Source organism: Acinetobacter sp. IK40 (assembly GCF_035615075.1).
GTDB classification, from domain to species: Bacteria; Pseudomonadota; Gammaproteobacteria; order Pseudomonadales; family Moraxellaceae; genus Acinetobacter; species Acinetobacter courvalinii.
In genome coordinates this window covers 230,037-287,707 of the sequence record NZ_JANBOE010000005.1, presented here as the reverse complement: position 1 = coordinate 287,707, position 57,671 = coordinate 230,037, and the positions used below count along the sequence as shown (strand labels likewise).

Genomic DNA, 57,671 nt, shown 5'->3' with positions numbered 1-57,671 from the left:
CAGGTTATTCATCTGGTCAGGCAACTGCCGCAATTGAAAAAATTGTGCAGGAAACATTGCCACAAGGCATGACCTATGAATGGACCGATCTGGTCTATCAGGAGAAGAATACAGGCAATACTGCGGTCATGGTTTTTGCTCTGGCAATTATTTTGGCGTTCCTTTTCCTTGCAGCTCAATACAACAGTTGGTCAATGCCTTTTGCAGTATTACTTATTGCACCAATGGCCTTGTTATCTGCGATTGTGGGTGTTTGGGTAACTGGTAGTGATAACAACATCTTTACCCAGATTGGCTTTGTTGTTCTGGTGGGACTTGCTGCAAAAAATGCCATCTTAATTGTGGAGTTTGCCCGAGCCAAAGAGGATGAGGGTTTGAATCCTTTTGATGCGGTACTTGAAGCAGCCCGATTAAGATTACGCCCAATTCTGATGACCTCAATTGCATTTATTGCTGGTGTGATACCACTGGTATTAGCCACAGGTGCTGGTGCAGAAATGCGTCATACAATGGGTATCGCTGTTTTCTCTGGAATGCTAGGCGTGACGATCTTTGGTTTACTGTTTACACCAATTTTCTATGTCGTCATTCGTAATTTTATTCTGCGTAGAGAACAGGCCAAAGCAATCGTACAGGAGGGTTCAAAATGAAAAATTTAACACTTCATTTAAACCGATACACTTTCCTCAAGAAAATGAGTGTACTAACCATTGCCACTATTCTTGCAGGATGTTCAATGGCACCAATATATGAGCGACCTGTCTCTCCTATGTCGGAACACTATCCAACAGGAGAAGCTTATCCAGGGCGGCAAGTGAACAATGGAAAGCAAACAGTCGCAGCCGATATTGGCTGGCGTGACTTTTATACCGATCCTGTCTTGCTCCAACTCATCGATCATGCATTGAAAAACAATCATGATTTTAAGGTGACAGCTTTAAATGTTGAGGCGATAGAAGCACAGTATCGTATTCGTCGTGCTGACCGTTTACCACATGTGAGTGTTACCGCAGAGTCAGCCAGTCAGCGTTTACCGTCTGATCTTGCTTATAACCCCCGCATGTATCAGGTTGGTGTTACTTCGGTCGCATGGGAAATCGATTTATGGGGCCGAGTACGCAGTCTGAGTGATCAGGCTTTACAGAACTATTTGGCTTCTAAAGAGGTCCAGACAGCATCACAGTTAAGTCTGGTATCCGCAGTTGCTAATGCTTATCTGGTCTATAAGGCCGATCAGGAAACGTTAGGTTTAACCAAGGCGACTTTGGCGACACAGCAGAAATCCTATGACTTGACCAGGAAACTTGTTGATGTTGGTAATGCAACCCGATTTGACTTACGTCAAGCTGAAATAGGACTGCGCACAGCACAAATCAATTATGCAAAATTCTTGCGTATTACTGCACAGGATCGTAATGCTCTGGTGTTACTTCTGGGTTCGCCATTAACACAGGAACTTGCGGTCCAATTGGACCAGTCCCCAAAAATTCCTGATCAGGTTGTCATACAGGATATACCAGTTGGTTTACCATCGGATCTACTTCAACGTCGTCCAGACATTCGTGCCGCAGAACATAAGCTTCAGGCTGCGAATGCAAACATTGGAGCAGCCCGTGCAGCATTTTTTCCATCCATTACCCTAACGGGTTCGGCGGGTACGGCAAGTTCCAGTCTGGATAATCTATTTAATGCAGGTACAGGTGCATGGAGTTTTATGCCCAAGATTAACTTGCCCATATTTAGTGCAGGTTTAAATCAGGCAAATCTGGATCGCTCACATATCATGAAGCAGATTGAAGTCATCAACTATGACAAATCTATTCAAACAGCTTTTCGTGAAGTTGCTGATGGGCTGGCTGGCAAATCTACGCTAGATGAACAGATCAAATCGCAGCAGCAAATGATTGCGGCCAGCCAGGATGCTCATAAGTTGGCAACCTTACGTTTTGATGCTGGTGAAGATAATTATCTCGCAGTCCTCGACTCACAACGAACACTGTACGCATCTCAGCAGGCACTTATACAGACCCGCCTGGAACGCCTGAATAATCAGGTCAACCTCTACAAGGCATTAGGTGGAGGCTGGAATGAACATACCGTACAGATTGAACGTAAATCTTTGAAATAGCACATCGATGGAGTTCATCTTTTGATGGAAAGAGATGAATTCCTGAAAAGATGAAACAGAATATGAGGTCATGTAAATGAAATTTATTATCCATGATATAGAAAACTTCCCATTTGTTGAGTTTAAGCAAGATCAGGCAGTTCCAGGCTATTCACCTCAATGGCAGTTGGAAATGCAGGAGTTCCTGGAAATGAGTAGTCCGTTTGTGATTGTTTATGATCAATTATCAATGCAAGAAACACCTGAAGACTTTAAACAACGTGGTCTTTGGCTTAAAAACCATAAAGATGAACTTAATCAGTTGTGTAAGGCAATTATCTGCATTGAACCTGATCAGGAAAAAAGAGTTGCCATCAGAAAGATGACGGAAATGGCTGTAAAGGCATTTGGCATACCTTATGAAATCGTCGATACCAGGGAAGATGCCGAACGGATCGCTGATGAACTTACTCAAGTCTAAGGTGAATGTGATGAACATTATTTATATCAATCAATTGAAGCAAGATTTTGATGGTCAAGAGGAAAAATCAAAGCCTTTTTTCATGACATTCTTACTCATTCTTATGACGTTAGGATTAGCTTCAATTTCGCATGCAAAAGCACCGATCAATACAGCTTTGGAAACCGTGGAGAGCTATCTTAATATCTGGAATGGTACGCAGCCAGATGACCTGACTAAAGTTCTTGACCCGAATGTTGAGTATTTCAATACAAGTAATGAAGAAACCCGTAAAGGTACAGCATCTGTAATTGAGGTACCCAAGTTTTTATTAACAGTCATTCCTGATCGGAAGATGACGCTTACATCCCCGCCACTCATTGTTGGTGATAAGGTTGCTGTCGAATGGCAGCTTCAGGGAACCCTCAATAAAAAAGACCAGTCTGGTAAAAAAGACGCAAAAGTAATCACTTTTAAAGGTGCTTCATTTTTTGAGGTTAAAAATAATAAGATTACATACATCGGTGATTACTACAACAATCATCCATTGCGTAGTCAGTTAGAGCCATAATCAGGAATGCTATAAAATGTCTTCGCACAACCATACACAAGATCACAAGCATAAACACTCTGAACATGATCATTCTGGGCATAAGCATAGTCATGGTAACGGCCATAAACACAACCATGATCACTCAGGACACCATCACGGTCATGGTGGTCATCATCATGATCACGACCACAGCCATATCCCGAGTAATAAAAAAATTCTGACCATAAGTTTTTTACTGATTACCATTTTTATGGCAGTGGAATTTATAGGTGGTTTTATTACCAATAGTTTGGCCTTGATTTCGGATGCTGGCCACATGCTGAGTGACTCTGTTGCACTTGGTATTGCACTTGCAGCAGTCTTTATCGGTCAAAAACAGATTACCAAAAATAAAACATACGGCTATCAACGCTTTGAAATACTGGCTGCTGCATTGAATGGTATTACACTGGTTGGTATCGCACTGTACATCTTTATTGAGGCAATTCTACGGTTCCAGCAGCCACAACATATTGAAGTACAAGGGATGTTGATCGTTGCCAGTATTGGATTGCTGATTAATATCATTGTTGCAGTAATGATTTTTAAAGGTAGTGATACCGAACACGACTTGAATATGCGAGGTGCTTACCTGCATGTACTCAGTGATTTGTTAGGTTCTATTGGCGCAATTGCTGCTGCGCTATGTATCTACTTCTTTGGATGGGCCTGGGCAGATACTTTAGCCAGTGTTCTAGTTGCAATACTTGTTCTTCGCAGTGGATATTCAGTTGTAGTAAAGGCTTCGCATGTTTTAATGCAGGGTACACCAGAAAAATTTGACTTGGCAGAAATCAAAGAAACCATTCTTCAAGACCAGCGAATTCAAGGTGTACATGATTTACATATATGGAGTCTGACAAGTAAACGTTATATTTTATCCTGCCATATTGTTGTAAGTGAAGAAATGAGTATGCAGGAAGTGCAGATACTCTTACATGATCTGGAGAATGTCATACAAAATCTAGGTATTGAGCATGTCACTATTCAGGCTGAAACATCACTCAACAATCACGATGATATTCATCATTGCATTATTGAAAATATACCAAAGGATTCAGAACACTGAGTTTAAAAAGGTTAAATATTCCTAATATAGGTGCTTATCTAGTCACAAGTGGTACCCAAGTTTAATGGCACTTAAAAGTGCCATTAAACTATATATAATTCAATTTGATATGTAATAAAATTACCCATAGGAAAGAATTATGGAATAGGCTAAAAGAAGATGGTCACAATTGTAAGATTCGAAAATTATTTTTCCTCCTTTTCCTCCTTTTCCTCCTTTTCCTCCTTTAACTTGATATTCGTAATTCCAATTTTTCTTAGAGCATTCAATAACGTTGATTCACCCTCTGACAAGCCAGCAGATTTTGAATGTCTAAAAACAAATAATTGAGTAACCAAATTGGAGCCTAGGAGAGTTGTCGTATAAGAGCCCTCTGACAAAGGCAGGCTCTCCATGAGCCCAGAAATATACTGCTCAAATTGTTCTACGGTTCTTGACCTAAATATTAGACCAGCATGCCCACGCTCCTTGAGAACACTTTCCCCATCTACAGTTGAAACGTAAGTCGCTGGTTGTATATCGAAAAGATAAACTGGAGGGCAATTTACAAGAGATAATCGGATGACCAATGCTCCACGAAGTGCTGTTTTATTTGAGTTTGCATAACACCAATTTTTATAAGTTTGTTTTTCTCCATCTGTAATATCTTTATTATTTAATGTTTCTGAATTAACGAAAAAAGCCATGAGAGTGGGTTTATCGCTGTAATCAAACTCTTCCTCAAAAGTATAATAGTGGACTGCATTGACAATACTGGGATTTAACGAGCGTGCCTTTAAACATGCATTCCATAGGCCCATGATTCTTCCATGATATGGAGCTTCAAACTCTGTATCTCCATTAGTGGTCGGGTTAATTTGGACATTTAGAACTTCCTTAGAGCTATCAGGTTCTCCTGTACCAACTGTATTGGTTTCTTTAGTATTTTTCTTTCTCTGTGGTTGGGTGATGGTTCTTTCATACTTTGTTTTACTTTTTTCCCCGATAGGGCCTGAACCTAACCATGTAAATTCATGACCTAAAATAACCGATTGTAATAATGGTTTGCGCCCTCCTTGATCTTCAGATACGTTAATCTGACCAGGACCTAGTTGCAACTGAGGAGGATTAGGTGAGTTGACATCTACAGGTTTCTTAATGCGGTGAATTACCTTTGGAACACGTCTGATAAGTGTTTGATCAGGTAGTTCTATTCCAAGAATTGTCAAGGCTAAAAAAGCATTGGTGTCAGGAATACAAAAACCTGAAACCCTAATTTTTCTCGTTTCCTTATGCCACGGCATTACTTTAGGGTATATATGGTTTCTTTGGATAAAATCATCATGTTTTGCAATACTGCTAAATAAGATTCTTACGGCATCTTGGGTATATTCGCTATATTTATAGTAGGCAATAAATACATGATCATCTGATGTGAGACTATCACCTATAAGGATAGTCCATGTATTTTCTTCTTCTGGATGAGGGGTGTAGAGCCTTTCATGTCTTTCGACCTCATCATATGTTGTTAGAATTCTAGGAAGTTCTGTAGAGAGGCCATATCCTCTCACCAGAAACTCAAAACAAGGTACGAGAAGCTCCTTATATTCCTGATCCTTTAAAGAGAAAGAAATACAATTTTCACGTTGGCTTGGGTTAATATAAAACTTATTCCTGTCTGAGAAGAAATGATCTATTTTTCCTGTCTTTTCATCTCGCTTATATGCTTGAACAAAGGTATGTTTAAAATTTGTATGATCAATATCAAATTCCCGTATTTCCAAAGGAAGATAGTCAACTAATCGTTCATGGTGCCAAACTGTTCCAATAGGCCAAGACATCAAATCTGTTATATTTGCATCAATAAAAATAAAATTATCTGTGGGTGTGTAATCTTCCAGAAGTTCCCTAAAAGCCACATGAACTTTAGGTTGAGCATTTCTACGATCAGCTTTTGCTAACGCCCCATACCACCAAACCATTAAGAACTTTTCAGCATTGGATTCAAGGACTTTGAATGCGGGTGATTTTTTATCTGAAGAGTTATCAGTATTTTCTTCATTAGAATGATTGTTCATGATCAACCTCTCTATTGGTAATATTATCGAATAATCAATTCTTCTTATAAGTTCAGTTCGGCTGTAGGGATATATTGCCCATCTACCCAATCGTAAAGCTGGATATCGCAAATACCATTCAAGCGATGTCCCAAGACCATTGCAAAAACTGAGGGTGCTTTAATAAAGAGGTGTAATTTAGATAACTTATTTTCGGATTTAAATGAAACTAAAGCAGATTTTGCCTCTCTCACAGCAAGATTTAGAGTCTCCATATTATCAATGGCATGAGAGCTTTCTAAATTCAATCTAGGCAAGCTCTTTACTTCATTAATCGTAGAGTCAATGTCTTTACCTATAGCTGTAGGAAATCCGATAGCGACTATGGCTTCAGTTTCACCCTGTGGTTCAACAGCTTCGATTTTAGTAAAAAATTGTCCCTCTTTCTGTTTATGGTCATCAGTGCGATAAATGAGGCCATTATGTTCTATTTCGAGTAGGAAATTACGTGTGGCACTAAAAACATAGCCAAGCATACATGCAGTGGACATTCTTTGTTTGCCATCTATAAGGAGGGTTCTACGGTCACCACTGTTATGAATGAAATCCCCAATCGATACTGCTTTTTTGATTAGGCTGTTCCAGTCGCTGGAGGTTTTTTGAGCACGATCAGGACCATTGAAATCACTAATATCTAAGTTTAAGTCTTGATACTGACTGGATGATGCTGAAAGATTAATTTTAATAGGATCTAATAGCCACTGGCTTCTATCTTCTTCAAGAGCATGGCAAATAAAATTTTCAAAGTCTTTGCGATATATTGGACCAAAAGAAGAACGAGAAATCAGGTTTTTAAACTGATCTTTTAGTTGTTTGACCTGACTCCTGAGCAGTTCAATATTTATTGTGTCTTGAATTTCACTTAGAAATATAGACTCACTATTCTCAGAATTAAAAGTTATGAAACCAACATAATCAAGAGCAAATTCAGCTAAAGAGAAATCAATTTTTTTACCAACACACCAATCAAGGTATTCCGAGCGCCCATTCACTGAAACTGAAGAGTCGTCATCATAAGAAGATCCAACCCCTCTTAATCGGTCTATTTTTGAAATTAATGGTGAGATAGCGGTGTTATAACTTGGGCATACTAAATTAAACCAAATAAAGTTTTTTGGGTGGGTATCAAAAAGACTTTTAAAACGCCTTATTTCATCCCAAAATTCCGTAGCCGTTAAGGAGTGATTTTTTGCTTCATACATTACATGTAATGACTTTTCCGAAGAAAAATAACAAACTTCTATATCACTTAATGCTTCACTCACTATATGGCTAAATGCACTTTGTGAAAGCCATAGCGGTAAGCTCCTTAATACAAATGCATCCTGATATTCAAATCCTACTCGTGCAATCGCACCACCAGTTGATTGTTTTTCTAACAGACTCGCACTCATTATTATCTCTCTAAATCTAGGGTGGATCGGTAACAGGAACCATCTGGTAGGTAGGTGTGAGCACTGCCATCAAGATGATTGTTTTTTAAATGAAAAATCAGTAAGACTACAAAATTTGCACCCACTTTTGGATCGGACACCAATTCCCTCATGGTGTGATGGTCTTTACTGCTGGGTTGTACACTGAAGAGAGGATGGCTATGCCATTCACCTAAATAGTTAAATTTTTGATAATTATTGTTTGTTGATTTATGAAAAAGACGGATTGCTTTAATAGCATCCGTAATTCCACGTACAAAGGATGCTATCGTTCCACTCTTTTGAATAGTTAATGAGTTAACTCTAAAATGGTTTGTACCAATATGCTCACCCATTAAAACACCGCCACATTCGTGGGTTCCAGACTTCAATAGGGCTTTTACCAGTAAAACTTGTATGTCAGTAGGAATGGATATTTTCAGCATCAGTATGATATACGCTGAATTATCAGGAGACTTTCCCTTGGGAGATTCTAGGCAGCCAACTTATAAAAGTCTTCGGCCATTTGATTTGGTGTCTTAAAACCCAAACCCTTTTGAATTCTTCGATGATTATAAAATAACTCAATGTATTTTATAATATCTGCTTTGGCTTCTTCTCTAGTTTGATAGTTGTAATGATGAACTAACTCATTTTTCAATATTCCCCAAAAGCTTTCAATCGGTGCATTATCGTAACAGTCTCCGCGCTTGCTCATTGAACCTTGAAAACCATATTGCTCAAGTATATTTCGATATTCATGGCTGCAATATTGACTTCCTCTGTCTGAATGCACAATCAGTTCTTTGGTTGGTTTTTGATTGTGAATAGCCATATTTAGCGCATTACAAACAAGCTGTGTTGTCATGCGCTCATTTAAGCTATAGCCAACCACTTGCTTCGTGTAAAGGTCTTTTACCGCTGCTAAATACAGCCATCCTTCAACAGTCCATATGTACGTAATATCACTTGACCATGCTTGATTTGGTCTAGTCATTGAGAATTGTTGCTCCAGCAGGTTTTCATAGATCGCTCGATTATGGTCACTATTCGTAGTCCTTTTAAAACGCTTGTGTCGCTTACAATACAGGTGGTTCAGCGCTTTTATCTGACGTACAGCGTACATACTCATTTTTATACCCTGAGCTTGTAAGTATTTGGTTAATCGAATATAACCATAGCTCTGCCTTGTCTCCTCATGGGCTATTTTCACCAATATCGTCTGTTGATTTCGTTGAATCGTTCTTTTGCTCACGCCTCTCTTGAGCCAATCATAAAAACATGAAACTGAAACATGAAGTAATCGAGCCATTAAGGTAATTGGAAAAGAATATCTTTTTTGTTTCATATAGGCGTACCTTACTGACTTTCTTTGGCAAAGTACGCTGCTGCCTTTTTTAAAAATTCACGTTCCATTTCAGCTATTTTGAGCTGTTGTTTGAGTTTTTTATTTTCTTCGAGTAGAGCGTTTAGATCAGGTGAATACTGTTTTGTACCTGCTAAAGTTCCAGCCTTTGCTTTGGTATTCCAATTTGAAAGAGTTTGCATTGAAATGCTAAGTTGTCTAGCTGTTTCCGAGACATTGCCTTGATTGGCTTCAATTAATTTGATGGCTTCAGCTTTAAATTCTGTGGTGTAAGTCTTGTGTTTCTTGCTCATGGTAAACTCCTGATGAGTGTGTTTAGTTTACCAAGTTAAAACCTCCTGTTTTTTCAGCACACATCACTTTTCAATATGTTCAAAAAATCGTATAGGGAAATGTAGGGCATTAGATAGATTTTGGATAACTTCATCGGAAGGTTTTAAGTCCCCACTTTCAATTTTAGATAATGAAGCCTGAGTAATAGACTGTCCCATTCCAGCAATTAGTTCAGTTTGACTAAGGCCACGAAAGTTTCGTGCAATACTAAGCATATCAGGATTGAAATGAGTCATATTCACCTCCAAGATCATTGACTTACAGATCAAGTTAAATGAATAATAACTGAACAGTAAAGAGTATGCAAATTTTTCTACAAATTATTCCTAAAATGTTTCTATTTTTAATAACCACTATATATAGTGGTAGTTCTTTGAATTTTGATACCATATATTGTATTTTATTGTTTTGCAATCTTAAGAAGATAAATTGAAATGGCTCTACTTGATTTAGTGGTTTTGAGAGTTATACGATTAGACAATTAAATTTGTAGTACGGTTGGTTTGAGAAAGGGGAATATCCTGTTCTAACTATCTTTATTCATATTTCTTAGTAAAGTATCATACTTAAGAGATTGAAAAATATAATATTCAGTTGAAAACGATATCGATTGTTATCTTAGGTATCTAACATATCCCATTCGTCACCTAATACCCAACGTAGAGCTGACAATTTACCGTTAATCATACCCCATTCAAAGTCATTCCAAGGGCCAACATCTTCATATGTCTCTTTAACTTGTTTGGCAGATTTGATTGCACCTTCAAGAATATCTTCGTGAATAAAATGATTACCATAGTGTTTCGTACCTTTAGGAACAATTTCTATCTCACCTTCATTTATTTTCCAGATTAGATTTTGATGACGGTTATACCAAATTTTATCCACTAGCTCGTCTAATACATCGAGAATTTCTCTTAAACCCCGAGTTTCTTCTGTAAAGTCATATTCAAACTCTATTTCAGCTAAGTAATTATTATCAATCTGGTTGATTGCGGATGCTAAGTTGTTAAAATAACAAGTATTACCATTGAAAATATTTTCAAAATCAGTATGAGGCTTTCGATGGTCTTTGGCAGAAAAGTCGTTATGATTATGTGTTATGAAAAAACAACTATCTGCCGTATTGACACCTAATGAAAATTCATAAAATTGCTCAATAATTACAGCATCAGCTACTGAGTTTTTACTGATATGGAATGGAGCTTTTTTATCTAAGCCTCGTTGAATGGCTGCAATCTTTGAGCGCTCGCTAATACTTATTTTTTCCGCTGATTCAATTAGTCTCTCAACTCTGTTAATGGTTGCATAGTTAGCATCAGTCAAAAGAGGAAGTCTTGCATTTATATCGTTTAGTACTTCAATGGTTTGAGCTTTATTTTTTTTTGCAAACTCACTTACAACTGCTTTGACTTGTTTAAATTCTTGAGATAATCGTTTTGCTGTTTTGTTTGCGACCTCTTCTTTGTTTCTTTCATATTCTTGAGCTACTAAGTCAATTACGACTAACTTTGCTACTTTAGTACGAACAAGTTCTTCCAATGCAGAAACTAGTGGTAATTCTTGTTTCTTAGTAGAAATATCTAAAAAAACACACGTATCAAGAAATATATAAAACATACTGCCTCATTGATTATTAAAAAGTTAAATTTATTGACCCTCATTAATGTGCTTATAGGTAATTCTATAAATACATCTAAAGTAACATTTTCTATAGAGGCAATATATATTGATTTATTTTGCGTTCTAAGCGTTCAATTTCTATCTTGCACTTTTGGTAATAAGAATCGTTAGGGATATTACTCTTAGCGATATTTAATGATATGGTTGCGTGCTCTATATCTCCATCTGCTAAATAAGCATATATTTTTTGTAACTCACATAGGTGCATAGATTTCCCGAGTTTATGAGCTAAATCTAAGCACGTTATAGATTCTTTGGTTTTATTTTTAATTCTGGCTAATATTTTACCTTTAGTAAATTGGAGTTCTGAGTGATTAGGATCAATGTTAGTAGCTTTATTGATTTTTTCTAATGCTGGTAGAAAATCTTTATATATAAATAGAGTGTTTGAATACTTCTCTAATAACCAAATATTTGTTGGATCCTCATCTATCGCTAATTCATAGTATGAAATTGCTTGTTCTTTATTACCCTCATTAAAGAATTTTCTAGCTGCCCGTGCAAACCTACTTAAATAAGCTTTTTGATCATTATCTGATATTTCTACTTCAATATGTTTTAAAAACTCTATATATCTTTTTTGGATTGTTTCTAGATCTTTTTGAAGAGGATGTGTTTGATCATTAAAATTTACAGTTCTATCTTTACAAAATTTCATAAAATCATTGTTGAAAGTAATCTGAAGTTGGCCATCAATACTACTAAGTTGACAAATCCCTTTACTACCTTCTAATGTGCTCTGAGCTAAAGAAAAAGTTAAATTAGCTTTATCAGAAGCTAATTGCATAAAATATTGATCATGATCAGGACCAAAATAGGTTAAGAGAAGTAAAAAGTGCTTTTCTTTTTCATTAAATCTTTCCCAAACATCAGAAAACAAGAACATCCCTAAGTCTTTTTCCTGTAATCTTTTCACTTTATCTAATGCGCTATTAAGTGAGCTTTGTAGTTCATTTGCAAATTGAATGAAAACATTCAAAATCAATGGTTTATTATTGAGTTCTCGAGTGATTTTTTTTAAAGTAGGTATGCCAGCCTTTTTTATTGCATCAATATTTAATATATCTCCTCTTTTTTGAATATATTCTACACCTTCTTCATCGGACCATTTAGTTGTTTCAATTGGTCTTGCTTCAAGTCTTTCTGTACGACGAGAAGTAAGAATTACTCTTCCAGCATAACGGGAAAGTAAGTGTATTTGTTTACCTAGATTAATAATATCATCATCATTTTCAGCCATAGTTTCTGTATTATCTAAAATAATGAGATGCTCATTTTTTTTAATCTTCTCTTTTTCAAGTAAGCCTTTTAATTTTTGAATAATAGTTTCTGCATCTTTTTGATACCAACTATTGTCAAGTTTGACTTCTAATAGTTGTGCTATATGTAAAGCGACATCTGCAACGCCTAGATTGTTGTTCGTGAGTGATTCTAAACCATGTATTCCCCAACGAGTCTTTTTTGCTGTGTAAAAAGTAATAACACTGGGTTTCCATTCGACCTCAATAGAACCTTCAAGGACACGATGCATAAATTCTAAAATGAGAGTTGTCTTTCCAATGCCACCATCACCATATACAAGACATCGTTTTGAGTCTTCTGGATCATTAAACCAGTCAATAAGCTCAGTGATTTCTTTTTTTCGTCCTGTAAAGTCAGCTACTGATATAGCTCTCTCTGGTAAAAAAATTAGCGGATTCCAATCATTATATTCATATACCTCATAAGTTTTTTTTGTAGAAATATTAAAAATTTTATTTGGTACTTCATAAGATTGATCGGTAGCGTTTGTTAAGGATGTTTGAACTTTAGCAGTAACATGAATCATCCCATTATTAGTTTTTTTGATTTTTCTGTAACACGTAGGATTTCCATCAAATAATCTTAATGTTTGAATAGGAGTAGAGATATTAAAATTTTTAGGAAAAAATAAAAAATCGTCGCCTTTACTTTCTGGTAGATAAACTTTTAATTTTTCTAAAATATATTCAATAATATCGATATCTAAAAATAAATTAGTTGATGAAATACCATGACCAAAGATACTTTCATTTCGATCTTCAACATATGTATGTAAGATATTTCTTAAAGATATTTCTTTGATTTGTAGCCATTCTACTAATGCAGGTTCGTTTGAAATATCTTTATCTTCAAAGTAGAATCTAGCTAAAGAGCTGTTTTTCAATTTTGCTATCTGTGTTAGAGAGTTACTTATAAAATCAACGCATGTTCCATCGGCCGGTTGAGATAGCTCAATAAAACTAATATCAATTTTTGACATGTTTTCAGAACTTTCTTTAGCTAAAATATTTATATATTCTGCATTTGAAATACAAATATGTTGAATAAGCATTCTAAAAATACTCAGACTTACTTCAGCAATATTTTTTTGTGTTTTTAATTTACGTGCTGCTTTAATATTATTTAAAAAGATATTATACATTGCAAGATCCAAATATATAGTTAGTACTTTGATATTGTTTTAAATTATATTAAATTATTTTTTATATTCAATGATTTATTTCAAATAAAGATTACTGTAAAGATAAAACCTGTAATTTATCGCATAGTTGTTTGGAATGTCGCATAGTTGTTTGTAAATGACAACCGCCACCGACCAGCGCAATGGCTGAGGCGGTATGGTGGGGTGCTCTAAATGGACGCTGGCCAAAACTGTGCGGGGCGTTGGCTACCGAATAAATACTGGCGACTTCAAGATTTTCCTGTGCATTGAGCGGCGGTAAAATCGAAGGCAGGCGAGATGCCAATAAGGTTTTACCTGTGCCGGGTGGGCCTTTAAATAATAAAGAATGTCCGCCCGCAGCGGCAATTTCCAGCGCACGGCGTGGGCGCAACTGTCCTTTTACATCGGCCAGATCAAATGCATAGGCAGATGTGGCTGAGTTTGGTCGTTGTGGTGCAGCTACCAGCTTGGTATTGCCCGAAAAATGTGCACACACCTCTTGTAAATGTTGCGCGGCATAGACTTCAAAATCGGGAAGTTGGTTTGCCTCCTCCAGATTACCAGAGGGCAGCAGCAAACGATGTCGGGCCTGCTGGCAGGCCATGGCGATGGTTAATGCCCCTGAAATGGGACGTAAATGTCCATCCAGCGCTAGTTCCCCTATAAATTCAAAGTCTTCGGTACTGTGTTCCGGTAATTGTCCAGAAGCAATCAGAATCCCTAAAGCAATCGGCAGATCCAGCCGTGAACCATCTTTAGGTAAATCGGCAGGTGCCAGATTGATGGTTAAGCGCTTGGTGGGAAATTGAAAACCGCTATTGATGATGGCAGAACGTACACGATCTTTACTTTCACGCACGGCAGCTTCCGGCAAACCCACAATGGTTAAGGAAGGAAGCCCTGCACTGATATGTACTTCAACTTCAATTTGCGGGGCATGTAGTCCTAATAGCCCTCTGGTGTAGATCTTGGCAAAAGACATCTTATTATTGTTCCATTGTGGTGCTTTATTTTTAATCATTGAAGGGTGCAAAATGCACCGAGTTGGTGCTTATTTTTTGTTCTGAATGACGTCTTCAAGTGTTTTCATTTGTTGCTGGAGTTCAGTCAGACGTTGATTAGCAAGCTCAAGTGCCGTTCTTTGACGATCAAGCTCTTGTTTTGAAACGAGATCCAGTTTTTCGATGCTCTCATTTAGCAAGGCGCGCAGATTTTTTTCTAAATCTTTTTTCGGTTGATCGACTTGCTGCAAAATAGCCTGTAAAAGCGTTTCAATCATAAGGGACTCAATCAGTTATGTATGTTTGCTGCTCAGTGTATCACTGCTTGCCGCAATCCTCTAGCACAGTTCGGGCCAGAAGCGGATATGACTTAGCAATCCAGTTAAACAGCGGCAAATGATACTTATTTTCGATGGACAATCTACATCTTCAAGGCTAAATAGGTTATAAAGAAAGCTTATGTCCGATATTTAAAAACCCCCAACCTTCTTTAAATATTGGCATGAAAATTGAACATAAAACCTTACTGGTGAAAATAAGCCGAAGGAAAACAAACATGAAGCTTGTAACTGCAATTGTAAAACCATTCAAACTGGATGATGTGCGTGAAGCACTTTCGGAGATTGGTGTTCAAGGGATTACCGTAACTGAAGTCAAAGGTTTCGGACGTCAAAAAGGTCACACAGAACTGTACCGTGGTGCAGAGTATGTGGTTGATTTCTTACCAAAAGTAAAAATTGAAATTGCAATTAGCGATGAAATGGTTGATGCCGTGATCGAGTCGATTACGCGTGTCGCAAGCACAGGCAAAATTGGTGATGGCAAAATTTTTGTGACCAATTTGGAGCAAGTGATCCGTATCCGTACGGGTGAGACTGGGCCAGATGCTGTGTAAGTTGGCACAAACTTTGCTGAGCTATTAAAAGTATAGCAATAGCTTGCGAAATCAGGTTGGGGGACACGAATGAAAAAAATGCTTATGGCGCTCAGTCTATCTGGCGCACTCTTAGGTGGTTCAGCGCTGGTTTGGGCAGAAGATGCTGCTTCAACACCTGTTACTGAACACGCTGTAGCGGTTGATACCACAACTGCATCAACAGATATTGTTGCAGCAGAAGCGCCAGCTCCTGTGGAGGCAACTCCCGCACCTGCTGCGGAAGCAACCATCGATACGGGTGATACCGCATGGGTACTGGTTTCGACAGCTTTGGTGCTGTTGATGACGATTCCCGGCTTAGCCTTGTTCTATGGGGGGATGGTGCGTAAGAAAAACGTTCTTAGCACCATGATGTTCAGCCTTTCTGCAGCGATTCTTGTGAGCTTGATCTGGGTGACCGTTGGTTACTCGCTGGCTTTCTCCGGTTCAGGGGCCTATGTCGGCGATCTCGCTAAAGCCATGCTGAATGGCGTAGCCTTCGATGCCTTGACGGGTACCATTCCAGAAAGCCTGTTCGTTATTTTCCAAATGACCTTTGCCATCATTACGGTTGCCATTATCAGTGGTTCAATCGCTGACCGTATGAAGTATTCTGCATTTATGGCCTTTATCGCTGTTTGGGTGATTCTGGTTTATGCACCGATTACACACTGGGTCTGGGCAGCAGATGGCTGGTTATTCAAAAAGGGCGCATTAGACTTTGCTGGTGGTACGGTTGTACATATCAATGCCGGTGTCGCGGGTCTGGTCGCAGCGTATATGTTGGGCAAACGTACTGGCCTTGGCCGTGAATCGATGGCACCGCATAACCTGACCTTAACCGTGATTGGTGCCAGCCTGATCTGGGTCGGCTGGTTCGGCTTTAACGGTGGTAGTGCTTTAGGTGCGGGTGCACGTGCAAGTATGGCCATCTTAGTGACTCAAGTTGCTGCTGCCGCTGCTGCATTCTCTTGGCTGATTGTTGAACGTGTGATTCGTGGTAAGGCATCGGTACTTGGTGGTGCTTCAGGTGCAGTTGCTGGTCTGGTGGTGATTACACCTGCTGCTGGTTTCGTTGGTGTTGGTGGCGCATTAATCATGGGTCTTATCGGTGGTGTGGTGTGTTTCTGGGGAATTACAGCATTGAAACGCCTGCTTAAAGCGGATGATGCCTTGGATGCATTTGGTTTACATGCAGTCGGTGGTATTGTGGGTGCGATTCTGACAGGTATCTTCTATAGCGATGAAATCATAAAAGCAGCGAATGTTACGCTAGATCCGACTTTTGCTGGACAATTGTGGGTGCAAATCGAAGGTGTACTCGCAACCATGGCTTATAGTGCAATCGTGACCTTCATTATTCTGAAAGTGATTGATCTGGTGATCGGGATCCGTGTTAGCGCAGATGATGAGCGTATGGGTCTTGACTTGAGTCAACATGGCGAACGTATTGAATAATTCATACAAGATATGATGTAAAAACAGCCTCATGGGGCTGTTTTTTTATGCCTTCCGGGTGCTGGTTCTGCAATTGCAGAAACTTTGCTACACTTAGGTGAAGAGATTAAATAATCGCGCAACTATGCATTGTCCATTTTGTAACGCTGCTGATAGTAAAGTTATCGACTCCCGTCTGGCTGCTGAAGGGTGTCAGATTCGTCGTCGTCGTGAGTGCGTCATCTGTGGTGAGCGTTTTACCACATTTGAAAGTTATGATGTGGTGATGCCACGCGTCATTAAATCGGATGGTAAGAATGAGCCATTTGACGAAGCAAAGTTGCGTCGTTCATTGATGCATGCTTTACAGAAACGTCCTGTCACCCAAGAACAGATTGAAACGGTACTTAGCGATATCCAGTCACATATTCGTCGTTTGGGTGAGCGGGACGTGAAATCCAGAACCATTGGTGAAATCGTCATGCAGGCGCTGTTTGCACTGGATCATGTGGCCTATGTGCGCTTTGCTTCGGTGTATCAGGATTTTCAGGATGTCGATGCATTTCGTCAGCAGATTGAACAAATGCAACAACGCGAAAATGAAAACTAAATTAGAGAAACCATGTCTGAGTTAACCCAAGATCATTTATCCGAACAGCAGTACTGGATGCAACGTGCCATTGCACTGGCGCGACTTGGACAATATTCAACCAAGCCCAATCCAAATGTGGGTTGTGTCATTGTCAAAGATGGACAGCTGATTGGCGAAGGCTATCATCCTAGAGCAGGCCAGCCCCATGCAGAAGTTTTTGCCCTGCGTCAGGCGGGTGAACTTGCCAAAGATGCAACGGCTTATGTGACTTTGGAACCCTGTGCCCATTATGGTCGAACGCCACCTTGTGCTGAAGCATTGGTGAAAGCGCAAGTCAAGAAGGTGGTGGTGGCCTGCTCGGACCCCAATCCGCTGGTGGCTGGCAAAGGCGTGCAAATATTGCGGAATGCAGGCATCGAAGTTGAAACGGGGATTTGTGTCGAGGATGCCAAAACACTGAATCTCGGCTTTTTAAAAGCTATGTCGACCGGTATGCCTTATGTTCGTTTAAAAGTGGCCTCGAGTCTGGATGGTCGTACCGCCATGGCTTCGGGTGAATCGAAATGGATCACCGGCACTGAGGCGCGTCAGGATGTCCAGCACTGGCGTGCAATTTCAGGGGCCGTAATCACAGGCATCCAAACCGTGCTGGCAGATGATTGCGAGTTAAATGTCCGTACTTTGACGGATGTTGATGTTTCGACAGTAGTACAGCCGAAACGAATCGTGCTAGATCGCCAAGGTCAGCTACCCTTGTCTGCCAAGATGTTGCAAAATCCTGAAACCGTGATGGTGATGACACCATTTCGTCAAGAACTTGCCGATTTAGGCGTGATACAATTGCCACCGCAACCTTTAAATCAATTATTGCAGACCTTATCTCAACAATATCAAATTTATGATGTATTGGTTGAGGCAGGTGCAACTTTATCCACCGCCTTTTTACAGCAAGGTTTGGTTGATGAAATGATTAGTTATGTTGCACCTACTTTACTTGGTCAATCTGCCCGTGCGATGTTCAATGCTGAATTGAGCAAAATGGCAGAACAACGACGATTTGAGTTGGTCGATGTAACCCAACTCGGGCAAGACATTCGCCTGAGATTGCTCCCTATCCAAGAGTTGATATGAATCCAGAACCATCGGTTTATCACAAACGTCGTCATGCGGCCCGTACGACTGACGAATATCTTTTTCATCAGTTAGTTCCTTATCTCGGGAATAAGCGTCGACTTCTACACCTGATTTTAGAAGCGCTTGAGATTACCGGCACACTGAATAGCAAGAAAAAGAATCCACCGATTTTTGCGGATTTTTTTGCAGGCAGTGGGGTGGTTTCACGGTTGGCCCGCCAGAATGGCTACCGTGTGATTGCCAACGACTGGGAGCCGTATAGCCATGCGCTGAATCATGCGATTCTGGCCTGTGTTGATGCACCCGCATTTAAAGAATTGGGGGGCTATCAAAAGGCCATCGATTATCTGAACCGCTTGCCTGAAGTCAAAGGCTGGGTCACACATAATCTATGTCCGCGCAATGACGATGTGTATGATCCTGCACGTGATCGCCTGTTCTTCAAACGTCGTAATGGCATGCGTATTGACGCGATTCGTCAGCAGATTGCAACTTGGCAGGCACAGGGCGCGATTAATGATGTGGAAATGAGTGCCTTACTGGCGCCGTTACTGTATTCGGCAAGTTTTGTCAGTAATACCAGTGGCGTTTTCAAAAGTTTCCATCAGGGCTGGGGCGGACGTACTCAGACCGCGTTAGAACGGATCGAGTCCTTGTTGTGGCTGACACCTAGCCGTTTCTGTGAAATCGGTGATCCTAAACGTCCAGCGGCAGAAATGTGGTGTGTCGATGCCCAGCATCTCGCCAATCAGATGAGTGGTTTTGAGGTCGATGTGGCTTATCTGGATCCGCCTTATAACCAGCATGCCTATAGCAGTAACTATCACGTTCTCAATGCCTTGACCTTATGGGATCAGGTCGATTTACCTTCACCGGATACCAAAGGCTTTAAAAGCGGGATTGATCGGGCATGGCGTAAAGAGCGCCCAAGTCCTTATAACTCTTCTAAATATGCCAAAGAGGCTTATGAAAAGTTATTGGAAACCATCAATGCACGTTACATTTTGACCAGTTACTCGACCGATGGAAATATCGAGCCAAAAGACTTGCTGACCGCCAATTTAAAACGCGGTAAGGTGACTTTGCTGACCCAGGATGTACCGCGTTATCGCGTGAGTAAACAGCGTCAGTCTGAACGGGCACGGGTACTGGAATTTATCGTGATTACCGATACGCATGCCAAGTCAGGACCGCCGTTACGACAGTTGTTAGGGCAGTTATATCACTTTGCTGAACTGGGCGGAGTCGATACCACCGGGAACAGTACCCAACTGGCACTTTGGTAAAATACAGGACACCACTTTTAAAAGTGGTGTTTTTGTATTCAGTTTTTTTATTAAATCGGATAATTAGATAAATAAAATCGGTTTATATGATAAGTGTCTGTTTTTATGGTAAATATCTCGCATTTCTACTGGATTGGACTGTTGGGTTAGCGCTACTGCAAAAAATGATCATAATTTTATAAAATAAATAAAAACAGATATTTGAGTTGTATTTTGGTCAGCTTATTAGTTGGTTTTAGAGGTGTTTTTTGAAGAAAAATCTTTTGACTAATCGTTTAAAAAATTATCAAACCATATTGACCCGTTTCAAAAATAAATATAGTTTGCCGAGCTTAATTTAGGGTCTTGCCTATTTGCAGCGATGACCAAGAGAGGTTGTTATGAGTCGCTCGGAACCCACCTTATTGGGGCAATGTGTAGCCGAATATTTTGCTACCGCAATTTTTTTATCGTTTGGTATTGGTGTGGTGGCTGCACTTAAGCTTGCAGGCGCAAGTTTAGGTCTGTGGGAAATCAGCATTGTATGGGGCTTGGCCGTTGCATTGGCTGTTTATTTGTCTGCAGGTATTTCTGGGGCTCATCTCAATCCTGCCGTGACCATCGCCCTGGCTTTATTTGCTGGCTTTGATAAACGTAAAGTCCCATTTTATATCATTGCTCAAGTGGCGGGTGCTGCAACAGGGGCTGTGCTGGTCTATGGCTTATATAGCAATCTGTTTGTAGATTATGAACAGACCCATCACATGGTACGGGGCAGTGTCGAAAGTCTGGAACTGGCTGGAATTTTCTCAACTTATCCGCATCACCTATTGTCGCTGGGTCAGGCTTTCATGGTGGAAATGTTTATTACCATGTTATTACTGTGGCTGATTATGGCGATTGGCGATGATAGCAACGGTTTGCCGCGTGGTACTTTGGCACCGATTCTGGTGGGTTTGCTGGTGGCCGTGATTGGTGCTTCTTTTGGCCCATTAACCGGCTTTGCCATGAATCCTGCACGTGATTTTGGCCCGAAAATCGTGGCTTATTTCTCAGGCTGGGGTCCTGTTGCCTTTACCGGCGGTCGTGATATCCCTTATTTCATCGTCCCGATTATTGCACCAATCGTAGGGGCATGTTTAGGTGTGCTGGGCTATAAATTATTCTTTAGCCATTTTCTGGTCAAGCATCAGGTGGTAGCAAAAGACCCAACAGATCAGCAAGTCTCTGAAATGCAATAACTGCATCACTCAATAAATAATACCAAAAGGGCGCTCAGATGATCGCCCTTTTTGATTTGCGGGTATTTGCTTGGGAGATGCCTTGTTATCTCAGATTCTTTGCTTTAAGGTATCTGATTCACTGTGGCAGACACTGCAATAAAGATAGGTTGAAACTCCCATGTTTACAGGCATTATTGAAAGTTTAGGTAAGGTTCAGAGCCTACAAAGTGTAGGCGGTGATGTTCGTCTAACAATCCAGACGGATCTGGACATGTCTGATGTACATCTTGGGGATTCGATTGCTACTAATGGGATTTGCCTGACCGTGATCGAGTGGGGCGAGAACTGGTATGCGGCAGATGTTTCCCGCGAAAGTCTGAACCGTACCACACTCGGACAATGGAAAGTCGGTCAGGCGGTCAATGTTGAAAAAGCGATGTTACCGACCACACGTTTTGGCGGACACATTGTCAGTGGACATGTCGATGGGCTGGGGGAAATTACCCTGGTTCGCGAAGATGCACGTTCTTTGTATTTTGAAGTCACAGCACCTGTTGAGTTGGCTAAATATCTGGCAGAAAAAGGCTCGGTCACCGTCGATGGCATTAGCCTGACCATTAACCACTTACGTGGCAATATTCTGAGCCTGAATTTGATTCCGCATACCGCTGAACGTACCAATATTGGTACTTGGCAGGTGGGAAGCAAAGTGAATTTAGAAGTTGACGTATTGGCACGTTATATCGAGCGTTTATTGCTCGGTGATAAGGCGGCGGAGCAGAAAACTGAATCGAATATCAGTATGGCATTCTTGGCTGAAAACGGTTTTTTAAAATAAAAGATCAAGTATAAAAAGCCCAGTTTAAACTGGGCTTTTTATTATTTCTCGTCCGAGAACTCACTGTTCTTCAAAATATATTCAATTTCATCTTGTGCCAGTGCATGCAGCTTGGCGCGGAACACGGTCACTGCTTGCTCAATCAGGCCTTCAGCTTCAAGTTCAAGACGGACCCGAACACTTTCCAGCTCAGACAGAATTTGCTGATCATCAATCGCGATGCGCTGACCGCGTGCATAATCAATGCTTGGCTGCTCCGGATTGGTTTGATAGCGTTCGGTCTGTTGCGCAATTTCCTGATCGATATGACCACGTAAGGCAACTAGATTCTCGGTTTGCTGCTCAAACTGACGTGCTTCATCCGCTTGTAACTGGGCTGCATAGGCGGCTTCAGCTGCACGTTTTTCTGCCAGTGCTTTTTCCAGCGCCAGCTGTTTACGAATACGTGCCTGTTCCAGTAACTCAGCCTTTAAATCGGCATAAGCTTGATCAATGCGTTGTTGAGAACGCTGTTGGGCACTTTCCTCGTTCTGCGTCCAGGTTTGAATCGAAGTTTGTGGTAATAACAGATCACAGATACGTGCTAAATCTTCCTGATAGGTCTGACGAACCGCCTCAGGTGCATTTAACCAGCGTTTTTTAAAATCCTGACCTACATTTAATGCCACAAGACACTCCTAAAATGATGTTTTTTATCGCCAATTTATAATCTAAATGTACGAGGTTCTATGCCCAACCGTCGATACCGTTTAAATTTTTCCCGCCCAATCTGTTTCGCAGTTTCATTATTTTCAATAATTTCGATAATGTGGCGAAAATCTTGAGTTTGTTCAAGTGCATGATTGTTAAAATTAAACACGATCCAATCATTGGAGGGGGGTAAATCTTTTGAAATACACACTGGGCTATGTGGCTGGTCAATCCCATGCGCAATGAAACTTTGTGGATCAAAGCTCCAGAGCAGTTCATCCAGTTCATTTTGCAAGTCTGGATCAGCACAGTACCACCAGATATGGGGATGTTGATTCAGAATCTTGCGACACAAACGGCAAGCACTTTCGACTTGCCGTTCCTGACTGTTTTCAAAGAGATAAAAACTGATTTTAGCCATTCGCTTGAACACGATTTGCCAGGAATTGCATCAATAATGGAACCGGGCGGCCGGTTGCACCTTTAGCGGTACCCGATAACCATGCCGTACCTGCCACATCAAGATGAGCCCAGCGATAGTCACGGGTAAAACGTTCGAGGAAGCAAGCTGCCGTGATGGCGCCACCATATGGCCCACCAATATTGGCAATATCGGCAAAAGGTGAGTCGAGTAATTCTTGATACTCTTCCATGACCGGCATACGCCAGACACGGTCAAGTGACTGTTCGCCTGCCTGTTGCAAGTCTTGTGCAAGCTCATCATCTGGTGTGAATAAACCACTGACCACTTTACCGAGCGCAACCACACAGGCGCCGGTCAGGGTGGCAATATCAATCACCAGGGCAGGGTTAAAGCGTTTGATATAGGTCAAGGTATCACACAGGACCAGACGGCCTTCTGCATCCGTATTCAGAATTTCTACAGTTTGTCCGCTCATGGTGGTGACGATGTCACCGGGACGGGTGGCATGAGCAGATGGCATATTTTCTGCAGCGGCAATTGCACCCACCACATGAATAGGTAATTGGGCTTCACAGAGTGCCTGAATGGTACCAAGAACCGAAGCTGCGCCGCACATATCAAATTTCATTTCATCCATGCCCAAGCCTGGTTTTAATGAAATACCGCCTGTATCAAAAGTCACACCTTTGCCGACCAGTACCACAGGGGCTTGATCAATCTGGGCATTGTATTCGAGGGTGACAATACGACCCGGACGATCTGAGCCTTTGCTCACGGCAAGGAAGGCATACATGCCCAGATCCGCCATTTGCTGCTCATCCAGTACAGTGACTTTTAATAGGTCTCGATATTGCTTGGCTAGCGCAAGCGCCTGATCTGCGAGGTACTCAGGGAAACAGATATTTCCAGGACGGTTACCCAGATCACGGGCAAAGTTTTGACCCGACTGAACCGCATGAATCAGCTTTAACTGTGCTTCATCTAATGGGGTCTGGCTGGCAATCAGGTGAATGGTATCTAGCACGAACTCATTCTTTTTCGACTTAAACTCGTCATAACTATAAGCCGCTTGCGTAAGGCTCAAGACAAAGAGGGGGTGTAAATCGGCAGGCAATGCTGAAAGATCGACACTAATTTGTTTAAATTTATTTTGTGATGATTTGATAATGCTTTGTGCAAGTTTTGCTAATTTTGTCGCTTTAAGCTCGTCACTTTTGCCCAGTCCTAATAATTGGGCATTGGCCTGTACAGAGATATTGGCAAGCAGCGGCAAGTTGTCGTTAAAACCGGCTTTATATTGGCTTGCGTTAAGGATGTCATCTAGATGGTTGATTTGATAAGTATTTAAGTTCTGTTGTAATTGTTCTGAATCAACCAAAATCCACAAAGATTCGCTAGACGCCTGAGTTGGGAATGCGTTTTGAAGTGTAAATTTCATTGTTTATATAGAACCTAATGAGTAAAAAAGAAAGATAAGTCCATTAAACACTTTCAGATATGAGGTTGCAATCCGCAACAAGCGATAGGTTTTATATTTTTAACATTCGGGTAAACTAGCGTTACCTTCGATTGGTCTTTTGGAAGTATTACTTTGATTATTCGGCGTTATCTCGTCAAACAGGTGGTTTCGACATCTCTCGTCGTTATTGGTCTATTGACCATGATCATGATGGGTGGTCGTTTGATCAAGTATTTTGGCGTCGCAGCTCAAGGTCGTTTGGATGCAGGGATCTTATTTAGCATTATCGGCTATCGTTTACCTGAATTTTTAACATTGATCTTACCATTGGGTTTCTTTATTGCCTTGATGCTGGTATTCGGGCGTCTGTATGTCGACCACGAAATGGCGGTTTTAAATGGCAGTGGCGTCAGTCGCAATCAGTTGGCTCGATTACTGTTGCCGATGACCGTGGTATATCTGGTGGTACAGACCTGCTTAATGGTCTGGATGGGGCCGTGGGGCTTACGTGAGTTTGAAAAACTGACCAGTACTCAGGCAGTACGGACCGGATTTGACTTGGTACGTCCGAAAGAGTTTATTTCTTCAGGGCCGTATACCATTTATGCGGGATCACTTTCAGAAGACCGCAAGAACTTAAAAGATATTTTCTTCTATCAGAAAGGCAATCAGGCAGATAAACCTGATGTCATGATTCTGGCCAAAGAAGCAACACGGGTTGAAGTGGCCAATGATACCGCCAATGTGGTGGATCTGGTTCAGGGGCGCCGTTACGAGATTTATCCGAATCAACCTCGTTACACGCAGGCAGAATTCCAGTCTTATCGTTTACGTTTAGAAAATGACAAAGACGTAAAATTTGAGAGTGGTGATGTTGAAGCATTATCCATGTCCAAGTTATGGGAAAAACGTGATGATCCTGTCGTGCGTAGTGAACTGGGCTGGCGTGTATTTGGTCCCTTTGTGATTATCGTGGCTTTAATGCTGGCGGTCGCATTGTCTGAGGTGAGTCCGCGTCAAGGTCGTTACTATCGTTTGATTCCCGCGATCTTTATCTTTGCCAGCCTGATCGTATTATTGATTGCGATTAAGACCCGAATCAGTAAGGAAGAACTTGATATCTGGGCTTATCCAGTGGTTCTTCTTGTTTATGCCATTGCCGCAGCAGTTTTTGCGCGTAAACAAAAATTGGCACCAAAATTTAAGAGAAGTATTCAGCGAGTGGGGTTGTGATGTTAGCACGTCGAATAGTCGCCAAACATGTGACAAAAACCACGATCCTAGCCATGCTGGGCACGACGCTGGTGTTATCTTTCTTACAGGTTCTGTTTACCTACTTAGGTGAATTAGGCTCGCTCAAACCCGACTATAATGCCTGGCAGGCTTTCCTGTACGTGATGTGGGGAGCGCCGCATTATCTCTATGAAATCCTTCCTGTTGCCGCCTTGATTGGCTCGGTGCTGGGACTGGGTGCATTGGCTTCGAATAGTGAACTGATCGTGATGCGCTCGGTCGGGATTAGCTTATGGCGAATCGTTGGCTGGGTAATGCGTTCGGCACTGTTATTGATTGTATTGTCCTTTGTGCTAAGCGAATGGGTAATTCCTTATACCAATGAACAGGCACAAAGTATCAAGAAGCAACGTAGCGTGGCGGCGTTGGGTGAAGTCAAAGGCTACTGGACTCGTGAAGGGCAGCGTTTTATTTATATTGACTATGCCAACTCCAAAGGCCAGTTACGCAATATCCAGTCGATCGATTTTGATCAGGACTACCGTTTGCAGTCTTTTGTGAATGCAGAAAAGGGCCAGTTTGTTAAAGATGGCGAATGGACGCTAGAGCAGTCACATCAGGTGGATTTGCTGGCTCAAGGGAATGCCATTAAAACCGATCATGCACAGCAATCGCTGGGTTTGGCCTTGCAGCCTAAATATGTGCATATGGTCACCCTTGACCCGGAAGATTTGTCTCCAAGCCAGTTGATTAGTTTTATGCGCTATATGGATGAATATAGTCAGGTACCGAAAACCTACGAACTGGCGTTCTGGCAAAAAGTGACCTCGCCGTTTGCCTTGATTACGCTGGTGTTAATCGCCTGTTCATTCATTTTCGGACCATTACGCCAACAGTCGATGGGCTTCCGTCTGGTGATTGCCTTATTTACCGGACTGGGCTTTTTCTACTTACAAGATTTCCTCGGCTATGCAAGTCTGGTTTATGCCCCTTCTCCAGCATGGTTTGTGCTGATGCCGGTGGTGCTCATCTTTATGGTAGGCAGTTACTTACTTTATCGAGCAAGATAAAGGACTTTGATTCATGGGCGCTATCATCGCTATTGATGAAAGCCATGAGTGGGGTCATAGAGAAATACCTTAAACTTCGGTAAAATAGACCGAACAAATGATCGACAAATAGAGAGTCCATTATGACGGATGCAAATGCTGGCAAAATTCCTCACGTTCTCGTAATCATGGATGGCGTAGGACATCGTGAAGCAGTTGATGACAATGCCTTTCTGGCAGCAAAAACACCCAACCTCACGGCAATGAAAGCCAAGCATCCGAATAGTTTAATTTCTGGCTCCGGTGAAGATGTCGGTCTGCCTGATGGCCAAATGGGTAATTCTGAAGTCGGGCATATGAATCTGGGTGCAGGTCGTGTGTTGTATCAGGATTTCACCCGTATTACTAAAGACATTCGTACCGGTGCTTTTTTCGAGCATGAAGTTCTGGTGGATGCGGTTGAAAAGGCCAAAGCAGCCAATGGCGCCGTACACGTGATGGGCTTGTTGTCGGAAGGCGGTGTGCACTCGCATCAAGATCATATTGTCGCCATGTGCGAACTGGCGTTAAAACGCGGTGCAAAAGTGTATTTACACGCTTTTCTGGACGGTCGTGATACGCCGCCACGTAGTGCACAACCATCATTAGAAAAACTGGATGCCTTGTTCGCACAATATCCAAATCAAGGTCGTATTGTGTCGATGATTGGTCGCTATTTCGCGATGGATCGTGACAACCGTTGGGACCGTGTGGAACAGGCTTATCGTTTAATTACAGAAGGCGAAGCCGTACGTGTCGCCAATTCTGCGGTTGAAGGTTTGGAACAAGCCTATGCAGCCAATGAAAATGATGAGTTTGTTAAAGCAACACGCATCGGTGATGTCACCAAAGTACAAGATGGCGACAGCATTGTATTCATGAACTTCCGTGCCGATCGTGCGCGTGAAATTACCCGTGCGTTTGTGGAAAAGGATTTTGCCGGTTTTGAACGTAAAGTGCAGCCGAATTTATCTAAATTCGTGATGTTGACCCGTTATCAGGCCAGCATTGATGCACCAGTTGCATATATGCCAGAAGGGCTGAAAAACTCGATTGGTGAATATCTGTCTGATTTGGGTAAAACCCAATTGCGTATTGCTGAAACTGAAAAATATGCGCATGTGACCTTCTTCTTTAGCGGTGGTCGCGAAGATGAATATCCGGGTGAAAAGCGTATCCTGATTCCATCCCCAAATGTTGCCACCTATGATTTAAAGCCTGAAATGAGCGCTTATGAAGTGACCGATGAGTTGGTCAATGCCATCAATTCAGGTGAGTTTGATCTGTTGGTGGTGAACTATGCCAACGGCGATATGGTCGGGCATACCGGCGTTTTTGATGCTGCAGTAAAAGCGGTTGAAACGGTGGATACCTGCTTGGGTCGTGTTTACGATGCAGTCATGGCAAACAAAGGACACATGTTAATTACTGCGGATCATGGTAATGTAGAGCAAATGCAAGACTATGACAGTGGTCAGGTGCATACCCAACATACCACTGAACTGGTGCCATTTATTTATGTTGGCCCGACGCAAGCAATTATTGCAGAAGGCGGGGTATTGGCTGATGTGGCGCCAACACTCCTGCATTTAATGCACATTCCTGTACCGCCAGAAATGCAGGGTAAGAACTTAATTACTTTAAAATAAGGTGAAGCAATGACCCAGCACAACAACATTTACCGAGCCTTATGTGCAAGTTTGTTGATGTGTTGGGGGCATAGTATTGATGCTGCACCCGTTACTCATGCGTCGGGATGGACCGAAGATGCGCCGCGTACAGCGGAAGTCCCGATTGAATCGATTCAGCAATTTGTCCAGATCTATGGGATTGTGAAAGATAACTATGTCGATAAGAAGTCGGACGATGCGCTCTTTCAGCAATCGATTAAAGGACTGGTCAGTGGTCTGGACCGTTATTCCCGTTATCTGTCGGCAGAAGAATATCGTCAACTGATTCAATATACCGAAGGCGATCTGGCCTCGGTCGATTTTAATTTAAATTATGACGTACATGCTAAATCCTGGCAGATTCAGGACTTAAAAGCGGGTTCTGACTCGAGCAAGCTGGGTTTGCGCAATGGTCAAGCCATTATTAAAGTGGACAATCAAGAATTAAAAAATCTTAATCAGGATCAGGTACAAGGGCTGCTGTATGGCTCAATTGGCAGTACTGTACAGATCCAGCCTGAAAATAATAACAGCACCACCATTCTGGTCCGAAACAAGAAAGTAGAAACCGATATTGAACCTGTTTTAATGCATAATCAGGTACTTGTACTTAAAATTAGAGTGTTTCAGCAAGACACTGCCAATGAAATTAAACGTTTAATCGAAGAATATAGTTCTAGCAAACTCAAGGCCGTGGTTCTGGATTTACGTAATAATCCGGGAGGATTATTGTCTGCTGCGGTTGAGTCAGCGGATTTGTTCCTGAATCAGGGATTGATTGTGACCACGAAAAGCCGTTCTGAAGGTGATCAACAATTTCAGGCCCTGCCTTCCTTTGAATTTCAGAATCTGAAACTCGGTATTTTAATTAATAAACGATCCGCCTCGGCAGCCGAAGTGTTTACCGCGGCGCTGAAAGAACATAAGCGTGCCTGGGTCGTGGGGGAAAACAGTTATGGTAAAGGCGTGGTGCAGAAGCTGTTCCCGTTACCGAGTGGCGCTGCCTTACAAATGACGGTCTCACATTACTACACCCCCAATGGCAACATGATTGAGGGGCAAGGCATTCAGCCGAATCAGATTTCGCCTTTGCCACCTGAAATGAAAGAAGATACCTACCTGGAACATGTCACTGATCTGGTGTTGAAAAGTAGATATTAAAAAATAAAGCCCCTTAACAAAGGGGCTTTATGATTAAAGCTTATTCATCATCTTCGGTATCCAAACCGAATTTTTTCAAGCGATAGCGTAAAGAGCGGAAGGTCATTCCCAACTTTTTCGCCGCTAAAGTCCGATTCCAGTGGGTCAGATTCAAGGCATTTAGCAGAATCTCTTTTTCGATATTCTCTAAATAGCGCTCTAAACCTTCTGGTGGAAGTTTTTTCGAACTCATTGTTGGACTGGCAGAGTGTTGTGGGGCTTCGATTTCTTCTGCCGGTGCATTGGCGAATGCAGGCGCCGGATTTGCAATTGAGCTACGTAATGGCGCAGTTTGCAAGTGAGCCAGATCAATGGTTTCATCATCACTCAGCGTAATGGCACGTTCAATGATATTACGCAGTTCGCGCACATTGCCCGGGAAATATTGCTGTAACAAGAACTGCTCTGCACGAGAGGACAGTGTCTTCACCGACACTTCCCATTCCTGACTGATCTTTTGAATAAAGTGATTGGCCAGTAACAGAATATCCTGACCACGCTCACGTAATGGCGGCAACACCAGATCCATGACATGAATACGGAAGAACAGGTCCTGACGGAAGCGGCCTTGCTGGACCAGCATTTCCAGATCCTGATGGCTGGCACTAATCACACGGAAATCGACATCAATCTCCTGATCTGAACCGACCGGACGAATTTTCTTTTCCTGCACCGCACGAAGTAATTTAACCTGCATGTTTAATGGCAATTCAGCAATTTCATCCAGAAATAAACTACCACCGTGTGCCGACAGAATTAAGCCTTGTTTGTCCTGTGTTGCGCCAGTGAAGCTGCCTTTCTTGTGTCCAAATAACTCGCTTTCCATCAATTCCGTTGGAATGGCACCACAGTTAATGGCAATAAACGGCCCTTCGCTGCGGTTACTTAAACGGTGTACCAGATTGGCAACCACTTCTTTGCCTGTACCTGATTCCCCTGTGATAAACACGGGTGCCTGAGAGCGTGCGATCTTCTTTAAAGCAATGCGAAGTTGCTGGATCGGTGCTGAACGTCCAATCAGAAGCTTGTTTTCTAAAGCAGTTTCAGCAGCTTCCTGTTCAGGCTGAGGCCGGTTCAAAGCTTTCTGGATTAATTGATCCAGATGCATCTGATTAACCGGTTTGCTAACAAAGTCAAAGGCACCTGCTTTGAGGGCTGCGATGGCGATGTCCATGTTGCCATAGGCAGTAAGCACTGCAATAGGCGTATTAGGATAGTTTTGAGTGACATGTTTCACCAGGTCTAAACCATTCCCGTCCGGAAGATTTAAATCTGTTAAGCATGCATCGTACTGGAATTCAGTGAAGAATTTTTTTGCCTGTTCGACCCGATAAGCGATATGTGTTTTGATGCCCATCCGCGCAAGCGTCATCTGCATTAAAAGACATAAATCCTCTTCATCGTCTACGAGCAAGACGAGTGGTTGTTTTGTTGCCATTTCCCCGAAAAACCTAATCTAATCTATGAATTTTGAGCATTCCATCCTGAAACATGCTCCTTGTTGTCGCTCTATATAGGTGAGCTTTGCATGATTCGCCTCACAAAATGTATGAGACAAGTACAATCCTAAACCAGTTCCTTTAATTTCGGTACTAAAAAATGGTTTGAATAACTGAGAAATATCCCGTTTTGAGACACCCATCCCAAAATCGATGACATCAATACAGATTCGACCTTCTTTTTCATGAACATCCACTTCGATAAAGGGGGCATCGGTGGCGTTATGACGTAAGGCATTCCGGATCAGATTAATCAGCACCTGGCGTAATTGTTTTTCATCAAATACGATCGTCGTCTGTTCGGGTTGTTTTAACCGGATCATCTGTTTGGCATCCGCCAGATCTTCATTCAATAAACTGTCAAAGAACGAGGTGAGCTGGATGGGTTGGGCTTCGGTTGGCCGATTGCGAGCCATCGCCAAAGTATCTTGGACGATGCTATCAATACGTTTGGCTTGCTTGCTAATCATGCGTGACAGCATTTCTTGCTGATGTGCATCACTGTCTTTAAGTAACTCATTAGCCTGAACAATGGCGGCCAATGGATTGCGAATCTCATGGGCAATACTGGCAGAAAGTTGGCCTAATGCCGCCAGCTTGAGTTGTTGCACCTGCTGGGTCAGTTTCTGGGCATCTTTTAAGATCAGTAACACCAGCGCTTGTTCAGGAACGATCAGATGTTTAACCCGAACATGAACCGTATACGGGCTTTGTTGTGATTCAAAACTGAACTCTTCACCATCTTTTAAATCACTAAACTTGATCAGTTCAAATAGATCCGGTTGTAACTTGATGAGTGGTGTTTTTTCAAGAGAAACAGGTAGATAAATTCCCAGTAAAGTGTTGGCTGCCGGATTGGTCAGGACAATATGGTTGCTTTCATCGAGTACCAGATAACCGTCTTCAATCTGCTCGAGAATATAACGGTTAATATTTTGCAGTTGATGGATTTCAATCGATTGATGAAAGGTGAGGGTTTCTAAAATCTTAAAACGTTGAACCGCGATGCGGCCAATGGCATGCACCACAAAAAATAAAAAGGCCAGAAAAATACTATTGCCGAGATGAGTTAAATTGGCTGAATCAAAGAAGTCACCCAAAAAGCGCTGGTAAACCACCATGATCACGGCAAACAGGGTGATGATCAGTGATAGCTGTGAATTTAATAAAATGGCCGAGGAGAAAATAATGATGACATAGAGCAAGCTCAGTTGCAGATTCGGCCCACCCGCTGAAAAGGTGATTAAACTCAAGCAGATCACGTCAATCAGGAAAATCACAATCAGCTGTCTGGAGACTTGTACAGGCACCAGATGCAACATAAAAAGCTGAATGATATTCAGCGTGATATACGCAATCAGGGTATAAAAATATAAGCTTGGATAAATATAATTACTGCTGAGTTGCTCGGCAGTGAGTAAATAAATCAGCAGCAGGCTAACGGCAATAATCAGCCGATAGCCGCTATACCAAACGCCCAGTCGATAGACGGTCTGAGAGACCGATGAAGCAATTTTCCCTAACATAGGCGTTGACTATTATTGTAAGTATTTTAAGGTTTAATCAGTCCATAGCGTATCGCAAGATGCGTCAGTTTGACATCACTATCAATCGCCAGTTTTTCAAAAATACGGTAGCGATAAGTATTTACCGTCTTCACGCTGACAAATAATTTATCTGCAATTTCCTGTGCGCTGATACAGTTCACCACCATCATCGCGACCTGCATTTCACGTTCTGATAAAGCATCAAAAGGAGACTGCTGGGTGTCAGAAAGGTAAGAACTCGCCAGTTGCTCGGCAATATCCGCACTGAAATACTTGCCGCCTTGCATGACTTTATTGATCGCACGGACCATCTCAGAGATTGGCGCACCTTTGGTGATATAGCCTTTGGCACCTGCTTTGAGTAAAAGGGATGGGTAGGGCTCTTCCGCCAGACCGCTGACAGCAATGACCTTGGTTTCAGGTGCACTCTGCAATAAACGTCGCGTTGTCTCAACTCCACCAATGCCAGGCATATTCACGTCTAGCAATACCACTTGGGGATGTTTCTGGCGAACCAGCGCAATCGCTTCTTCTCCAGATTCAGCTTGTCCGATCACCTCGACATCGGGGTGGTCTTCGAGCATACGGCAAATCCCGGTGCGCACGAGTTCATGATCATCAACAACGAGAACAGTGATCAAGAAGACCTCCTTTTTTCAAAAACACTGGTTTTTTGTTACATAAAGCAAAATTAGCTTGCAATGAAACGACAAAATTAGCAATCCTATTCTTCGTTTTTAGAGAATAGTTGTACACAATTGTGTCTACAAAAGCTTTACCCGATTTGTTCAAATGTAAGGCATAATGGTGGTAAGCGCAAATGTGCAGCGTCCTGAGTTGAGTATTGTGTCGTGAAAAATTCTAAAAAATCTATCATGCATGTTCTAAGCATGTCTATCTTGTTGGCGTGGAGTTCAACAAGTTTTGCTGAACTGGTTGTGAATAACAATCCAGCTGCTTCGCGTGCGAGTGGTTCAGCAACCTTAAACTGGTCAGCAAGTGATGCGAGCCAGTTAATGGAAGATGATGAACCCTTAGAGATTGGTCCTCAAGGTTCAACCTCTGTGACCACAACATTACGTAACGGTGGTTCAGCTTCAATTTCATCCTCAAGTGCTCCGCAGCAATCGACACAGATTCGCGATACGTTTGGCTATAGCAGCCAGCCATCAGTGAATGCACGTGCTGCGCTGGTCATGGATGCACAAACAGGTGAGGTGCTGTACAGCAAAAACAGTAACATGTCGGTTCCGATTGCTTCAATTACCAAATTGATGACTGCGGTGGTGACTGCTGATGCGCGCTTAAACATGTCGGAAGAGATTACCCTTGAGTCGATTGATTTCGCGGGTGCAGGCGGTAAAAACTCAAGCTCAACCTTACGTGCTGGCGATAAGATGAACCGTGCTGAAGCATTGTTGTTTGCCTTGATGAAGTCTGAAAATCCAGCGGCGGCGGCATTGGCACGTACTTATCCAGGTGGTCGTCCTGCATTTATTGCAGCGATGAACGCCAAAGCGAGGCAATTGGGCATGACTTCGACACGTTATGCTGAGTCAACCGGGCTTGATCCGCATAATGTCTCTTCCGCACGTGATTTAGGCATTCTGGTAAGTACCGCTTCGCAATACGGTCTTATCCGCCAATTCTCAACCACACCAACCTATGACTTCAACCTTGGTTACCGTGTACTCAAGTCGAACAATACCAATGCTTTAGTCCGTAATGGTGGCTGGAACATTAACCTGTCAAAAACGGGTTATATCAATGAAGCCGGTCGTTGTGTGGTAATGCATACGACGGTGAATTCACGTCCCGCTGTGGTCGTGTTATTGGGTGCACCAAGTTCACAAGCACGCAATAGCGATGCAACCAATTTATTAACCTGGTTAAGCAGTTTACCAAAACGTGTTTAATGTCGGTTGATGTAAAAAACGCTTCATCAGGAAGCGTTTTTTTTATGGCTAGAAATGACTGATTTTAAGTGAACCCATAAAAAAACCAGTTGCGGGCAACTGGTTTTTTTATTTCAGACTTGATGCTTACATATTTGAAAGAATAGAGTCTTTAACCTGATCCATGGTTGCATCGATGGACAACATCACGGCATCAGCACATTGCTTGATTGCCGTATCAGGATCTTTTAAGCCATTACCTGTCACGGTACATACGATCACAGAACCTTCAGCAATTTTACCAGCCTTGATGTCACGGATTGCACCGCCAATTGAAGCGGCAGACGCAGGTTCTACAAATACGCCTTCGTACATTGAAAGTAAACGTTGCGCTTCCAGGATTTCGCTGTCCTGAAGCTCATCGAACCAGCCTTTAGAGTCACGTACCACTGCTTTGGCATGGTTCCAGCTTTGTGGATTACCGATACGGATTGCAGTTGCAACTGTTTCAGGGTTTTCAACAGGGGCACCACGTAAGAATGGTGCAGCGCCAGAAGCCTGGTAACCCACCATAGTTGGCAGGCCTTCTGGTTTAGGACCTGTGAACTGATCTGTCGCCGCGTCATAAATCACTTGCTCGAACTGATCTGCAGGTTGGTTGGCAACAGCTTCGGTATAACCCATCCAGTGTGCGGTGATGTTCCCCGCGTTACCGACAGGCAAGCAGTGATAATCAGGTGCACGATCCAATGCCTCCACGATTTCATAAGCAATGGTTTTTTGACCTTGCAAACGATACGGATTGATCGAGTTGACAATCGTTACAGGTGCCTGATCAGCCACTTCTTTGACCAAACGCATACCATCATCGAAGTTACCGCGGATTTGCATGGTGATCGCGCCGTACATCATTGCCTGCGCCATTTTACCCATGGCAATTTTGCCTTCAGGGATCAACACGAATGCTTTAATGCCTGCACGCGCTGCATAAGCTGCCGCTGCTGCTGAAGTATTACCGGTAGAGGCACAGATAATCGCTTTAGAGCCTTCTTCAACTGCTTTGGTCACCGCCATGGTCATACCACGGTCTTTAAATGAACCGGTTGGGTTCAGACCTTCGTATTTCACATAAATTTCGACGTTTTTGCCAATAATACGTGGAATGTTCTCGAGTTTAATCAGTGGAGTATTACCTTCACCTAAAGAAATTGCGCGTGTAGTTGCAGACACAGGTAAACGGTCACGATAACGATCTACAAGACCAGTATAACGATTGGCATTCGACATGATGGTGTTCCAATATAAGGTAGAGAAAAAATCCCGCTCAACAGGCTCCCTTTCAAAAGAGAGCAGTTCCATTCTTGAGTGAAGAAGGGTGAGGGGATTTAAACTGATTAACTATCGAGCGATTCTAAACGAATTCTCACGATTTCGCCACGAATTGCAGGTAATGCTTGAATTTGGGCAAGCGCTTCGTCCATTTTAGATTCAACTATCGGATCGGTTAAAATCACGATTGGAATCAGGTCTTTTAAGCGCGATTGCTGCATGATGGCATCAATACTGATACCAGCACGGCTCAGAATGGTCGTCACATCTGCCAATACACCGGTTTGGTCTTCAGCATTGAGGCGAATGTAATAACCAGTGGTCATTTCTTCACGGCTGAGGATTGGCACATTGGTGAGTGCTTCAAAGGCCAGCTGAGGAATTGTTCCAGCGCCATCTTCGGTATACGAAATATCACGCACGATATCAATCACGTCTGCAACCACAGCTGAAGCAGTTGGACCAGCACCAGCACCAGCCCCGTAATATAAAGTCGGGCCAACGGCATTGGCTTGCACCAGTACGGCATTTTTCACGCCATTGACATTGGCAATCAATTCTTCCGCAGGGATCAGGGTTGGATGCACACGTAGCTCAATGCCTTTGTCGGCACGGCGTGCAATACCCAAGTGCTTGATACGGAAACCAAGTTCTTCTGCATATTTCACGTCCTGAGCGGTGATTTTGCTGATGCCTTCGGTATAGACCTTATTGAACTGTAACGGGATACCAAATGCACATGAAGCTAAAATGGTGAGTTTGTGTGCAGCATCAATGCCTTCAACATCAAAGGTTGGGTCCGCCTCAGCATAACCAAGTTCTTGCGCTTCTTTTAACACATCTTCAAAAGCACGACCTTTTTCACGCATTTCAGTCAGAATGAAGTTGCCTGTACCGTTAATGATGCCAGCAAGCCATTCAATATGGTTGGCTGCAAGACCTTCACGGATGACTTTAATGATTGGAATCCCGCCTGCAACCGCTGCTTCATAAGCAATTTGCACCGCATTGTCTTCTGCTGCCTTAAATAGCTCATTACCATGCTCAGCCAGTAATGCTTTATTGGCAGTCACTACCTGTTTGCCATGTTTAATGGCTTCCATGATGACTTCATACGCAGGATGAATGCCACCCATGACTTCGACCACCACATCAACATCAGGTTGACGTACGATCTCCATCAAGTCATCGCTTTGTTTAATTCCTTCGAGTTGTAAATCTGGACGTGGACGGCGTGTGCCTACGTGTGTAATTTGAATTTCTCGACCGGTACGGCGTTTAATTTCCGCAGCATTTTCTTGTAGTAATTTAAGGGCTCCACCACCTACAGTACCAAGACCGAGTATCGCCAGACGAACTGGTTTCACGTCACACTCCATTATATTCAATCATTTTAATGAAGCTTGATCATAGCTAAAAAAATGCGGAGACACTAGGGCTAAGATCATCTTTCATCTGTCGCCCGGGTCTTTGTTATTTTAAAAGGAATATTTACCTTATTTGTTTAAGCGTTGAACAATTTCTTCAGGGGTCATGTAACCACCTAAATATTCTCCTTCAACGTTATAAATCGCTGGCGTGCCATTTACACCCATGTTTAGACCCAGTTGGTATTGATCACGAACCGGGTTCTTACATTCTGCAGCAGTCACAGGCTGACCTTGAGTTGCTTGCTCAAATGCAGCCTTACGGTCTTTACTGCACCAGATGGCCTGCATGGTTGGCATGAATTGTTCGCCACGTGGCCATGCGATATAACGCACTTCAATACCTTTGGCATTAATTTCAGCCAAGTGTTCATGCAATTTATGGCAGTACGGACAGCTTGAATCGGTGAACACATAAATCACATGTTTGGCTTTACCGCCTTGTGCCGGATAAACGATCAAGTCTTCAGTCTTGAGGGAAGCCAAATGCTTTTTATTTTCGGTGGCCTGTAATGCATCACTGACATTGTGCAGTTGCTTGTCACCTAAACGCACCACATCACCCTGAATAATGTATTGGCCATCAGCGGTGGCATAGACCGAACCCATTCCTTCCAGACTTACCCAGTACAGGTTGGGTACTTCAGTTTTCTTGACGGCAAGAATTTTGGCATTGATGTTGGCTGTCTTGAAATGTTTTTCTAATGTAGAGACTAAACGCTGCTGTGCATTACGTTCATTTAAGGTTGAAGCTTCACCTGTCGCAGGTGCACTTGCCGTGAGTGCATCTTGTTTTTGTGCTGAATTTTCTTTTGAGCAAGCACTGACGAATAATGTTGATGCTAATGTACAAGCAATTACAAGCTGAGACCGAGTAAACAACATATAGAACCTTTTTGTACGTTTTAAGGGCTTTAGCATACCAAAAAAAAACAATCACTTCGTTAAATCTTGCTGATGCTGTGTGAACGAGACCAAGTTTAAGACCTATTCAGGACAGACGGTGGTTTTAACCGCGTGGGTGGTATTTGCCATGTAACTCTTGCATACGATGTTGAGCGACATGGGTATAAATTTGCGTGGTAGAAAGATCGCTATGCCCCAATAACATCTGTACCACGCGCAGGTCTGCGCCATGATTGAGTAAATGGGTGGCGAAGGCATGGCGTAAGGTATGCGGTGATAATTCGGCCTGAATATTGGCCTGCAAGGCATAACGTTTAATCGCGTACCAGAAATTCTGACGACTCATGATGCCGCCGTGCTGGGTCAGAAATAAATAATCGGTGCTGCTTTTATACAGTTGCGGGCGTGATTCCAGCAAATATTTTTCAATCCAGTCACAGGCGAATTGCCCCAAAGGCACCAGACGTTCTTTATTGCCTTTACCGGTAATCCGTAAGTAGCCTTGTTTTAAATTGATCAGTTCAAGTTTCAGGTTGAGTAATTCTGATACGCGCAATCCACAGGCATACAGCACTTCGAACATGGCACGGTCGCGTAGGCCTAGTGCAGTGCTGGTATCAGGTGCATTGATCAATGCTTCAACATCTTGTTCAGACAGATCTTTAGGTAAGGCCCGTCCAATCTTAGGAGAATGATGTGTCGCAACGGGATTGTCGTCCCGGAGTTTTTGTTCGCGTAAAAATTTATAAAATTGCCTTAAGGCAGAAAGGCAGCGGGCAATTGAACGGGGACTTTTTCCAGCCTTGGTCAGCGCAATCAGCACATCTGCAATATCGTCACTCGACCATTCGGGTAGGGTGGCAGTTCGATGCAATTCACTACATTGGATCAGGTCCGATAAATAGGCATTACGGGTATGCGGGCTCACTGTTTGAGCGACTAAATAATCACGAAAACCCTGTAAAAATCCGAGATGTTCCGGAATATTAATGGCGGCTGGGATACGTGGTTTTTTATTTAACATAATGGACTTGCTGAACCTTCGTGTTTGCACTGTAAAAGAAAAATGAATTGTTGTCGAACTGTCAAAAGGGTAAATGCCATTGAGATTGTTTTTGGTAATTATTCTCATTTGCTTGTATACTATAATAAAGAGCGTAAAGGGTTAGAGCGGTGCGATTGTCAGCATTAAAAGTCAAGCAGATAGCGGTGATCACGAAAGTGGATCGCTTGGTCGATGAGACACAACAGCCAGATTTAGTTGCGGTTCGTTTAGAAAGTTTAGGCTTTGTGCCTGGTACACAAGTGCAAGTGATTACTAAAGGTATTTTTGGCGGTGATCCGATTCTAATCCAGCTCGGTTTTACGCGTTTTGCGTTACGAAAGGCGGAAGCTGATAAAATTGAAATTCAACTTGAAGGAGCACCTGCATGAGTGATGCGTTACGTGTTGCCCTTGTGGGAAATCCAAACTGCGGTAAGACATCTTTATTTAATCATTTAACTGGAACGCGCCAAAAAGTTGCCAACTATGCGGGCGTGACGGTTGAACGTAAAGTTGGACATTTTCAGCTTCCTTCTGGAAAGTCCGTGCGTGTGCTGGATTTGCCTGGGACTTATAGTTTACAAGCCACCAGTCCAGATGAAGAAATTACCCGTGACGTCTGTCAGGGCAAAATCGCTGAAGAAGGCCAGCAAGATGCCTTCCTGTGCGTGGTCGATGCCACAAACTTAAAGCTGCATTTGGGTCTCGTGCTGGAAGTGATTGAACTGGGTCGTCCGATTCTGGTTGTATTGAACATGATGGATGAAGCACGCCGTCGTGGTATCCAGATCAATACCCAGAAACTTTCACAGCGTTTAGGTGTACCAGTTGTGGAAACCGTGGCGGTGCGTAACGCTGGTATCGAAAACCTATTACATGCCTTAGATCAAGAAAAATATTCTGTTCCACAGACCGAATTAAGTGGCTTGACCGGGACTCACCATCAGAAAATCGATATGATTTTCAAGGATGTGGTGAACTTTGTTGATCAGGAAGACAAGCGTACCGATTTCCTCGACAAAATTTTCTTACATCCGGTTCTTGGCTTAGTTAGCCTTGCAATCATGATGTTCATTGTCTTTCAGGCCGTGTTTGCCTGGGCGGCGCCGTTTATGGATGGCATTGAAGAATTCTTTGCCTGGTTCGGTGAAGCATTAGGCGAGCATATCTCCCAGCCTTTGCTGCATAGTTTGGTGGTTGACGGGATTATCGCGGGTGCGGGTAGTGTGGTGGTGTTCTTGCCACAAATCTTGATTCTATTCTTCTTTATTTTAGTGTTGGAAGAATCGGGCTATTTACCGCGAGCCGCCTTCTTGCTGGATAAATTGATGTTTAAAGCAGGCCTAAGTGGTCGTGCCTTTATTCCATTGCTGTCAAGCTTTGCCTGTGCGGTGCCTGGCATCATGGCCACGCGGAGTATCAGTGACCCGCGTGATCGCTTTACCACGATTATGGTTGCGCCATTGATGACCTGTTCGGCACGTTTACCGGTCTATGCCTTATTGATTGCTGCCTTTATTCCAAGTCAAACGGTATGGGGCATTTTCAACCTGCAAGGTCTGGTGTTATTTGGCCTGTACATGTCGGGTATTGTCAGTGCGCTCTGTGTGGCAATCGTGATGAAATTTTTGCAGAAAGATAAATCACAGCATGCATTGTTACTGGAGCTGCCAAGCTACCGTATTCCGGATATTCGCAGTGTCGGGATTGGCTTGCTGGATCGCGGTAAGATCTTCTTAAAACGTGTCGGTGGCATTATCTTTGCCCTGTCAATTTTACTTTGGTTCTTATGTACTTTCCCGCAAGCGCCAGAAGGGGCGACTTTACCTAACATCGATTATAGTTTTGCGGGAATGTTAGGGCATCTGCTTCAGCCAATATTTGCACCAGTTGGCTTTAACTGGCAGATCGTGGTTGCATTAATTCCGGCTATGGCGGCACGTGAAGTTGTGGTTGCCGCTTTGGGTACGGTATATGCCTTATCGGGTGCGGATGATGATGCAATTGCACAGGGCTTGTCGCATCTGATTAGTGCGGACGGTACGGGCTGGTCATTGGCGACAGGCTTGTCGTTATTGGTGTGGTTCATTTACGCGCCGCATTGTTTAGCGACCTTGGCAACGGTACGCCGTGAAACAGGTTCATGGAAACATGTATCGATAATGACGGCCTACCTGTTTGGTCTGGCCTATTTAATGTCTTTCTTCACTTACCAGATTGCATCACGCATTTGGGGGTAAAAGGAGTAGCTTATGTTTGAGTACTTGATTGTTGCTGTATTGGTGCTGTGGAGTGCTGTTGTGGTCTTTAAGAAGGTATTTCCTCAAACAGCAGGTTCAGCATTCTTAGCCTTGTCTAATAGCTGTCAGCGTATGGGCTGGCAGCGTTTGGCCGTATGGTTAAAACCTAAAATGGTGGCGGGTTGTGGGGGAAGCTGTGGCTGTTCAACCGATGAGGCTGAAAGCAAAAAAACAGAGTCCGTGCAAACTGTGAAATGGCGTTGATAAAACTCAAAATGCCCATCCTAAGATGGGCATTTTTTTGGAAACAAGAAAAAAATGAATCAGACTCAAATCAGTAAAAAACAACTATTAAGCCCTAAACATAAATTGATTTTATTGGGCTTTATCCTGGTGGTGACCTTGCTTTATCTTTCTGCTTTGTTTAAAGGTCTGAATATTTATAAAGAAACTCTCTCCTGGCTTATTTCATGTTTAATCTTGATTTACCTATGGCTAAGACCAGAATTCATTGATCTTAAAATCAAAGCTTATGCATTTAAATCTGTAGATTGGTTAGGGGCCGTGATCTTGGCTTTATTGGGGATTGGCTTTTTTATACCTGCTTAAGCTTTTACGCACTGACACAAAAAAGATTGAATAAAACCAAAACTGAAAAAGCATTTAAAACAGTAAAGTGCTAACATTTTTGCCATTCTGTGATCTGCGAAAAATGGGGCAAAAATGTTAATACAGCGCGGTGGATTAAAAGTTGTAGCTGGCTTGGGAATTTCCGGTGTATCCGCGGTTAATTTTTTACACGAACAGGGCTACCAGGTTGCAGTCACAGACTCGCGTGCAACCCCGCCAGGACATGACCAGATTCCAGCAGGTGTGCGGACCAGCTTTGGTCAACTGGATACGGATCTTTTATTACAAGCAGAAGAGATTATTCTGAGTCCGGGGCTGGCACCGCAACTTCCAGAAATTCAGCAAGCAATGGAAAAAGGCATTGCAGTGGTGGGGGATATTCAGTTATTACGCCGTGCTACAGATGTGCCGATTGTTGCGATTACAGGATCAAATGCGAAAAGTACTGTCACCACCTTAATCGGATTGATGGCTGCAGATGCAGGCAAGAAAGTTGCTGTCGGTGGAAATCTGGGCCGCCCTGCATTGGATTTACTTAAAGATCAACCTGAATTAATCATTTTGGAGCTATCGAGCTTCCAGCTTGAAACCACATCACACCTGAATGCAGAAGTGGCTGTGGTGTTGAATATGAGCGAAGATCATCTCGACCGTCATGGCGATATGCTGGGTTATCATAAGGCCAAACATCGCATTTTCCAAGGTGTGAAAAAAGTGGTGTATAACCGTGACGATAATCTGAGTCGTCCTTTGGTGCCTGATGTGACTCCGATGCAGAGCTTTGGCCTGAATGCACCTGATTTAAATCAATATGGTGTGTTACGTGATGCGGATGGCAGCATGTGGCTGGCCCGTGGCAGAGAACGTTTGCTGAAAACCTCGGAAATGTATATTCAAGGCATGCATAACGTTGCCAATGCGTTGGCCTGTTTGGCACTGGGGGAGGCGATCGGTTTACCGATGGCTTCGATGTTAGAAAGCTTAAAGTATTTTAAAGGTCTGGAACATCGTTGTGAGTACGTTCAAAGCATTGACGGCGTACGTTATTACAATGATTCGAAAGGTACCAATGTCGGTGCGACCCTTGCTGCGATTGATGGTCTGGGTGCAGCCATTGAAGTAAAAAATGGCAAACTGGCATTGATTTTGGGTGGTCAAGGTAAAGGACAGGACTTCAAGCCGTTACGCGATGCCATTCAAAAATACGTCAAGACTGCGATTCTGATTGGTGAAGATGCAGCAGTGATTGAACAGGCAATTCAAGGTACAACCGTGATTCAGCATGCTGCCAGTCTGAAAGAGGCAGTGGCAATGGCACAAAAAGCGACTCAGGCAGAAGATGTGGTATTACTTTCACCGGCTTGTGCCAGCTTTGATATGTTTAAAAGCTATAATGATCGCGGACATCAATTCGTGGTATGTGTGCATGCCTTGAATGAAAAATAAGACCTAGGAACAGAACTATGGCTGACTTGGCCCAAAATACGGTACAGAAGATTTCGCAATTGCTAAATCGTTTACCTAAGCTACCTGCAGAAATGACAGCACGCAATATCTTGATCTTTTGTGTGATTTCGCTGCTATGTTTCGGTTCGATCATGGTCGCATCGGCGTCGATGCCCTATGCGGAATATATCCATGAGAGTCCTTTTTACTTTCTCATTCGTCACGGCATTTCGATTGTGGTTGCTGCCGTGGTGGCATTTTTAACCTATCGGGTTTCCTTGAATCTGTGGTTTCAGAATGCCTTTCCTTTGTGGCTCATTACCATCGTTCTGCTCTTGGCGGTACTGGTGGTGGGTTCTGAAGTGAACGGTGCGCATCGCTGGATCAAGATTGGCGGCTTTACCTTGCAGCCAACCGAAATTGCCAAGATTGTCATGGCGATTTTCACTGCGGATTATGTGGTACGCCGTGCCAAGGAAGTACGAACGCATTGGAAAGGGCTATTGCGTTTAAGTGGTGTAATGGCCTTAACCGTGGGCTTTATCGTCGCTGAGCCTGACTTGGGTGCAACCGTCGTGATTGTCTTGATGATGGTCGGTGTGTTCTTCTTGGCAGGTGCACCAGCGACTCAGTTCCTGATTATGTTGGGTGCGATCTTTGCGGGTGTCAGTGCGCTGATTATCTTCGAGCCATTCCGCTTCCAGCGCCTGATTTCCTTTACCAACCCTTGGGCAGATCCATTGGGCGTTGGTTATCAGCTCTCGAATGCCTTGATGGCCTTTGGTCGTGGTGAGTGGTTTGGTACGGGCTTGGGGCATAGTGTGCAGAAGCTGTCTTATTTACCTGAAGCACATACCGACTTTATGTTGGCAGTATTAGGCGAAGAATTCGGTTTCTTTGGTGTGTCTGTGGTGATGATCCTGTCATTTACCATGCTGGCATGCTGTATCCGTATCGGTCATCGTGCCTTGCAGCACAATTATCTGCGTGCAGGCTATCTGGCTTATGGCATCAGTATCATCTTCCTGATGCAGATTCTGGTTAATGCCGGGATGAACATGGGTCTCATGCCAACCAAAGGTCTGACCTTACCTTTCATTAGTTATGGTGGTACCTCGTTGATGATGTGTGCGGCAATGATTAGCTTAATTCTGAAAATTGATGCATCGACGCAAGAGCTGAACCCTGTGAAAGAAGAGTCGAATTTCTAGCATATTCAAACCAATAAAAAGCCCTGTCATGACACAGGGCTTTTTTATGACTTATAAATAAGTACCGCTTAAATGAATGCCTTTGGGGATCAACTCAACATCCCATTGCTGTACTGCCTGTTGTAGCATGATACGTGGCTGATCAAGTTCAACCGAAGCTTGCCCCAAAGCTAAAATTGCCTGTTGCAGAAGTTCGGGTGCCTTGCTGATATCGAGGGCCTGTGCCAGATTCTGTTTAGACAGTTTTTGCCCCTGATCATTCATCGCCAGCGGTAGGTGCATATAATTTAGGGTGGGATAATTTAATAACGATCCTAGCCAGATTTGTCGGGCAGTATTATCGAGTAAATCTGCACCGCGAACCACATGGGTAATGCCTTGTCGATCATCATCGACCACCACCGCCAGTTGATAGCTGATAATGCCATCACGACGCTTCAAGACAAAATCGCCTAACTCATTTTGCAAGTTAGAACATTGTTGGCCTTGTAAGCGGTCCTGAAAGCAAATCAGTTGATCCGTGACTTTTAGACGAATCGCCTGATGGGCAAAATCCAGATTCAGATTGCGACAGGTACCTGCATAGATGTGATTGGAACCCAACATCTTGCGTGTGCATTGGCAAGCGTAAATGGCTTCTGATTGCTTGAGTTGTTCAAGCACCTGCTCATAAAGATCTAAACGGTCTTTCTGGAAAATAATCTCGGCATCCGGTTCAAACTGGAAGGCATCAATGCAGGAGAGGATGTGTGTTTCGCTATGGGGATAAATGCGGGGAATGTCAGTATCTTCAATACGGACTAGCCATTTGCCATGATTGGCTTTGGCATCACAATAACTGGCCACTGCAGTGAGCAGCGAGCCAAAATGCAATGGGCCGGTTGGCGATGGCGCAAACCGACCCACGTAGCGACAGCAATCTGGTTGCTGTTGGAAGCATTCTGGCGAAACAGCTGCTTGCTGTTCCGCAGTATGTTCAAGCATGGTTTAACCGTTGTTTTGCTTTTCTTTGATTTCAGCCAAAGTTTTGCAATCGATACATAAAGTCGCAGTTGGGCGAGCTTCTAGACGACGTAAGCCAATTTCGATACCACAGGTTTCGCAGAAGCCATAGTCTTCGTTTTGAATCGCTTCAATCGACTGTTCAATTTTACGAATGAGTTTGCGTTCACGGTCACGTGTACGTAGTTCAATCGCAAATTCTTCTTCTTGCGTTGCCCGGTCATTGACATCAGGAAGAGCACTTGATTCGTCTTGCATGGTATTCAAGGTACGATCAACTTCAGACATTAACTCAGCTTTCCATGCATTTAAAATTTGGCGGAAATGCACAAGTTGTCCTTCAGACATGTATTCTTCATTTTTCTTCGGCTGATACGGCGCAATACCAAATAAGCTCGCGGTTGTACCACCTTCTGAAGCTTTCGGTTTGGTTTTACGTACGCGCTTCACCGCTTTCTGATCGTCGATCACTTCGGTCTGTTCGTCCAAGACTTGATTTTGGTTGTCATTCGCCATATAGGGCATTCCTCATCTTACACGTACTATCTATACGCAAAAAATATGGTGATATGCAAGTGTTTTTATAGAAACCTACGATGGTTTTTTCCATCAAGGGTCGACATCATATAGAGTTTTTGGACAAGATGGTAGTCATTCCCGTCCAGATTTTGTGTGAATTCGTCAATGTAATTTGTAATCAAAAGTTTTAGGAACTGCTGCTATTTCAACCATACATGGTGTTATCGGCTAAAACGCCATAAACAAGGTATGAAATGCAGACAAAAGCGATTCCCTTGGCCCATTGCCTAATCATATCCCAAAACTTCAGAACTACTCATGCGCTGCGAAGTGGGTAGCCGATAGACTTGTGTTTCCAGTTCTCCATTGGCTTTCAGGCGGATTAAACGGTAGCCTGGGTGTTCCTCATCCAGCGCGAATTTTTCGCTTTTGGGTCTGAACTGAATACAGGTCGATGGGGTGGACAAGAACTCAACGCCTTGCCAGGTATTGACTGAATCCTGATGCACATGCCCGCAGATAATCGCCTTGACATTGGAAAACGGCTTGATGGTATCGAGCAGGTCAGATGAGTTTTTTAACTTATGCTGATCGATCCAGGCGGACTGCATGGCAAAAGGGTGGTGGTGACAGGCAATAATCACATGACGATCATGTAATTGAGTCAATAATCGGGTTAAGTGCTGTAACTGGATATCGCTAATTTTGCCATCAATACGCTCAGGTTGGGCGCTATTCAATAAGATCACGCTCCATTGGCCTAACTCGACCACGGTCGGTTGGGTTGGATCTTGCTCATGAAAGGGGAAATGCGTGACATCATCATGATTACCGGGAGTATGAAAAAAAGGAATCCCCAAGCTTTGCATGTGTTGTACATAGCGTTTATAGGTTAAAGGTGTCGGCGACTGGGCCAGATCACCGGTATGGATGATCAGATCGATATGCGGATGCTGCTGGCGCATCAAGTCGATGACCGCATGAAAACTTTGCTCGGGTTGCATGCCGACAAATTCGAGGTGGGGATACTCTAATAAATGTGTATCGGTAATCTGTATCATCACAAAATCTTGCTGTGATAATGATGAGACCTGGAAAGTCACCGTCGTTAGCCCCTTCAGATTTCTTATCTTTGTTGTATATGCTGAGCCAGCCACTGTAATGCCATGATCACAGGTGCATTTCTCAACCGCCCGTTTTGAAATAATGCTTCTAGCTGGGAATAATCAAACAGATGCAGTTGAATATTTTCACCTTCATCTGGCATCCCAAAAACGCCCCCATGTTCTGGAAGCTGAACCTCTGCCACATATAAATGAAAAAATTCAGAGCAGGCCCCAGCAGAAGGGTAGAAGCTAAATAAATGTTTTAATTCAGTGATCTCGCACCCGGACTCTTCCATGCTTTCACGGCGGATACAACTTTCTGGAGATTCGTCTCCATCCAGCACACCGGCAATAATTTCAAGTTGCCAAGCTGAAACCGGATCATTGACGGCCCCGACACGAAACTGTTCAATCAGTGCAAAGCGTTGTTGCTGATCGCTATAGAGCAAAACGCCAGCGGCTTCAGGACGATGAACCAGTTCACGTTGAATGAGAGGCGAGTAATCTTTCCGGTGAAATAACCGGTGTTTTAAGCTCACTTTCTCAACTTGTATGAACCCTCGAAACAATGTTTGTCGAGATTCTATCGTAACGTCGGTGGCTGAATAGCTGGCGTGGTCAAGAATAGTCATCTTCAATCAGGATGAGATTGTACATATCTCATCCTAACCGAGAATGATTCGCAGGAAAATCTTTTTTTAGTCGATTTACACTTTATGGTACAATTTTTGACCATGTTCCTGATAGGCGGTTTTCATGGCATTGAGACCTGCTTCAACTTCTGTTTCCGCATCATTTGACTGCTTGGCATTGTGTTGATTTTGCGCATAATCTCGCACATTTTGGGTGATTTTCATGGAACAGAATTTTGGACCGCACATAGAACAGAAGTGCGCTGATTTATGCGCTTCTTTTGGCAGTGTTTCATCGTGCATACTGCGTGCCGTATCCGGGTCCAGACTTAAATTGAACTGATCATCCCAACGGAATTCAAAACGCGCTTTTGATAAGGCATTGTCACGAACCTGAGCACCCGGATGACCTTTGGCCAGATCTGCCGCATGGGCTGCAATCTTATAGGTGATGATGCCATCTTTAACATCTTTCTTATTCGGTAAGCCCAGATGTTCTTTTGGCGTCACATAGCACAGCATTGCCGTTCCATACCAGCCAATCATCGCTGCACCAATTGCAGAGGTAATATGATCATAGCCCGGTGCGATATCGGTGGTGAGTGGTCCAAGGGTATAGAATGGCGCTTCTTTACAGACCTCAAGCTGGAGGTCCATATTTTCCTTGATCATGTGCATTGGCACATGGCCTGGACCTTCAATCATCACCTGTACATCATGCTCCCAAGCGCGATGGGTCAGTTCACCTAGGGTTTTCAGCTCGCTAAATTGTGCTTCATCATTGGCATCCTGTACGCAACCCGGGCGCAGACCATCACCTAAGCTGAATGACACGTCATAGGCTTTCATGATTTCGCAAATTTCGTCGAAATGTGTATATAAGAAGTTTTCTTCATGATGCGCCAGGCACCATTGCGCCATGATTGAGCCCCCACGAGACACGATCCCAGTGAGGCGATTCGCTGTCATCGGGACATAACGCAGTAATACGCCTGCATGAATAGTGAAATAGTCTACGCCTTGTTCGGCTTGTTCAATCAGAGTGTCTTTAAAGATTTCCCAGGTTAAATCTTCAGCCACACCATCGACTTTTTCCAGGGCTTGATAGATCGGTACCGTACCGATAGGTACCGGTGAATTACGGATAATCCACTCACGGGTTTCATGAATGTTCTTACCTGTCGATAAGTCCATGATCGTGTCGGCACCCCAACGGGTGGCCCACGTCATTTTCGCCACTTCTTCATCAATCGATGAACCGAGCGCCGAGTTGCCAATATTGGCATTGATTTTCACCAAGAAGTTACGTCCGATAATCATCGGTTCGCATTCAGGATGATTGATATTGGCTGGGATAATCGCGCGCCCCGCTGCGACTTCCTGACGGACAAATTCCGGGGTAATTTCTTTTAAATTCTGCGCACCGAAGTTTTGTCCGGCATGCTGACGCATATCGACGCCGTCACGCTGGCGCTGGTTTTCACGAATAGCGATATATTCCATTTCAGGGGTAATTATGCCTTGCTTGGCATAGTGCATTTGCGTGACATTTTTCCCTGCTTGGGCACGACGTGGGTTTTGAATATGGGCAAAGCGGATATCGGCAGTACGGATGTCTTTTAGACGGGCCTGCCCAAACTCGGAGCTCAGGCCTGAAAGGATGTCGGTATCCTGACGTTCATCAATCCAAGCTTGGCGAACCAGTGGCAAACCTTTATTTAAATCGATTTGTACATTGGGGTCGGTATACACGCCAGAGGTGTCATAGACCATCACAGGTGGGTTGTGTTCACCGCCTAAACCTGTTGGTGTTTCGGTTAAGCTGATTTCACGGAAAGGCACCTGGATGTCTGGGCGAGACCCTTGGACATACACCTTTCTTGAAGCCGGTAGGATACGGGTTAAATCTTTAGCGTCTTGCTCATGTTGAGCAGAAATATCAGCAGGGGAAAGATTCGTTAACTGGTTCATGGCATGATCCTTATGTATGGCATTAACGAATCAAGCACGACCAAAAACAATGGCGGATTTATCTCTATGATAAATAAAGGCTAAGTTTTTGCTGGGCTTGATTCCTACGCAGGTGTTAACCTGATCAGGTTCAACGGTACTTGTCTTTAAATTCTGTGATTAAGACAATCTCAGCAGTTTGTTAACTGCGCTCCGTCAAGCGACGTGTTTAGACTACCAGATTTAAAAATTTTTGTTGTATCAATTCACACCAATTTACAATGCCTAAAACCATGCTATTGTCATAAAACTTTCATCATTTCTATGTTCTAATCACCAATCATTTTTTCCATGTGTCTAGTGGAGGCATACTGTGAGCCCAAGCAATCCTGTGTTAAGTCATCATATTTCTTCACAATTTAATGAAGACTTGCAAGATGTGCATACCAAGTTTATGACCATGGGTGGATTGGTGGAGCAACAAGTTGCCAACTCAATTCATGCTTTATTAGACACAGATGCGAATTTAGCCATTGATGTGCAATTTAAAGACAATGCGGTGAATCAGTTTGAGCGTGATATTGATGAAGGTTTAACCCTGATTCTTGCTCGCCGTCATCCTGCAGCGATCGACTTGCGTATGGTGATTGCCATGAGCAAGGCCAATACCGATTTAGAACGTATTGGTGATGAAGCGGCAAAGATTGCCCGTATTGCACAAAACTTGTGTGAAGAGGGTGAGTCACCACGTGGTTATATGGAAACACGGCATATTGGTAATCAGGTACGTGTCATGATTCATGACGCGCTGGATGCATTTGCCCGTTTAGATGTGGAGCAGGCCTTGAAAGTGGTGATGGCCGATGTCGACATTGACCGTGAATATCAGTCTGCGACACGTACTTTAATGACTTATATGATTGAAGATCCGCGTCATATTTCACGTGTCATTAACGTGATGTGGGTATTGCGTTCATTAGAGCGTATTGGCGATCATGCGCGTAATATTTCAGAACAAGTGATTTATATGGCGAAAGGTATGGATGTGCGTCATACCAGCATTGAAGAAATCGAGCAGAAAGTTCATCAGAAATAAATGTAAAAATAAAATAACTTTAAGCCGTCCAATCATGGGCGGTTTTTTCATTTTCAGGATATATAGATAAAAAAAATCCCAGACTTCGGGGGAAAAGTCTGGGAGAGAAATATCATGCGTTACGTGAGATATCAACGTATCTCTTTGTCTTTCTGAATACAACTATAAGCGCAGGCGTCTGAGGAGTCATGTAGACAACTGTGTATACTCTGTAAGGCTTTATTACTTATGTAAATGTCACGTAAAAAGAGAGCTAAAAACAGCTCTCTTTTTATCGCAGGATCAGGCAAAATGACTTACTTTTGCTCAGTCCAACCCTCTGCTTTTTCTACACTTTCATCGTTATTGAAGAACTTCTCACGTTGTTCTTCCAGAAACTTCTTCGCATCCGGTTCAAACACATTCAGACGTTTTTCATTAATCAGCGTGGTCTGGTGTTTTAACCATTCCTGCCATGCCTGCTTTGAAACGGTTTCAAACAATTCCTGACCTTTTGCACCCGGAAACGGTGCGAAGTCCAAGCCTTCAAGCTCTTGTTTATATTTGCGGCAAAATACTTGTCTAGTCATTATGGCATCCAGTGAAAGTCCCTCTTTGTAAAAGAGGGATATAGGGAGATTAATATAACTGTTCTAGGCGAGTGTGCGCACGCGCAATCGCAGCTTCAACCTGTTTCGGCGAAGTTCCACCAATATGGTCACGGGCATTCACAGAAGCTTCTAAAGTCAATGCTTTATCAAATACATCTGCGGTGATCAAATCAGAGAATTGTTGTAACTGTTGCAATGTCAATTCTGATAAATCTTTTTCTTCTGCAACACCTAAAGCCACCGCTTTACCGACAATTTCATGGGCATCACGGAATGCTACGCCTTTTTTCACAAGGTAGTCGGCAAGATCGGTTGCGGTAGAGAAGCCACGAAGTGCTGCTTCGCGCATAATTTCGATATTTGGAACAAGCGCTGGAACCATGTCTGCGAAAGCCATGAGTGAACCGCGCACGGTATCAATCGCATCAAATAGTGGTTCTTTATCTTCTTGGTTGTCTTTGTTATATGCCAATGGTTGACCTTTCATCAGGGTCAACAGGCTGATCAAGTCACCAAATACACGACCTGATTTACCACGTACCAGTTCAGGCACATCTGGATTCTTCTTCTGCGGCATGATGGAAGAGCCTGTGCAGAAGCGGTCAGGAATATTCACAAACTTGAATTGTGCTGAAGTCCATAAAATCAGTTCTTCTGACATACGTGACAAGTGCATCATGATTAACGATGCCGCCGCATTAAATTCAATGGCAAAGTCACGATCAGAAACCGCATCTAAAGAGTTTTCTGAAACCGCTTCGAAACCTAAGAGTTCAGCTGTATAAGCACGGTCGATCGGGTAGGTGGTCCCTGCCAATGCTGCAGAACCGAGAGGCATACGGTTGACGCGTTTACGGCAGTCTTGCAGGCGCTCGGTATCACGCACCAACATTTCAAACCACGCCAGTAAATGATGACCAAAGGTCACTGGCTGTGCGGTTTGCAGATGGGTAAAGCCCGGCATAATCGTATTGGTATTTTTGCTTGCCAAGCTGAGCAGGCCTTTTTGTAAACGAAGTAACAAGCCCAAGATGTCATCGATTTCATCACGTAAATAGAGACGGATGTCAGTTGCAACCTGATCATTACGGCTACGGCCGGTATGGAGTTTTTTACCGGTAATGCCGATACGTTGAGTCAAACGAGACTCAATATTCATGTGTACATCTTCTAAATCAATACGCCATTCAAAGTTACCCGCTTCAATTTCAGCCTTAATGGTGCTTAAACCTTGGATAATGTCGTCACGTTCAGCTTCAGTCAGTACACCTACTTTCGCAAGCATGGTGGCATGCGCAATTGAACCGGCGATATCTTGTTTATAAAAACGTTGGTCAAATTGCACAGATGCGGTAAATTCTGCAACAAAAGCATCAGTTGCTTCAGAGAAGCGGCCGCCCCACATTCCAGAGGTTTGATTCGGGCTGGCTGAAGAAGAGGATTGAGAAGATGTGGTCATGGCGGCTCAGTAAAATAAAAAAGAGTATAGCAAATCCAAACGCAGTTGCCGAAACTCGACGTAAGAAGTTATCGCAAACTCGTCAGGGGGGAAATCCATCAGGCTCCTATTTTTTTACGAAAATCGGGCAATGGCAACACTTATTGGAATTAATTGTTGCCAGCAATGTGCTGGCCATGGTGCTAGCGCTGGCTGAGGCTCGGTCATGGCAGGCTTTAGAGGGCATTCGTGTCCTGCAATATATGTTTTTTATTAACTGGGTAATTTTATCTTTTTCGGCACTGGTGGATTATTTTCAGGATTTTTTTGCCAGATTTAGCCAGAAAGTCGCTCTGGTATTGGGCTTTATTCTCTTACAACTGATTGTGCTGGTGACCACCTGTGTTGTGAATGTTCTGCAATATTGGGCCACACGTTCCGGGCCATTCTCGGAAGAGATTCTATTGCACGGAACCAGCCTGCACCTCGGTTATGGGGTGTTGCTGGGCGCGTTCTGTATGCGCTATCTCTACATGCGCGAACAATGGATGAATCAGCAATATAGTGAATTAAATGCCCGTATTCAGGCCATGCAGGCACGAATTCATCCACATTTTTTATTTAACAGTCTGAATAGTGTGGTGAGCCTGATCGCGATTGATCCTGACAAGGCTGAGAATATGCTGATTAATTTATCCCGCTTATTCAGGGCCAGTTTTCAGGAACTGAAGCTGGTGAGTCTGGCGGAAGAAATTGACTTATGTCAGCACTATTTAAGTATTGAAAAGATGCGTTTGGGCGAGCGTTTGAATGTAGAATGGAACATACAGGCCACAGCTGTTGAATTAAAACGGACAACGATTCCGTTATTAACGTTGCAACCTTTGCTGGAGAATAGTATTTTTCATGGGGTAGAAAAAGTTTTGCAGCCATCAACCATCAGCGTATTGGTTGAAATATTGCAAAATCAAGTCAGTATAGTCATTACTAACCCTTATTCTCACGATACAATAAAATCGAGAAAAGGAAATGGTATTGCGATTGAAAATGTGAAGCAGCGCCTGAAAGCTTATTATGGGCAATCGGTCAAGTTTCAGATTTACGGGGGAACGTCGTTGTATACGACGGTGGTGAATTACCACGATCAAGTAAAATAATAAGTCGAGTTAACCATAAAAATGATGGATATGAAGTTAACGCTGACAAGGAGAATAGGATGAGAGTTCTGATTGCTGATGATGAGCCTCTTGCTGTAGAGCGTTTGTCACGTTTGGTCACTCAAATGGGACATGAAGTCATTGCGACAGCGCATCATGGACAGGATGTGTTAAATCATATTGAAAATGACTCACCGGATGTTGTTTTACTGGATATTCAAATGCCCGGGATGAATGGTCTGGAGTGTGCCGAACAGCTCAGCCAGCTTAATCCTCGTCCGGCCATTATTTTCTGTACAGCATACGATCAACATGCATTGGAAGCATTTAAATTTCAAGCACAAGGCTATTTACTTAAACCTGTTGCACAACAAGATCTACAGCAGGTATTTAATCATTTAACCCAACTTACACAAGCACAAATGACTGGCTTACAACAACAAGATGATATGTACGATACCAAAACCCAACGCCAACAGATTGCTGCGAAGACTTATCGCGGGGTGGAACTGATTCCCTTGGAAAATGTGTATTATTTTTTAGCGGATCAAAAATATGTCACGGTGCGTCATAAAAATGGCAGCGTACTGATTGATGAAACACTGAAAGATCTGGAACTGGAGTTTGCCGACCGTTTTATCCGTATTCATCGTAATGCGCTGGTCTCACTGGATTATCTGGAAGGGTTGGAACTGGTCGCAGCAGGCCAATATCAGGTGCGCTTGCGTGAACTGGATGAGCGTTTATCGGTGAGCCGCCGTCATTTGCCAAGTTTAAGAGAGTGTATGCATCAATTGTAAATGCGGCTTTTCAGCTGAATCAATGCTCACTTTATGATTTTTTACTTGCAATTTCGGGTGATCAAGTTAAGTTGGGAGCAATTGCTTTGATCAATACTTCATTTGAATTTATGAAAACCTTAAAAATTGCGACCCGACAAAGCCCGCTTGCACTTTGGCAGGCCGAGCATATCCGTTCTCGTTTAAATGCACTTTATCCAGATTTAACGGTTGAGCTGGTCAAGTTTGTGACGCAGGGTGACAAGATTCTGGATACCCCACTGGCAAAAATCGGTGGTAAAGGTTTGTTTGTGAAAGAGCTCGAAGCGGCATTACTGGATGGTCGTGCAGATTTAGCGGTCCATTCCATGAAAGATGTGCCGATGCATTTGCCTGAAGGCTTAACCTTGGCGGTGATCTGTGAGCGTGAAGATCCACTGGATGCATTTGTTTCGAATCAATACCAGCATTTTGATGAATTGCCGCAAGGGGCAAAAGTCGGTACTTCGAGCCTGCGCCGTAAATGCCAGATTTTACAGCAACGCCCCGATCTGGAAATTATTGATCTACGTGGCAATGTCGGTACCCGTTTATCCAAGCTGGATGACGGATTATATGATGCCATTATCTTGGCGAGTGCGGGTCTGAAACGTTTAGGTCTGTCGGATCGTATCCGTCATTGTCTGGCACCCGTACTGAGTTTGCCAGCAGTTGGACAAGGTGCGCTGGGATTGGAATGCCGTGCCAATGATGACACATTGTTAAAACTGATTCAGCCATTACAACATGAAGAAACCTCGATTTGTGTCCGCGCAGAACGTGCCTTTAATGCTTATCTTGAGGGTGGCTGTCAGGTTCCGATTGCAGGCTATGCCACTTTGGCCAATGATCAGCTTCAGATTGAAGGGCGAGTGGGTAGTGTCGATGGACATACTTTATTAAAAGAACAACTGGTTGGTGCGCCAGCCGAGGCTGAGCAACTGGGTGAGCAACTGGCACAACGCTTATTGGCGCAAGGTGCGGGTGAGTTGCTAAAAGCGTTGTATTAATGCTGTTGATCAACACCCGTCCTGAAGACCGTGCGGGTGCTCTAACACAGGCATTGTCCGAGGCTGGTTATCAGGTTGTGGGCTTGCCATTACTTGAACTGGTGCCAGAGCCTTTTTCGCAAGGCTTGCAGCAGCTCTATCAGCAGCTTGATCAGGTGCAGGTGATTGTTGTGGTCAGTCCCACTGCGGTTGAGGTGGGGATGCACTATTTGCAGCATGCCGGGATCGCGCTGGAGAAGCTGCAACATATCCGCTGGATTGCAGTCGGGCAAACCACTGCGCAGGCACTGGCCCGATTCAATATTCATAGTGATGTGCCTCAGGTCGAAAACTCGGAAGGCATGCTGGATTTACCTATTTTAAAACAGCAGAAAAATTTAAAGAAAATTGCGTTCTGGCGGGGGCTAGGCGGACGACAATTCATGATGCAGCAATTGCAGCAGCAGGGGATTGAAGTACTCAATTTTGTCCTTTATCGCCGTCAATGTCCGCAACAAAGTTTTCAGATCTTCCCTGAGATGATAAAGAAAATAACGCCTCAACAAGCGGTTGCTGTGCTGATCACTAGTGAGGCAAGCTGGAATTACTGGCAGCAGATCTGTGAGCAGGTGCAGCAGCCCCGAACATGGATTTATCTGGTGTTGGGGCAACGGCTGGCACAATTATTAGAAAACACCAGAACACAGACAAACAAAGCATTTAACATTATTCAGCTTGAAAATTTATCTGCATCAGAGATCATTCAACGCATGAGAGACTGGCAAGGACATGTATGAGAAAAATTGGTTATTTAATATTAGGGCTGAGTTTATTGTGGTTGGCTAAACTCAGTTACGATGTTGCACAATATTCTCAAACGGTTCCCCAGCTTCAACAGCAGCTTAGCCAGACTGAACAGCGTTATGCATTATTGAATGATCAATTTGTCGCGGTCCAGCGTCAGTTGCAGAATAATCGTGTGGTTGAGCCTACAGATAATAGTTCAATTCCGATGACAGTTGAGGGTATCTCACCGATTATCCTGATTAAGCAGCAAATGCAACTGGTGCAGTTTGCACTGGATCAGCAACAGTTTATTTATGCACTGGAACAACTGAATCAGGTCCAGCAGCATGTATTGCAATACGCAGTCTCACCAGCTTTACAAGATAGCCTGATTAAATCGATAGAGCAGGATAAACAGGCCATCCAGCAATTTGTATTAAGCCAAACCCAGCAACAGCAGCAGCTTGATCAGCTATTGCAGCAACTGGATCAAAAGATCGCGCAAAACCTGCAAGATCCGAAACTATCAATTGAAAAAGGTGAAAGTGCAACATGGTGGCACTGGTTTAAACTGGAAAAAGTGCAACGTTCATCGCCAGATTTAATGGGTCGTAATATTACCTTAAAAGAAGCACAGTTACGGCTATTGCTGGCATCTCAAG

General features: G+C 43.2%; 53 protein-coding genes, 2 pseudogenes and 1 riboswitch (2 of these 56 cut by a window edge). Of the genes and pseudogenes, 29 read left to right on the top strand and 26 right to left on the bottom strand.

From position 1 onward, the window contains the following. The 5 genes from MSG93_RS11275 to MSG93_RS11255 all read left to right on the top strand — a co-directional run. Nucleotides 1-650, top strand: partial view of an efflux RND transporter permease subunit gene (locus MSG93_RS11275; RefSeq protein WP_004777768.1) — the final stretch only. 2,515 nt of this gene lie to the left of the window's left edge; only the last 650 of its 3,165 coding nucleotides appear in the window; its start codon lies off the left edge, out of view; its stop codon occupies nucleotides 648-650. Next, a complete protein-coding gene (locus tag MSG93_RS11270) occupies nucleotides 647-2,128 on the top strand; it encodes an efflux transporter outer membrane subunit (RefSeq protein WP_005060895.1) in 1,482 nt (493 codons plus the stop codon). Before MSG93_RS11275 ends, MSG93_RS11270 begins: the two co-directional genes overlap by 4 nt. Nucleotides 2,129-2,204: 76 nt before the next feature. Further along, nucleotides 2,205-2,588, top strand: coding sequence for a hypothetical protein (locus tag MSG93_RS11265; RefSeq protein WP_005060897.1), 384 nt, complete (start codon nucleotides 2,205-2,207; stop codon nucleotides 2,586-2,588). Between the two features lie 10 nt (nucleotides 2,589-2,598). Next, a complete protein-coding gene (locus MSG93_RS11260; RefSeq protein ID WP_007479719.1) occupies nucleotides 2,599-3,138 on the top strand; it encodes a nuclear transport factor 2 family protein in 540 nt (179 codons plus the stop codon). A 16-nt stretch (nucleotides 3,139-3,154) separates the two neighbouring features. Next, nucleotides 3,155-4,228 carry a cation diffusion facilitator family transporter gene (locus MSG93_RS11255; protein WP_000094607.1) on the top strand — a complete coding sequence of 358 codons (1,074 nt, stop codon included), beginning with the start codon at nucleotides 3,155-3,157 and terminating at the stop codon, nucleotides 4,226-4,228. Nucleotides 4,229-4,413: 185 nt separating this feature from the next. On the opposite strand, the gene MSG93_RS11250 is transcribed toward MSG93_RS11255, so the two are convergent. The 9 genes and pseudogenes from MSG93_RS11250 to MSG93_RS11210 form a co-directional block, all read right to left on the bottom strand. Next, nucleotides 4,414-6,285, bottom strand: coding sequence for a hypothetical protein (locus MSG93_RS11250; protein ID WP_001059331.1), 1,872 nt, complete (start codon nucleotides 6,283-6,285; stop codon nucleotides 4,414-4,416). Nucleotides 6,286-6,329: 44 nt separating this feature from the next. Next, entirely contained in the window at nucleotides 6,330-7,718 is a 1,389-nt protein-coding gene (locus MSG93_RS11245; protein WP_001276481.1) for a dsDNA nuclease domain-containing protein, read from the bottom strand. A gap of 2 nt (nucleotides 7,719-7,720) precedes the next feature. Then, nucleotides 7,721-8,182, bottom strand: a complete 462-nt coding sequence (locus MSG93_RS11240; RefSeq protein ID WP_000913090.1) for a Mov34/MPN/PAD-1 family protein — start codon at nucleotides 8,180-8,182, stop codon at nucleotides 7,721-7,723. 47 nt (nucleotides 8,183-8,229) lie between these two features. Continuing rightward, a protein-coding gene (locus MSG93_RS11235) for an IS3-like element ISAba22 family transposase (protein WP_085940844.1) occupies nucleotides 8,230-9,395 on the bottom strand; the annotation gives its coding sequence in 2 pieces (ribosomal slippage) (nucleotides 8,230-9,137 and nucleotides 9,137-9,395; 1,167 coding nt in all). A gap of 66 nt (nucleotides 9,396-9,461) precedes the next feature. Then, nucleotides 9,462-9,671, bottom strand: a pseudogene (locus MSG93_RS11230) (helix-turn-helix domain-containing protein); the annotation flags it as partial. A gap of 382 nt (nucleotides 9,672-10,053) precedes the next feature. After that, the gene (locus tag MSG93_RS11225) at nucleotides 10,054-11,055 is read right to left on the bottom strand and encodes a PIN domain-containing protein (protein WP_000499370.1); all 1,002 of its coding nucleotides are present in this window, start codon (nucleotides 11,053-11,055) and stop codon (nucleotides 10,054-10,056) included. A 91-nt stretch (nucleotides 11,056-11,146) separates the two neighbouring features. Then, entirely contained in the window at nucleotides 11,147-13,561 is a 2,415-nt protein-coding gene (locus MSG93_RS11220) for a tetratricopeptide repeat protein (protein ID WP_000282330.1), read from the bottom strand. A 157-nt stretch (nucleotides 13,562-13,718) separates the two neighbouring features. Further along, nucleotides 13,719-14,564: pseudogene (locus MSG93_RS11215) on the bottom strand (YifB family Mg chelatase-like AAA ATPase); the annotation flags it as partial. 69 nt (nucleotides 14,565-14,633) lie between these two features. Continuing rightward, nucleotides 14,634-14,861 (bottom strand): accessory factor UbiK family protein, encoded by a 228-nt coding sequence (locus MSG93_RS11210; RefSeq protein WP_005226325.1) that lies wholly within the window; start codon nucleotides 14,859-14,861, stop codon nucleotides 14,634-14,636. Between the two features lie 278 nt (nucleotides 14,862-15,139). Between MSG93_RS11210 and glnK the strand changes: the two genes are divergently transcribed. The 7 genes from glnK to MSG93_RS11175 all read left to right on the top strand — a co-directional run bounded on the left by glnK (nucleotide 15,140) and on the right by MSG93_RS11175 (nucleotide 21,988). Beyond that, a complete protein-coding gene (glnK, locus tag MSG93_RS11205) occupies nucleotides 15,140-15,478 on the top strand; it encodes a P-II family nitrogen regulator (RefSeq protein WP_004656379.1) in 339 nt (112 codons plus the stop codon). Nucleotides 15,479-15,547: 69 nt separating this feature from the next. Next, nucleotides 15,548-16,957: an ammonium transporter gene (locus MSG93_RS11200; RefSeq protein ID WP_324621879.1), complete on the top strand. Its 1,410-nt coding sequence runs from the start codon at nucleotides 15,548-15,550 to the stop codon at nucleotides 16,955-16,957. A gap of 124 nt (nucleotides 16,958-17,081) precedes the next feature. Continuing rightward, nucleotides 17,082-17,546 (top strand): transcriptional regulator NrdR, encoded by a 465-nt coding sequence (nrdR, locus tag MSG93_RS11195; RefSeq protein WP_005226327.1) that lies wholly within the window; start codon nucleotides 17,082-17,084, stop codon nucleotides 17,544-17,546. 12 nt (nucleotides 17,547-17,558) lie between these two features. Continuing rightward, nucleotides 17,559-18,659: a bifunctional diaminohydroxyphosphoribosylaminopyrimidine deaminase/5-amino-6-(5-phosphoribosylamino)uracil reductase RibD gene (gene ribD / locus MSG93_RS11190; RefSeq protein ID WP_324621878.1), complete on the top strand. Its 1,101-nt coding sequence runs from the start codon at nucleotides 17,559-17,561 to the stop codon at nucleotides 18,657-18,659. Then, nucleotides 18,656-19,948, top strand: a complete 1,293-nt coding sequence (locus MSG93_RS11185; RefSeq protein ID WP_004773949.1) for a DNA adenine methylase — start codon at nucleotides 18,656-18,658, stop codon at nucleotides 19,946-19,948. Before ribD ends, MSG93_RS11185 begins: the two co-directional genes overlap by 4 nt. 380 nt (nucleotides 19,949-20,328) lie before the next feature. Continuing rightward, nucleotides 20,329-21,168, top strand: coding sequence for an MIP/aquaporin family protein (locus MSG93_RS11180; RefSeq protein ID WP_324621876.1), 840 nt, complete (start codon nucleotides 20,329-20,331; stop codon nucleotides 21,166-21,168). A 160-nt stretch (nucleotides 21,169-21,328) separates the two neighbouring features. After that, nucleotides 21,329-21,988 carry a riboflavin synthase gene (locus tag MSG93_RS11175; RefSeq protein ID WP_005226330.1) on the top strand — a complete coding sequence of 220 codons (660 nt, stop codon included), beginning with the start codon at nucleotides 21,329-21,331 and terminating at the stop codon, nucleotides 21,986-21,988. A gap of 41 nt (nucleotides 21,989-22,029) precedes the next feature. Here the strand turns inward: MSG93_RS11175 and blhA are convergent, their stop codons facing one another. From blhA to MSG93_RS11160, 3 genes are read right to left on the bottom strand one after another with little or no spacing between them, the layout of a single operon-like run. Then, entirely contained in the window at nucleotides 22,030-22,656 is a 627-nt protein-coding gene (gene blhA, locus MSG93_RS11170) for a cell division protein BlhA (protein ID WP_032871241.1), read from the bottom strand. A 35-nt stretch (nucleotides 22,657-22,691) separates the two neighbouring features. Further along, nucleotides 22,692-23,099 (bottom strand): DNA polymerase III subunit chi, encoded by a 408-nt coding sequence (locus tag MSG93_RS11165; RefSeq protein WP_005226332.1) that lies wholly within the window; start codon nucleotides 23,097-23,099, stop codon nucleotides 22,692-22,694. Continuing rightward, complete coding sequence (locus MSG93_RS11160; RefSeq protein ID WP_324621874.1) at nucleotides 23,092-24,540, bottom strand: leucyl aminopeptidase; 1,449 nt, start codon at nucleotides 24,538-24,540, stop codon at nucleotides 23,092-23,094. The genes MSG93_RS11165 and MSG93_RS11160 overlap by 8 nt, the downstream gene beginning before the upstream one ends. A gap of 153 nt (nucleotides 24,541-24,693) precedes the next feature. On the opposite strand from MSG93_RS11160, the gene lptF reads away from it, so the two are divergent. The 4 genes from lptF to MSG93_RS11140 all read left to right on the top strand — a co-directional run bounded on the left by lptF (nucleotide 24,694) and on the right by MSG93_RS11140 (nucleotide 29,713). Continuing rightward, complete coding sequence (lptF, locus tag MSG93_RS11155; protein ID WP_005226334.1) at nucleotides 24,694-25,794, top strand: LPS export ABC transporter permease LptF; 1,101 nt, start codon at nucleotides 24,694-24,696, stop codon at nucleotides 25,792-25,794. Next, nucleotides 25,794-26,864 carry an LPS export ABC transporter permease LptG gene (gene lptG / locus MSG93_RS11150; RefSeq protein ID WP_005281054.1) on the top strand — a complete coding sequence of 357 codons (1,071 nt, stop codon included), beginning with the start codon at nucleotides 25,794-25,796 and terminating at the stop codon, nucleotides 26,862-26,864. Before lptF ends, lptG begins: the two co-directional genes overlap by 1 nt. 122 nt (nucleotides 26,865-26,986) lie before the next feature. Further along, nucleotides 26,987-28,531: a 2,3-bisphosphoglycerate-independent phosphoglycerate mutase gene (gene gpmI, locus MSG93_RS11145; RefSeq protein ID WP_324621872.1), complete on the top strand. Its 1,545-nt coding sequence runs from the start codon at nucleotides 26,987-26,989 to the stop codon at nucleotides 28,529-28,531. Between the two features lie 9 nt (nucleotides 28,532-28,540). Further along, on the top strand, nucleotides 28,541-29,713 hold the full coding sequence (locus MSG93_RS11140; RefSeq protein WP_032876010.1) for a S41 family peptidase: 1,173 nt from the start codon (nucleotides 28,541-28,543) through the stop codon (nucleotides 29,711-29,713). A 40-nt stretch (nucleotides 29,714-29,753) separates the two neighbouring features. On the opposite strand, the gene MSG93_RS11135 is transcribed toward MSG93_RS11140, so the two are convergent. The 3 genes from MSG93_RS11135 to MSG93_RS11125 are packed head-to-tail and all read right to left on the bottom strand — an operon-like array spanning nucleotide 29,754 to nucleotide 33,439. Further along, complete coding sequence (locus tag MSG93_RS11135; protein ID WP_324621871.1) at nucleotides 29,754-31,190, bottom strand: sigma-54 dependent transcriptional regulator; 1,437 nt, start codon at nucleotides 31,188-31,190, stop codon at nucleotides 29,754-29,756. 18 nt (nucleotides 31,191-31,208) lie between these two features. After that, nucleotides 31,209-32,777, bottom strand: a complete 1,569-nt coding sequence (locus tag MSG93_RS11130; protein ID WP_324621870.1) for a sensor histidine kinase — start codon at nucleotides 32,775-32,777, stop codon at nucleotides 31,209-31,211. Nucleotides 32,778-32,803: 26 nt separating this feature from the next. Next, nucleotides 32,804-33,439, bottom strand: coding sequence for a response regulator transcription factor GacA (locus tag MSG93_RS11125; RefSeq protein WP_004773961.1), 636 nt, complete (start codon nucleotides 33,437-33,439; stop codon nucleotides 32,804-32,806). A gap of 210 nt (nucleotides 33,440-33,649) precedes the next feature. Between MSG93_RS11125 and pbpG the strand changes: the two genes are divergently transcribed. Next, the gene (pbpG, locus tag MSG93_RS11120) at nucleotides 33,650-34,714 is read left to right on the top strand and encodes a D-alanyl-D-alanine endopeptidase PBP7/8 (protein ID WP_324621869.1); all 1,065 of its coding nucleotides are present in this window, start codon (nucleotides 33,650-33,652) and stop codon (nucleotides 34,712-34,714) included. Nucleotides 34,715-34,840: 126 nt separating this feature from the next. On the opposite strand, the gene thrC is transcribed toward pbpG, so the two are convergent. The 4 genes from thrC to xerD form a co-directional block, all read right to left on the bottom strand. Beyond that, entirely contained in the window at nucleotides 34,841-35,980 is a 1,140-nt protein-coding gene (gene thrC / locus MSG93_RS11115; protein ID WP_324621868.1) for a threonine synthase, read from the bottom strand. Between the two features lie 107 nt (nucleotides 35,981-36,087). Next, entirely contained in the window at nucleotides 36,088-37,389 is a 1,302-nt protein-coding gene (locus MSG93_RS11110) for a homoserine dehydrogenase (protein ID WP_004773963.1), read from the bottom strand. 129 nt (nucleotides 37,390-37,518) lie between these two features. Continuing rightward, nucleotides 37,519-38,334: a DsbC family protein gene (locus MSG93_RS11105; protein WP_005281034.1), complete on the bottom strand. Its 816-nt coding sequence runs from the start codon at nucleotides 38,332-38,334 to the stop codon at nucleotides 37,519-37,521. 124 nt (nucleotides 38,335-38,458) lie between these two features. Then, entirely contained in the window at nucleotides 38,459-39,379 is a 921-nt protein-coding gene (gene xerD, locus MSG93_RS11100) for a site-specific tyrosine recombinase XerD (protein ID WP_262476380.1), read from the bottom strand. 149 nt (nucleotides 39,380-39,528) lie between these two features. On the opposite strand from xerD, the gene MSG93_RS11095 reads away from it, so the two are divergent. From MSG93_RS11095 to ftsW, 6 genes are all read left to right on the top strand, one after another. Further along, nucleotides 39,529-39,789 (top strand): FeoA family protein, encoded by a 261-nt coding sequence (locus MSG93_RS11095; protein WP_005226344.1) that lies wholly within the window; start codon nucleotides 39,529-39,531, stop codon nucleotides 39,787-39,789. After that, nucleotides 39,786-41,639: a ferrous iron transporter B gene (feoB, locus tag MSG93_RS11090; RefSeq protein WP_324621864.1), complete on the top strand. Its 1,854-nt coding sequence runs from the start codon at nucleotides 39,786-39,788 to the stop codon at nucleotides 41,637-41,639. Before MSG93_RS11095 ends, feoB begins: the two co-directional genes overlap by 4 nt. Nucleotides 41,640-41,651: 12 nt before the next feature. Next, complete coding sequence (locus MSG93_RS11085; protein WP_312050521.1) at nucleotides 41,652-41,903, top strand: DUF6587 family protein; 252 nt, start codon at nucleotides 41,652-41,654, stop codon at nucleotides 41,901-41,903. 54 nt (nucleotides 41,904-41,957) lie between these two features. After that, nucleotides 41,958-42,248 carry a hypothetical protein gene (locus tag MSG93_RS11080; protein ID WP_312050520.1) on the top strand — a complete coding sequence of 97 codons (291 nt, stop codon included), beginning with the start codon at nucleotides 41,958-41,960 and terminating at the stop codon, nucleotides 42,246-42,248. Nucleotides 42,249-42,362: 114 nt separating this feature from the next. Further along, on the top strand, nucleotides 42,363-43,715 hold the full coding sequence (murD, locus tag MSG93_RS11075) for a UDP-N-acetylmuramoyl-L-alanine--D-glutamate ligase (RefSeq protein WP_324621861.1): 1,353 nt from the start codon (nucleotides 42,363-42,365) through the stop codon (nucleotides 43,713-43,715). Nucleotides 43,716-43,732: 17 nt separating this feature from the next. Continuing rightward, nucleotides 43,733-44,926, top strand: coding sequence for a putative lipid II flippase FtsW (gene ftsW / locus MSG93_RS11070; RefSeq protein ID WP_005226348.1), 1,194 nt, complete (start codon nucleotides 43,733-43,735; stop codon nucleotides 44,924-44,926). A gap of 51 nt (nucleotides 44,927-44,977) precedes the next feature. Here ftsW and gluQRS read toward each other — a convergent pair whose 3' ends face one another. The 5 genes from gluQRS to thiC all read right to left on the bottom strand — a co-directional run bounded on the left by gluQRS (nucleotide 44,978) and on the right by thiC (nucleotide 50,156). Continuing rightward, nucleotides 44,978-45,910 (bottom strand): tRNA glutamyl-Q(34) synthetase GluQRS, encoded by a 933-nt coding sequence (gene gluQRS, locus MSG93_RS11065; RefSeq protein WP_324621859.1) that lies wholly within the window; start codon nucleotides 45,908-45,910, stop codon nucleotides 44,978-44,980. A 3-nt stretch (nucleotides 45,911-45,913) separates the two neighbouring features. Further along, on the bottom strand, nucleotides 45,914-46,444 hold the full coding sequence (gene dksA, locus MSG93_RS11060) for an RNA polymerase-binding protein DksA (RefSeq protein ID WP_005226351.1): 531 nt from the start codon (nucleotides 46,442-46,444) through the stop codon (nucleotides 45,914-45,916). 290 nt (nucleotides 46,445-46,734) lie between these two features. Next, the gene (gene cpdA / locus MSG93_RS11055) at nucleotides 46,735-47,550 is read right to left on the bottom strand and encodes a 3',5'-cyclic-AMP phosphodiesterase (protein ID WP_005226353.1); all 816 of its coding nucleotides are present in this window, start codon (nucleotides 47,548-47,550) and stop codon (nucleotides 46,735-46,737) included. 23 nt (nucleotides 47,551-47,573) lie between these two features. Beyond that, complete coding sequence (locus MSG93_RS11050) at nucleotides 47,574-48,185, bottom strand: NUDIX domain-containing protein (RefSeq protein WP_324621857.1); 612 nt, start codon at nucleotides 48,183-48,185, stop codon at nucleotides 47,574-47,576. 75 nt (nucleotides 48,186-48,260) lie between these two features. After that, nucleotides 48,261-50,156, bottom strand: coding sequence for a phosphomethylpyrimidine synthase ThiC (thiC, locus tag MSG93_RS11045; protein WP_324621856.1), 1,896 nt, complete (start codon nucleotides 50,154-50,156; stop codon nucleotides 48,261-48,263). A gap of 84 nt (nucleotides 50,157-50,240) precedes the next feature. Beyond that, nucleotides 50,241-50,361, bottom strand: a riboswitch (TPP riboswitch). Nucleotides 50,362-50,508: 147 nt separating this feature from the next. On the opposite strand from thiC, the gene phoU reads away from it, so the two are divergent. Next, nucleotides 50,509-51,231: a phosphate signaling complex protein PhoU gene (gene phoU / locus MSG93_RS11040; protein WP_004773981.1), complete on the top strand. Its 723-nt coding sequence runs from the start codon at nucleotides 50,509-50,511 to the stop codon at nucleotides 51,229-51,231. Between the two features lie 296 nt (nucleotides 51,232-51,527). On the opposite strand, the gene MSG93_RS11035 is transcribed toward phoU, so the two are convergent. After that, nucleotides 51,528-51,800, bottom strand: coding sequence for an oxidative damage protection protein (locus MSG93_RS11035; RefSeq protein WP_005226361.1), 273 nt, complete (start codon nucleotides 51,798-51,800; stop codon nucleotides 51,528-51,530). Nucleotides 51,801-51,849: 49 nt separating this feature from the next. Beyond that, nucleotides 51,850-53,280, bottom strand: a complete 1,431-nt coding sequence (gene argH / locus MSG93_RS11030; protein WP_009508382.1) for an argininosuccinate lyase — start codon at nucleotides 53,278-53,280, stop codon at nucleotides 51,850-51,852. On the opposite strand from argH, the gene MSG93_RS11025 reads away from it, so the two are divergent. From MSG93_RS11025 to MSG93_RS11005, 5 genes are all read left to right on the top strand, one after another. After that, complete coding sequence (locus MSG93_RS11025) at nucleotides 53,271-54,416, top strand: sensor histidine kinase (protein ID WP_324621854.1); 1,146 nt, start codon at nucleotides 53,271-53,273, stop codon at nucleotides 54,414-54,416. The genes argH and MSG93_RS11025 overlap by 10 nt on opposite strands. A 59-nt stretch (nucleotides 54,417-54,475) precedes the next feature. Continuing rightward, nucleotides 54,476-55,216: a LytR/AlgR family response regulator transcription factor gene (locus MSG93_RS11020; RefSeq protein WP_004773988.1), complete on the top strand. Its 741-nt coding sequence runs from the start codon at nucleotides 54,476-54,478 to the stop codon at nucleotides 55,214-55,216. A gap of 110 nt (nucleotides 55,217-55,326) precedes the next feature. Then, a complete protein-coding gene (hemC, locus tag MSG93_RS11015) occupies nucleotides 55,327-56,244 on the top strand; it encodes a hydroxymethylbilane synthase (protein ID WP_262755701.1) in 918 nt (305 codons plus the stop codon). Further along, on the top strand, nucleotides 56,244-57,020 hold the full coding sequence (locus MSG93_RS11010; RefSeq protein ID WP_324621853.1) for a uroporphyrinogen-III synthase: 777 nt from the start codon (nucleotides 56,244-56,246) through the stop codon (nucleotides 57,018-57,020). Before hemC ends, MSG93_RS11010 begins: the two co-directional genes overlap by 1 nt. Next, nucleotides 57,017-57,671: the 5' portion of a hypothetical protein gene (locus tag MSG93_RS11005; protein WP_324621852.1), read on the top strand. It continues 173 nt past the right edge of the window; only the first 655 of its 828 coding nucleotides appear in the window; its start codon is at nucleotides 57,017-57,019; the stop codon falls past the right edge of the window. Before MSG93_RS11010 ends, MSG93_RS11005 begins: the two co-directional genes overlap by 4 nt.

Excerpts from the sequence above, each read along its gene's own strand:
- MSG93_RS11220 (WP_000282330.1), bottom strand. The coding sequence starts at position 13,561 with ATGTATAATATCTTTTTAAATAATATTAAAGCAGCACGTAAATTAAAA.
- thiC (WP_324621856.1), bottom strand. The coding sequence starts at position 50,156 with ATGAACCAGTTAACGAATCTTTCCCCTGCTGATATTTCTGCTCAACAT.
- MSG93_RS11035 (WP_005226361.1), bottom strand. The coding sequence starts at position 51,800 with ATGACTAGACAAGTATTTTGCCGCAAATATAAACAAGAGCTTGAAGGC.
- MSG93_RS11050 (WP_324621857.1), bottom strand. The coding sequence starts at position 48,185 with ATGACTATTCTTGACCACGCCAGCTATTCAGCCACCGACGTTACGATA.
- argH (WP_009508382.1), bottom strand. The coding sequence starts at position 53,280 with ATGACCACATCTTCTCAATCCTCTTCTTCAGCCAGCCCGAATCAAACC.
- nrdR (WP_005226327.1), top strand. The coding sequence starts at position 17,082 with ATGCATTGTCCATTTTGTAACGCTGCTGATAGTAAAGTTATCGACTCC.
- gpmI (WP_324621872.1), top strand. The coding sequence starts at position 26,987 with ATGACGGATGCAAATGCTGGCAAAATTCCTCACGTTCTCGTAATCATG.
- MSG93_RS11250 (WP_001059331.1), bottom strand. The coding sequence starts at position 6,285 with ATGAACAATCATTCTAATGAAGAAAATACTGATAACTCTTCAGATAAA.
- MSG93_RS11240 (WP_000913090.1), bottom strand. The coding sequence starts at position 8,182 with ATGCTGAAAATATCCATTCCTACTGACATACAAGTTTTACTGGTAAAA.
- MSG93_RS11160 (WP_324621874.1), bottom strand. The coding sequence starts at position 24,540 with ATGAAATTTACACTTCAAAACGCATTCCCAACTCAGGCGTCTAGCGAA.
- murD (WP_324621861.1), top strand. The coding sequence starts at position 42,363 with ATGTTAATACAGCGCGGTGGATTAAAAGTTGTAGCTGGCTTGGGAATT.
- MSG93_RS11165 (WP_005226332.1), bottom strand. The coding sequence starts at position 23,099 with ATGGCTAAAATCAGTTTTTATCTCTTTGAAAACAGTCAGGAACGGCAA.
- MSG93_RS11200 (WP_324621879.1), top strand. The coding sequence starts at position 15,548 with ATGAAAAAAATGCTTATGGCGCTCAGTCTATCTGGCGCACTCTTAGGT.
- MSG93_RS11180 (WP_324621876.1), top strand. The coding sequence starts at position 20,329 with ATGAGTCGCTCGGAACCCACCTTATTGGGGCAATGTGTAGCCGAATAT.
- hemC (WP_262755701.1), top strand. The coding sequence starts at position 55,327 with ATGAAAACCTTAAAAATTGCGACCCGACAAAGCCCGCTTGCACTTTGG.
- MSG93_RS11025 (WP_324621854.1), top strand. The coding sequence starts at position 53,271 with ATGTGGTCATGGCGGCTCAGTAAAATAAAAAAGAGTATAGCAAATCCA.
- xerD (WP_262476380.1), bottom strand. The coding sequence starts at position 39,379 with ATGTTAAATAAAAAACCACGTATCCCAGCCGCCATTAATATTCCGGAA.
- MSG93_RS11270 (WP_005060895.1), top strand. The coding sequence starts at position 647 with ATGAAAAATTTAACACTTCATTTAAACCGATACACTTTCCTCAAGAAA.
- ribD (WP_324621878.1), top strand. The coding sequence starts at position 17,559 with ATGTCTGAGTTAACCCAAGATCATTTATCCGAACAGCAGTACTGGATG.
- MSG93_RS11265 (WP_005060897.1), top strand. The coding sequence starts at position 2,205 with ATGAAATTTATTATCCATGATATAGAAAACTTCCCATTTGTTGAGTTT.
- feoB (WP_324621864.1), top strand. The coding sequence starts at position 39,786 with ATGAGTGATGCGTTACGTGTTGCCCTTGTGGGAAATCCAAACTGCGGT.
- MSG93_RS11085 (WP_312050521.1), top strand. The coding sequence starts at position 41,652 with ATGTTTGAGTACTTGATTGTTGCTGTATTGGTGCTGTGGAGTGCTGTT.
- ftsW (WP_005226348.1), top strand. The coding sequence starts at position 43,733 with ATGGCTGACTTGGCCCAAAATACGGTACAGAAGATTTCGCAATTGCTA.
- gluQRS (WP_324621859.1), bottom strand. The coding sequence starts at position 45,910 with ATGCTTGAACATACTGCGGAACAGCAAGCAGCTGTTTCGCCAGAATGC.
- MSG93_RS11130 (WP_324621870.1), bottom strand. The coding sequence starts at position 32,777 with ATGTTAGGGAAAATTGCTTCATCGGTCTCTCAGACCGTCTATCGACTG.
- MSG93_RS11245 (WP_001276481.1), bottom strand. The coding sequence starts at position 7,718 with ATGAGTGCGAGTCTGTTAGAAAAACAATCAACTGGTGGTGCGATTGCA.
- MSG93_RS11260 (WP_007479719.1), top strand. The coding sequence starts at position 2,599 with ATGAACATTATTTATATCAATCAATTGAAGCAAGATTTTGATGGTCAA.
- MSG93_RS11080 (WP_312050520.1), top strand. The coding sequence starts at position 41,958 with ATGAATCAGACTCAAATCAGTAAAAAACAACTATTAAGCCCTAAACAT.
- MSG93_RS11140 (WP_032876010.1), top strand. The coding sequence starts at position 28,541 with ATGACCCAGCACAACAACATTTACCGAGCCTTATGTGCAAGTTTGTTG.
- MSG93_RS11255 (WP_000094607.1), top strand. The coding sequence starts at position 3,155 with ATGTCTTCGCACAACCATACACAAGATCACAAGCATAAACACTCTGAA.
- MSG93_RS11105 (WP_005281034.1), bottom strand. The coding sequence starts at position 38,334 with ATGTTGTTTACTCGGTCTCAGCTTGTAATTGCTTGTACATTAGCATCA.
- MSG93_RS11020 (WP_004773988.1), top strand. The coding sequence starts at position 54,476 with ATGAGAGTTCTGATTGCTGATGATGAGCCTCTTGCTGTAGAGCGTTTG.
- MSG93_RS11185 (WP_004773949.1), top strand. The coding sequence starts at position 18,656 with ATGAATCCAGAACCATCGGTTTATCACAAACGTCGTCATGCGGCCCGT.
- glnK (WP_004656379.1), top strand. The coding sequence starts at position 15,140 with ATGAAGCTTGTAACTGCAATTGTAAAACCATTCAAACTGGATGATGTG.
- MSG93_RS11225 (WP_000499370.1), bottom strand. The coding sequence starts at position 11,055 with ATGTTTTATATATTTCTTGATACGTGTGTTTTTTTAGATATTTCTACT.
- thrC (WP_324621868.1), bottom strand. The coding sequence starts at position 35,980 with ATGTCGAATGCCAATCGTTATACTGGTCTTGTAGATCGTTATCGTGAC.
- MSG93_RS11175 (WP_005226330.1), top strand. The coding sequence starts at position 21,329 with ATGTTTACAGGCATTATTGAAAGTTTAGGTAAGGTTCAGAGCCTACAA.
- dksA (WP_005226351.1), bottom strand. The coding sequence starts at position 46,444 with ATGGCGAATGACAACCAAAATCAAGTCTTGGACGAACAGACCGAAGTG.
- MSG93_RS11210 (WP_005226325.1), bottom strand. The coding sequence starts at position 14,861 with ATGATTGAAACGCTTTTACAGGCTATTTTGCAGCAAGTCGATCAACCG.
- lptG (WP_005281054.1), top strand. The coding sequence starts at position 25,794 with ATGTTAGCACGTCGAATAGTCGCCAAACATGTGACAAAAACCACGATC.
- MSG93_RS11010 (WP_324621853.1), top strand. The coding sequence starts at position 56,244 with ATGCTGTTGATCAACACCCGTCCTGAAGACCGTGCGGGTGCTCTAACA.
- MSG93_RS11135 (WP_324621871.1), bottom strand. The coding sequence starts at position 31,190 with ATGGCAACAAAACAACCACTCGTCTTGCTCGTAGACGATGAAGAGGAT.